The sequence below is a fragment of the Propioniciclava tarda genome (assembly GCF_900182665.1).
GTDB lineage: Bacteria > Actinomycetota > Actinomycetes > Propionibacteriales > Propionibacteriaceae > Propioniciclava > Propioniciclava tarda.
The window spans coordinates 1-55,886 of record NZ_FXTL01000009.1 but is presented as its reverse complement, the minus strand read 5'-3'; the positions used below and the strand labels follow the sequence as shown (position 1 = coordinate 55,886).

54 protein-coding genes and 1 pseudogene (1 of these 55 running past the window's edge) are annotated in these 55,886 nt (G+C 70.2%); 18 read left to right on the top strand and 37 right to left on the bottom strand.

Features of this window, described 5'->3' with window-relative positions; all coding sequences use genetic code 11:
- The 9 genes from FN821_RS08365 to aat all read right to left on the bottom strand — a co-directional run.
- Positions 1-984: the 5' portion of an amidase family protein gene (locus FN821_RS08365; protein ID WP_165489302.1), read on the bottom strand. 420 nt of this gene lie to the left of the window's left edge; only the first 984 of its 1,404 coding nucleotides appear in the window; its start codon is at positions 982-984; the stop codon falls past the left edge of the window.
- Between the two features lie 137 nt (positions 985-1,121).
- Complete coding sequence (gene serS / locus FN821_RS08360; RefSeq protein ID WP_131172151.1) at positions 1,122-2,396, bottom strand: serine--tRNA ligase; 1,275 nt, start codon at positions 2,394-2,396, stop codon at positions 1,122-1,124.
- 263 nt (positions 2,397-2,659) lie between these two features.
- Positions 2,660-3,268, bottom strand: a complete 609-nt coding sequence (locus FN821_RS08355; RefSeq protein WP_131172150.1) for a hypothetical protein — start codon at positions 3,266-3,268, stop codon at positions 2,660-2,662.
- Positions 3,269-3,507: 239 nt separating this feature from the next.
- Positions 3,508-4,119, bottom strand: a complete 612-nt coding sequence (locus FN821_RS08350; RefSeq protein WP_131172149.1) for a hypothetical protein — start codon at positions 4,117-4,119, stop codon at positions 3,508-3,510.
- A 213-nt stretch (positions 4,120-4,332) separates the two neighbouring features.
- Entirely contained in the window at positions 4,333-5,241 is a 909-nt protein-coding gene (pheA, locus tag FN821_RS08345; RefSeq protein WP_131172148.1) for a prephenate dehydratase, read from the bottom strand.
- Entirely contained in the window at positions 5,136-5,813 is a 678-nt protein-coding gene (locus tag FN821_RS08340) for a hypothetical protein (protein ID WP_131172147.1), read from the bottom strand. Before FN821_RS08340 ends, pheA begins: the two co-directional genes overlap by 106 nt.
- Before the next feature lie 46 nt (positions 5,814-5,859).
- Complete coding sequence (gene mptB / locus FN821_RS08335; RefSeq protein WP_131172146.1) at positions 5,860-7,488, bottom strand: polyprenol phosphomannose-dependent alpha 1,6 mannosyltransferase MptB; 1,629 nt, start codon at positions 7,486-7,488, stop codon at positions 5,860-5,862.
- Positions 7,489-7,709: 221 nt separating this feature from the next.
- Positions 7,710-8,645 (bottom strand): Fpg/Nei family DNA glycosylase, encoded by a 936-nt coding sequence (locus tag FN821_RS08330; protein WP_131172145.1) that lies wholly within the window; start codon positions 8,643-8,645, stop codon positions 7,710-7,712.
- Positions 8,638-9,315: a leucyl/phenylalanyl-tRNA--protein transferase gene (gene aat / locus FN821_RS08325; protein WP_241660164.1), complete on the bottom strand. Its 678-nt coding sequence runs from the start codon at positions 9,313-9,315 to the stop codon at positions 8,638-8,640. Before aat ends, FN821_RS08330 begins: the two co-directional genes overlap by 8 nt.
- 109 nt (positions 9,316-9,424) lie before the next feature.
- Here aat and FN821_RS08320 point away from each other — a divergent pair, with 109 nt between their 5' ends.
- The 3 genes from FN821_RS08320 (at position 9,425) to FN821_RS08310 (ending at position 11,629) form a co-directional block, all read left to right on the top strand.
- Entirely contained in the window at positions 9,425-10,129 is a 705-nt protein-coding gene (locus tag FN821_RS08320; protein WP_131172143.1) for an EcsC family protein, read from the top strand.
- Between the two features lie 280 nt (positions 10,130-10,409).
- Complete coding sequence (locus FN821_RS08315; RefSeq protein ID WP_131172142.1) at positions 10,410-11,387, top strand: SPFH domain-containing protein; 978 nt, start codon at positions 10,410-10,412, stop codon at positions 11,385-11,387.
- Between the two features lie 2 nt (positions 11,388-11,389).
- A complete protein-coding gene (locus tag FN821_RS08310) occupies positions 11,390-11,629 on the top strand; it encodes a type II toxin-antitoxin system antitoxin (RefSeq protein WP_131172141.1) in 240 nt (79 codons plus the stop codon).
- A gap of 45 nt (positions 11,630-11,674) precedes the next feature.
- Here the strand turns inward: FN821_RS08310 and alr are convergent, their stop codons facing one another.
- A complete protein-coding gene (gene alr / locus FN821_RS08305; RefSeq protein ID WP_241660163.1) occupies positions 11,675-12,814 on the bottom strand; it encodes an alanine racemase in 1,140 nt (379 codons plus the stop codon).
- Between the two features lie 245 nt (positions 12,815-13,059).
- Between alr and FN821_RS08300 the strand changes: the two genes are divergently transcribed.
- The gene (locus tag FN821_RS08300; protein WP_131172140.1) at positions 13,060-13,662 is read left to right on the top strand and encodes an HAD-IA family hydrolase; all 603 of its coding nucleotides are present in this window, start codon (positions 13,060-13,062) and stop codon (positions 13,660-13,662) included.
- A gap of 67 nt (positions 13,663-13,729) precedes the next feature.
- Here FN821_RS08300 and argF read toward each other — a convergent pair whose 3' ends face one another.
- Positions 13,730-14,734, bottom strand: a complete 1,005-nt coding sequence (argF, locus tag FN821_RS08295) for an ornithine carbamoyltransferase (RefSeq protein WP_131172139.1) — start codon at positions 14,732-14,734, stop codon at positions 13,730-13,732.
- A 262-nt stretch (positions 14,735-14,996) separates the two neighbouring features.
- Here argF and FN821_RS08290 point away from each other — a divergent pair, with 262 nt between their 5' ends.
- The 10 genes and pseudogenes from FN821_RS08290 (at position 14,997) to hutH (ending at position 22,461) form a co-directional block, all read left to right on the top strand.
- Positions 14,997-15,389 (top strand): phage holin family protein, encoded by a 393-nt coding sequence (locus tag FN821_RS08290; RefSeq protein ID WP_131172138.1) that lies wholly within the window; start codon positions 14,997-14,999, stop codon positions 15,387-15,389.
- Complete coding sequence (locus tag FN821_RS08285; protein WP_131172137.1) at positions 15,386-15,850, top strand: low molecular weight protein-tyrosine-phosphatase; 465 nt, start codon at positions 15,386-15,388, stop codon at positions 15,848-15,850. Before FN821_RS08290 ends, FN821_RS08285 begins: the two co-directional genes overlap by 4 nt.
- A gap of 9 nt (positions 15,851-15,859) precedes the next feature.
- Positions 15,860-16,570 carry a response regulator transcription factor gene (locus FN821_RS08280; RefSeq protein ID WP_131172136.1) on the top strand — a complete coding sequence of 237 codons (711 nt, stop codon included), beginning with the start codon at positions 15,860-15,862 and terminating at the stop codon, positions 16,568-16,570.
- Positions 16,567-18,027 carry a sensor histidine kinase gene (locus tag FN821_RS08275; RefSeq protein ID WP_131172135.1) on the top strand — a complete coding sequence of 487 codons (1,461 nt, stop codon included), beginning with the start codon at positions 16,567-16,569 and terminating at the stop codon, positions 18,025-18,027. The genes FN821_RS08280 and FN821_RS08275 overlap by 4 nt, the downstream gene beginning before the upstream one ends.
- An 84-nt stretch (positions 18,028-18,111) precedes the next feature.
- Positions 18,112-18,396, top strand: a pseudogene (locus FN821_RS08270) (AarF/UbiB family protein); the annotation flags it as partial.
- Positions 18,397-18,400: 4 nt separating this feature from the next.
- Positions 18,401-18,721, top strand: a complete 321-nt coding sequence (locus FN821_RS08265) for a hypothetical protein (protein WP_131172133.1) — start codon at positions 18,401-18,403, stop codon at positions 18,719-18,721.
- A gap of 82 nt (positions 18,722-18,803) precedes the next feature.
- A complete protein-coding gene (locus FN821_RS08260; RefSeq protein WP_131172132.1) occupies positions 18,804-19,646 on the top strand; it encodes a metallophosphoesterase in 843 nt (280 codons plus the stop codon).
- Between the two features lie 138 nt (positions 19,647-19,784).
- Positions 19,785-20,078 (top strand): hypothetical protein, encoded by a 294-nt coding sequence (locus FN821_RS08255; RefSeq protein WP_131172131.1) that lies wholly within the window; start codon positions 19,785-19,787, stop codon positions 20,076-20,078.
- A gap of 4 nt (positions 20,079-20,082) precedes the next feature.
- Complete coding sequence (locus tag FN821_RS08250; RefSeq protein WP_131172130.1) at positions 20,083-20,655, top strand: TetR family transcriptional regulator C-terminal domain-containing protein; 573 nt, start codon at positions 20,083-20,085, stop codon at positions 20,653-20,655.
- A 267-nt stretch (positions 20,656-20,922) separates the two neighbouring features.
- Positions 20,923-22,461: a histidine ammonia-lyase gene (gene hutH, locus FN821_RS08245; protein WP_131172189.1), complete on the top strand. Its 1,539-nt coding sequence runs from the start codon at positions 20,923-20,925 to the stop codon at positions 22,459-22,461.
- A 153-nt stretch (positions 22,462-22,614) separates the two neighbouring features.
- On the opposite strand, the gene FN821_RS08240 is transcribed toward hutH, so the two are convergent.
- The 10 genes from FN821_RS08240 to dacB all read right to left on the bottom strand — a co-directional run bounded on the left by FN821_RS08240 (position 22,615) and on the right by dacB (position 32,131).
- The gene (locus FN821_RS08240; RefSeq protein ID WP_206662052.1) at positions 22,615-23,412 is read right to left on the bottom strand and encodes an IclR family transcriptional regulator; all 798 of its coding nucleotides are present in this window, start codon (positions 23,410-23,412) and stop codon (positions 22,615-22,617) included.
- Positions 23,413-23,675: 263 nt separating this feature from the next.
- Complete coding sequence (locus tag FN821_RS08235) at positions 23,676-24,239, bottom strand: 2-oxoacid:ferredoxin oxidoreductase subunit gamma family protein (protein WP_131172128.1); 564 nt, start codon at positions 24,237-24,239, stop codon at positions 23,676-23,678.
- Entirely contained in the window at positions 24,232-25,083 is an 852-nt protein-coding gene (locus FN821_RS08230; RefSeq protein WP_131172127.1) for a thiamine pyrophosphate-dependent enzyme, read from the bottom strand. Before FN821_RS08230 ends, FN821_RS08235 begins: the two co-directional genes overlap by 8 nt.
- Entirely contained in the window at positions 25,080-26,192 is a 1,113-nt protein-coding gene (locus FN821_RS08225) for a 3-methyl-2-oxobutanoate dehydrogenase subunit VorB (RefSeq protein ID WP_131172126.1), read from the bottom strand. Before FN821_RS08225 ends, FN821_RS08230 begins: the two co-directional genes overlap by 4 nt.
- A gap of 2 nt (positions 26,193-26,194) precedes the next feature.
- Positions 26,195-26,452: a 4Fe-4S dicluster domain-containing protein gene (locus tag FN821_RS08220; protein ID WP_131172125.1), complete on the bottom strand. Its 258-nt coding sequence runs from the start codon at positions 26,450-26,452 to the stop codon at positions 26,195-26,197.
- 5 nt (positions 26,453-26,457) lie between these two features.
- Entirely contained in the window at positions 26,458-27,186 is a 729-nt protein-coding gene (locus tag FN821_RS08215; protein ID WP_131172124.1) for a tyrosine-protein kinase family protein, read from the bottom strand.
- Positions 27,183-28,376 (bottom strand): butyrate kinase, encoded by a 1,194-nt coding sequence (buk, locus tag FN821_RS08210; protein ID WP_131172123.1) that lies wholly within the window; start codon positions 28,374-28,376, stop codon positions 27,183-27,185. The genes FN821_RS08215 and buk (FN821_RS08210) overlap by 4 nt, the downstream gene beginning before the upstream one ends.
- Entirely contained in the window at positions 28,373-29,281 is a 909-nt protein-coding gene (locus FN821_RS08205) for a bifunctional enoyl-CoA hydratase/phosphate acetyltransferase (protein ID WP_131172122.1), read from the bottom strand. The genes buk (FN821_RS08210) and FN821_RS08205 overlap by 4 nt, the downstream gene beginning before the upstream one ends.
- Positions 29,278-30,435: a butyrate kinase gene (buk, locus tag FN821_RS08200; protein ID WP_131172121.1), complete on the bottom strand. Its 1,158-nt coding sequence runs from the start codon at positions 30,433-30,435 to the stop codon at positions 29,278-29,280. Before buk (FN821_RS08200) ends, FN821_RS08205 begins: the two co-directional genes overlap by 4 nt.
- Positions 30,436-30,655: 220 nt before the next feature.
- Positions 30,656-32,131, bottom strand: a complete 1,476-nt coding sequence (gene dacB / locus FN821_RS08195; protein ID WP_131172120.1) for a D-alanyl-D-alanine carboxypeptidase/D-alanyl-D-alanine endopeptidase — start codon at positions 32,129-32,131, stop codon at positions 30,656-30,658.
- Positions 32,132-32,394: 263 nt separating this feature from the next.
- On the opposite strand from dacB, the gene ftcD reads away from it, so the two are divergent.
- From ftcD to FN821_RS08180, 3 genes are all read left to right on the top strand, one after another.
- Positions 32,395-34,221 (top strand): glutamate formimidoyltransferase, encoded by a 1,827-nt coding sequence (ftcD, locus tag FN821_RS08190; RefSeq protein ID WP_131172119.1) that lies wholly within the window; start codon positions 32,395-32,397, stop codon positions 34,219-34,221.
- Between the two features lie 78 nt (positions 34,222-34,299).
- Positions 34,300-35,256 (top strand): ABC transporter ATP-binding protein, encoded by a 957-nt coding sequence (locus FN821_RS08185; protein ID WP_131172118.1) that lies wholly within the window; start codon positions 34,300-34,302, stop codon positions 35,254-35,256.
- Positions 35,253-36,566, top strand: coding sequence for an ABC transporter permease (locus FN821_RS08180; protein ID WP_131172117.1), 1,314 nt, complete (start codon positions 35,253-35,255; stop codon positions 36,564-36,566). The genes FN821_RS08185 and FN821_RS08180 overlap by 4 nt, the downstream gene beginning before the upstream one ends.
- Before the next feature lie 58 nt (positions 36,567-36,624).
- Here the strand turns inward: FN821_RS08180 and FN821_RS08175 are convergent, their stop codons facing one another.
- From FN821_RS08175 to FN821_RS08150, 6 genes are all read right to left on the bottom strand, one after another.
- Positions 36,625-37,287, bottom strand: coding sequence for a response regulator (locus FN821_RS08175; protein WP_131172116.1), 663 nt, complete (start codon positions 37,285-37,287; stop codon positions 36,625-36,627).
- Complete coding sequence (locus FN821_RS08170) at positions 37,280-38,080, bottom strand: sensor histidine kinase (RefSeq protein ID WP_165489300.1); 801 nt, start codon at positions 38,078-38,080, stop codon at positions 37,280-37,282. The genes FN821_RS08175 and FN821_RS08170 overlap by 8 nt, the downstream gene beginning before the upstream one ends.
- Positions 38,081-38,172: 92 nt before the next feature.
- Entirely contained in the window at positions 38,173-39,324 is a 1,152-nt protein-coding gene (gene hutI, locus FN821_RS08165) for an imidazolonepropionase (protein ID WP_131172114.1), read from the bottom strand.
- A 250-nt stretch (positions 39,325-39,574) separates the two neighbouring features.
- Entirely contained in the window at positions 39,575-41,263 is a 1,689-nt protein-coding gene (gene hutU, locus FN821_RS08160; protein WP_131172188.1) for a urocanate hydratase, read from the bottom strand.
- Positions 41,264-41,596: 333 nt separating this feature from the next.
- A complete protein-coding gene (locus FN821_RS08155) occupies positions 41,597-42,424 on the bottom strand; it encodes an ornithine carbamoyltransferase (RefSeq protein ID WP_131172113.1) in 828 nt (275 codons plus the stop codon).
- An 89-nt stretch (positions 42,425-42,513) separates the two neighbouring features.
- On the bottom strand, positions 42,514-42,864 hold the full coding sequence (locus FN821_RS08150) for a hypothetical protein (protein WP_131172112.1): 351 nt from the start codon (positions 42,862-42,864) through the stop codon (positions 42,514-42,516).
- Between the two features lie 209 nt (positions 42,865-43,073).
- Here FN821_RS08150 and FN821_RS08145 point away from each other — a divergent pair, with 209 nt between their 5' ends.
- Positions 43,074-44,249, top strand: a complete 1,176-nt coding sequence (locus FN821_RS08145) for a polysaccharide deacetylase family protein (protein ID WP_131172111.1) — start codon at positions 43,074-43,076, stop codon at positions 44,247-44,249.
- A gap of 9 nt (positions 44,250-44,258) precedes the next feature.
- Here FN821_RS08145 and cobA read toward each other — a convergent pair whose 3' ends face one another.
- Genes cobA through FN821_RS08095 form a run of 10 tightly spaced genes read right to left on the bottom strand, consistent with a single transcriptional unit; the run spans position 44,259 to position 55,223 of the window.
- Positions 44,259-45,020 (bottom strand): uroporphyrinogen-III C-methyltransferase, encoded by a 762-nt coding sequence (cobA, locus tag FN821_RS08140; RefSeq protein WP_131172110.1) that lies wholly within the window; start codon positions 45,018-45,020, stop codon positions 44,259-44,261.
- Positions 45,017-46,540, bottom strand: a complete 1,524-nt coding sequence (locus tag FN821_RS08135; RefSeq protein ID WP_131172109.1) for an NAD(P)-dependent oxidoreductase — start codon at positions 46,538-46,540, stop codon at positions 45,017-45,019. Before FN821_RS08135 ends, cobA begins: the two co-directional genes overlap by 4 nt.
- A complete protein-coding gene (locus FN821_RS08130) occupies positions 46,541-47,830 on the bottom strand; it encodes a sulfate adenylyltransferase subunit 1 (RefSeq protein ID WP_131172108.1) in 1,290 nt (429 codons plus the stop codon).
- Positions 47,830-48,759, bottom strand: coding sequence for a sulfate adenylyltransferase subunit CysD (cysD, locus tag FN821_RS08125; protein ID WP_206662051.1), 930 nt, complete (start codon positions 48,757-48,759; stop codon positions 47,830-47,832). The genes FN821_RS08130 and cysD overlap by 1 nt, the downstream gene beginning before the upstream one ends.
- Positions 48,759-49,646 carry a phosphoadenylyl-sulfate reductase gene (locus tag FN821_RS08120; RefSeq protein ID WP_131172106.1) on the bottom strand — a complete coding sequence of 296 codons (888 nt, stop codon included), beginning with the start codon at positions 49,644-49,646 and terminating at the stop codon, positions 48,759-48,761. The genes cysD and FN821_RS08120 overlap by 1 nt, the downstream gene beginning before the upstream one ends.
- Complete coding sequence (locus FN821_RS08115; protein WP_131172105.1) at positions 49,643-51,313, bottom strand: nitrite/sulfite reductase; 1,671 nt, start codon at positions 51,311-51,313, stop codon at positions 49,643-49,645. Before FN821_RS08115 ends, FN821_RS08120 begins: the two co-directional genes overlap by 4 nt.
- A gap of 13 nt (positions 51,314-51,326) precedes the next feature.
- Positions 51,327-52,424, bottom strand: a complete 1,098-nt coding sequence (locus FN821_RS08110) for a sulfate/molybdate ABC transporter ATP-binding protein (RefSeq protein ID WP_131172104.1) — start codon at positions 52,422-52,424, stop codon at positions 51,327-51,329.
- Positions 52,421-53,227, bottom strand: a complete 807-nt coding sequence (locus FN821_RS08105; protein WP_131172103.1) for a sulfate ABC transporter permease — start codon at positions 53,225-53,227, stop codon at positions 52,421-52,423. Before FN821_RS08105 ends, FN821_RS08110 begins: the two co-directional genes overlap by 4 nt.
- Complete coding sequence (gene cysT / locus FN821_RS08100) at positions 53,224-54,201, bottom strand: sulfate ABC transporter permease subunit CysT (protein ID WP_131172102.1); 978 nt, start codon at positions 54,199-54,201, stop codon at positions 53,224-53,226. The genes FN821_RS08105 and cysT overlap by 4 nt, the downstream gene beginning before the upstream one ends.
- On the bottom strand, positions 54,198-55,223 hold the full coding sequence (locus FN821_RS08095) for a sulfate ABC transporter substrate-binding protein (protein ID WP_131172101.1): 1,026 nt from the start codon (positions 55,221-55,223) through the stop codon (positions 54,198-54,200). The genes cysT and FN821_RS08095 overlap by 4 nt, the downstream gene beginning before the upstream one ends.
- Positions 55,224-55,886 lie beyond the last annotated feature (663 nt).

Below are 55,886 nucleotides of genomic sequence, written 5' to 3'. Positions count from 1 at the left end.
GGGATGCTCCACCTGGCCCGCCTCGACCCGCATGCCGGCGAAGAACTGCGGCAGGAAGGCCGGGGTCGGCACGGGCCAGCGGGGTTCGATGGGGGACGCCGCATGCCCGAGTCCGGCGAGCCGAGAGCCGAAGGCCGCCATGGCGTCCGAGACCTCGGGATCGACCTTGGCTCCGGGCATGACCGGTTTGGTGGTCCAGCCGACGCGGAGCCGGGGGCGTCCGGTGATGGCGCTTGTCAGCGGCTCTTTCAGGGGTGCGGCGCGGTAGCGGTCGGCGGGCAGGGAGCCCGCGATGGCGTCCAGGACGAGTGCCTGGTCGGCGACCGATCGCGTCAGCGCGCCGAGGACGACGAGGCCGAACCAGTGCTCGATCAGCGGCGACGGGGTGATGCGTCCGCGCTGGGGCTTGAGGCCGACGAGCCCGCACGCGGACGCCGGGATCCGGATCGAGCCGCCACCGTCCGCGCCGAGGGCGATCGGCACCATCCCGGACGCCACGGCAACCGCCGACCCTCCCGACGAGCCGCCGGGCGATCGGTCGAGAGCCCAGGGGTTGTGCGTGCGACCCCGGTCGAGGCCCTCGGTGTGCGGGAACTGCCCGAACTCAGGCATCGCCGTCTTGCCGACGATGATGGCGCCGGCGTCCCTGAGTCGTTTGATGACGTCCGAGTCGGACGCCGCGGGCGTCGAGTTGCCGCGTCCGCCGAGGGTGGTGACGAGGCCGGCGACGTCGTACTCCTCTTTGACGGCGACCGGGACGCCGGCGAGGGGTCCGTGGTGGCCGCGGCCGCCCGCATCCTGGGCGTCGGCTTCTGCTCGGGCTTGGTCGGCGCGGACAACGGTGAACGCGTTCAGGGCCGGGTCGTGGCGGGCGATCCGGGCGAGGGAGTGCTCAACGGCTGCTCGCGCGGTGAGGCGTCCGGAGCGGACGGCGTCCGCGATGACGGTGGCGTTCGGGATGGGTCCGGGTTGGTCGCTGACCATGGCTGCCTCGTTGATCGGATGAGCACCCCCATCGTGCTCCTGCCCGCGTTGGGACGGGTGGAAACTGAGATGACCAGGCATGCACCGCCCGCTCGACGTGTGACTTTGTTGGCGACTACGCCGACAAAGTCACACGTCTAAGCGATCGGCGTCAGGACCTCGCGTCCGCCGAGGAACGGGCGCAGTGCCACCGGGACGCGGACGGAGGCGTCCGCCTGCTGGTGGTTCTCGAGGATCATGATGATGGGCCGCGCCATCGAGCACAGCGTGCCGTTGAGGGTCGCGAGCGAGCTGACGCCCGAGGCGTCCCGCATGCGGATGTTGAGTCGGCGGGCCTGGAACTCGGTGCAGTTCGAGGTGGACGTGATCTCGCGGTACCGATCCTGGCTGGGGACGTAGCCGTAGCAGTCGAACTTGCGGGCGGCCGACAGGCCGAGGTCGCCGGACGCGACGTCGAGCACCTGGAACGGAATCTCGAGCAGGCTGATGAATTCCTTCTCGAAGCCGAGGAGTTTCTGATGCCACTCCTCGGCGTCCTCGGGACGGCAGTAGACGAACATCTCCACCTTGTCGAACCAGTGGACGCGGAAGATGCCCTTGGTGTCCTTGCCGTACGAGCCGGCCTCGCGGCGGAAGCACGGGCTGAAGGCGACGTAGGCGCGCGGGAGCGTGGCGGCGTCCAGGATCTCGTCTGAGTGGTACGCGGCCAGAGCCACTTCGGACGTGCCGACGAGGTAGAGGTCGTCGCGTTCGAGGTAGTAGACGTCCTCGGCGGCCTGTCCGAGGAAGCCGGTTCCCTCCATCGCGGAGGGCTTGACCAGCGCCGGCGGGATCATCGGCGTGAAGCCCCACTCGGCGGCCTTCTGCATGGCGAGGTTGAGCAGGGCGAATTCGAGCTGCGCGCCGACGCCGGTGAGGAAATAGAAGCGGCTGCCGGAGACTTTGGCGCCCCGGTCCATGTCGATGGCGCCGAGCGCCTCGCCGAGCTCGATGTGGTCGCGCGGGGTGAATCCCTCGGCGGCGAAATCGCGCGGGGCGCCGTGGGTCTCGATGACGTAGAGGTCGTCTTCGCCGCCGGTCGGGACGCCGTCGATCACCAGGTTGGGCAGGCGCAGCATCAGCTCGTCGAAGCGGGCCTTGGCGGCGTCGGCCTCGGCGGTGGCGTCCTTGACCCGCTGGGCGAGGTCCTTGGTGCGTTCGAGGAGGGCGGGGCGCTCCTCGGCGGACGCCTTGGGCACCTGGCGGGACAGGTCCTTCTGCTCGGCGCGCATGGTCTCGCTGGACGCGATCAGCTCGCGGCGCCGCTCGTCGGCGGCGATCAGGTCGTCGACAAGGCCGGACGCCTCACCGCGGGCCTCCAGCGAGCGCCGGATGCGGTCAGGGTCGGTGCGCAGAAGCTTCGGATCGATCACGAGGCGATCCTATCCGGACGCTCCGCGCGGACCTTTCTCCGGCCATGGCGGGCAGATCTGTCGGGTGTGAACGGGTAGGTCCAACGATCTTGCGCCGTCAACGGCGTTGGTCCGTCGATCCAGTCCCCCCATTGTGCGCGGAGGCATCACGGCAATCTGGCCAGGCGCCTCGGATCGCCGACGCTCTAACGCGCAGTCGTCCGGGCGACTGCTGGCCGACCTTGTCGCCGACGGCCTGCGCCCTGGCGTCCCGGCCGGTGCCGCTAGCCGACCCGGACCGCCTGCAGTTCGCCGACCTTGAGCGCCCTGGTCTGGCTGAGGGTGAGCGGGATGGTGCCGCTGTAGCCCATGGCCGACCAGTCGACCTCCCAGGTTCCGGTGGCCGTGATGGTGAACGACCCGCCGGCCGGGGACGCGTGTTGATAGGTGTGTCCGCAGGTCGGCGAGGTGCGACCGACGGCCGAGGACCCGGGGTAGGCGCTCATGCTTCGACACGTGATGGCGCCGGTTCCATCGCCCGGATCGAACGTGACCGACGTGCGAGTCGCCGCCAGGGTGAAGCGATAGCCGCTGCTCGTCATGGTCGCCGACTTCGTCCCGGGCTCGGTGGTCCACAGCCAGAGTGGGTGTCCGACCACGGCCATGTTCCACTCGTTGGCCGACGGGTCCGGGCCGACCCGGATCACCGGCCGATCGACGCTCATGGTGAGGACCAGTTGGCGGGCGATCGCCGACACGTCCGAGAACGACGGCCGCAAGGGCTGCGGCGACGCCGCCTGGACCGCCGCGATGTCCCGGGCCGTCGGGCAGGTGTACAGCGGACCCACCACACACTCCGGGATGATCGTCCCGATATGCTCGTCGACGTACACCCAGTCCCAGCCGTACCACCCGTAGAGCGGGTGCGGCTTTGGCCCGGAGGAACCCGACGAACCTGAACTTCCGCTCCCTCCACCGCCTTTCGCCCCCACAGTTTCGGGCACCCCATCCAGAACGATGCAGACACCTTCCGTGCATGTGGCGCTGGGAGAAGCCGATGCAGCATTGGCCGGCGCGAGGAGGAAGAAGAGGACAGTTGCGACAGCCGCCGCGAGTCCTTTCGTCTTGTAAGTCAGCATGTATCCCCCACGGTTCCCTCCTGATGCCAGAGCTTCAGGGGACCATCCGCGTTGCTGTAGAACGTGAAGACGTGGACAGCACGACCGTTGCCGATCTTCTTTGATCCTGAGTAGGTCTCCACCGTCGTTCCGTCAACGCATGACTCCATAGCCACGACAGTCTCCGGATAGGTCTTGCCGGGAGCGGGTCGGATGTAATTCAACACGTACTCGCCGCCAACTACGCGGATGTTCTGCGCTTTGTGACGTTCGTAGACAGACGCGAAACTCGCCACCATAGGTCCGCCAAGTAGGTCCTTCATCTCCGGCGTCATAAGTGACCCCGCACGCGAGATCTTCTCGTCCTCCGCGAGGAAGGCTCGGTACACGCGCTCAGCCTCGCGGTAGAGGGCGTCCTGTTTCTGCTGCTCAGCCTGCTGGGCGGCTTGTTGCTCCGCGGTGCAGGGGGTGGGCGTGGCACCGGGCGTCGCCGTGCACACCGGCGCTGGCCCCGTCGCCACGGGACTCACCGTCACCGAGGGCGACCCCGTCGGCACCGGCTGACAGGCGGCGAGCAGCATCAGTAAGAGCGCTGCTCCTGCGACGGCACCAGGGTTGCTGTGCATCTCGACTCCTGGGGTACGGATCGGGGCGATCAGTCTTGCACGCGCTTCACGGAATGAAACGCGCAAGCCGACTTATCCACAGCCCCGAACTTCGCTCTGCCGTGCGGATCCGAGACCACAAACCCAGAGTCAGTTCACGGCGTCCGAGTTCTCGAGACGATCGATCCATAGTCCACACCGGCACCCACATCGGCCGGCGCCCCGGCGTCCGGACTACTGCCCCAGAATCGAATCCAGCCAGCGGTCGGCGTCCTCGAAATCTTCTTCGGTGAAACCGCGGGCGATGCGCGGCATGACGGCGTCCGCGCGGGGGTACGAGCCCAGGAACGACACCTTCTTGCAGACCCGATGCAGGCCCTTCAGCGCCTCGGCCATGCGGGGCTCGAGGACGTGGCCCTCGGCGTCGATGGAGAAGCAGTAGTCCCCGAGCGACTTCTTGGTCGGACGCGACTCGATGCGGCACAGGTTGACCCCGCGTCCAGCGAACTGCTCCAAGATCTCCAACAAGGCACCCGGATGATCCGCGTGCATGAATGCCACCAGGGTCGTCTTGTCCGAGCCGGACGCCGCCGGCGGCCGTCCCGGACGCGCCACCAGCACGAACCGCGTCAGCGCGTGCTTGTTGTCGGCGATGTTGTCGGCGAGCACCTCGAGCCCGTACAAATCGGACGCCACCCGCGCACACACCGCCGCCTGGTACCGCGACTCCGGGTTCGCGACCTCCTCGGCCGCCGCCGCGGTCGACCCACCCTCGGTGACGTGCGCGCCCTTGACGTGCTTGGCCAGCCAGTCGCGCGTCTGCGCGTGGGCATGCGGATGGGTCAGGATCTTGCGGACGTCCGCCAACTTCGTCCCCGGACGCGCGCACAGGACGAACGCCACCGGGATCACCACCTCGCGCACGATCATCAGCGGATCGTCCCCGGCCAGGTTGTCCAGCGTCGCCGACACCCCACCCTCGACCGAGTTCTCGATCGGCACCAGCGCCGCGCGCACCACCCCTTGTCGCACCGCGTTCAGGGCCAGCGGCACCGTGTCGAACGGCATCGTCTCTTCGCCGTCGTTGATGCGCAGGAGGGCCTGTTGGGTGAAGGTCCCAGGGGGTCCGAAGTAGCCGAGCACGTCCGCAGTGTAGTGAGGGCCGTTCGGACGCCGACCGTCGCGTCCACGGGGCGCGGGTGGGCGCTACGAGCAACAGTTGTACGGCGTCGAAGCAGTCCGCGCAGCGATGGCGCCGAACTCCGGGCCGAGGACCATGGCCCCGCGATCAGGACGGTTGAGTCGAGGATGATCCCAACCCCGGCGATCAAGGTCGCCAGGACCATGAAGGCGAGGAACGTCCAGTTCAACTCCGAGTCGTCGTAGGCGCGTTGCGTGACGTCCAGCCAGACCATGGCATCGCTGCCGCTTCCCGGGGCATCGTGTTCGGCGCGGCAGTCCAACCGCGAGGCCCCCGCCTGAATCGGCTGGAGGGCGATGCCTCCTTCATGGTGCAACTCCCGGGCGACCAGGGTCGAGACCAAGGCGTCGGCGCCCTCGCGGGCGACATGAGCGACGATGACATCGCCTTCCGGACGCACCGAAGCGCCGGGAAACCTGGACAGCGTGCCGACGGCGTCCGACGCCTGCAGGATCGTCATGACCTCGTCGGACGCCGCAGTCGGCAGGCTGATGCGCAGTTCGAGCATCGCCATGGTGACAGCCAGCCAACCAGGCGGGCCACCCCCTCGGCTGGCCGCCTCAGCCCCTGAGGCGTGCCCAGCCTCGCCGAACGAAAGCCCCAGTCGGCAACTCGTGTCCGGCGCGCCACCACCACACCGCGATCCACACCAGGACGCCCCACTGGACGACCGAGCAGAGCATTTCCCGCAGCAGCCACGACATCCAGGTCAGCTCGGGTCCGAGCACGACCGCGCGGGCCGTGACATGAGCGACGGACAACGACACCCCGCGCCAGATGAGCATCCGGTCGACCCGGTTGGCGGCCAGCAGCGCCAGCGGCGCCCAGGCGATCAGGTCGTACCAGGGCAGCGTCCAAGGGGACGTGATCACCCACGCCGCGCTCAGCACGGCCGCCGTGCGCACCGCCACGGCCTGCTGGTCGGTCTCAGCCACCACCGGTGTCAAGGTGTCGACCTGGGTATGGCGTGGTTCTCGATTGGGCTTTTCGGGGTTTTCGGCCCGAATTTCGGATCGAGAACCACGCTGTACCGAAAAGTCCTCCGAGACCCCGTCCCACGGCAGGACCCGTGACAGCATCCAGGCAATGACGACCAGCAGCACCCAGCCGACCTTCGTGACGATCGATCGGGCCAACTCCTCGCCCGTGAGCCCCTGCAGCACGAACACCACCGGCAGCCCCCAGGACCCCTGCGAGATGTACCCCGTATTCCGGGACGCCGCGAACAGCGCCTGCGGCACGAGCCCGTAGGCCACGGCCAACGGCAGCAACGCCCCTAGCCCCAGCGCCAACAGCCGCCGCCAATCCCGCCGGTAGCCCCACGCCAGCGCGAGACCGTAGAAGACCAGCGTCACCTTCACGGTCCCCGCCAGCCCGATGAACACGCCCGTGACGAACGCGCTCCGCCGCACGGACGCCAGCGCGCACACCGCGAACACCACACACAGCGCCTCGTTGTGCGCCCCCGCGACGACGGCCCAGATCACCAGGGGGTTCAGGACCGTGAACAGCACCGCCCGCGCCTGCCGGACCTCGTCGCCGCCGGCCATCGCCACCAGCACCGCGCCGATGACGAGCAGCGGCACCATCCCGAAGACCTGGAGCCACCAGACGACGTCGTGCATCGACTCCCCGCCGAGCACGTTCGCCAACCACTGGGACGCCGTCGCGAGCGGCCCGTAGACCGAGGGCGTGTCCTGCCACGGGCCCTCCGTCCAGGCCAACAGCGGGTCGAACGTGCGCGACAGCACCGCCGCCGGCGTCACCGCGTACGGGTCCACCCCCAGCCGGACCAGCCGTCCGTACGCCGCGTACATCAGCACGTCCGCGGACGTCAGGGGCGCCACTAACACCGTGAGCACGTTCAGCGCCGCGCCGAGCCCGAACAGCCGCTTCCAGCCCGGACGCCAGCCGGCGTCCAACGCCCGCAGAAGCACCCACAGGCCCAGCCCGCCGAGGATGATCCCCCACCACAAAGCCACCGTGACCGGCCACTCGTGCGGCGTCCCGACCGGAAGCCGCCACGGCGGCAGCCAGCCTTCCGGACCCAGGTTCAGCGTCACCACCGACGGCCCCAGCGCCGCGACCACGATCGTGACAAGGGCGGACGCCACCACGAGCGACAGCCCCACCCGCGGGGAGGAGAGCCGCGGGACGGCGTCCGGCCAGCGCGCAGCGCGTTCGACCACCGCCTTCACCCTCACTGGGATCCTCCGCTCCTCGCGGGCATCAGGCTACTTCGTACGCCCTGCGCCGCATGCCCGCCACCGCTCCGCTCGCCACCGAGTGTGTGGTGAGCTGTGGACGCCGTTTCGCGCGATTGCTGGGAAGCGTCCTCGTCACAGCGCCTTCGCGGTGGCTGTTCGCGAGGGCGAACAGCGCAACCCCGGAGTCGGCACGCGACGCTGACCTACTTCAGCAGCTTCGACATGCGCCGATCGGCCAGGATCTTGCCGCCCGTCTGGCAGGTGGGGCAGTAGTTGAGGAACGAGTCCGCGAACGACACCTCGGCGACCGTCGTGCCGCACGTCGGGCACGGCTGCCCCTTCTTGCCGTGGACCCGCATGCTGTTGCGCTTGTCGTCCTTCAACTCCTTGGGCGGCAGCCCGGACGCGCGCTCGATCGCCCCCGCCAACTCGTCGCGCATCGCGCTGTAGAGCCGGTCAACGTCCTCGGACGCCAGCGTGCCGGCCAGTTTGAACGGGCTCAGCCCCGCCGCCTGCAGGATCTCGTCCGAGTACGCGTTGCCGATGCCCGCGAAGATGCGCTGATCGCGCAGGACGCCCTTCAGTTGCGTCCGGCCGTGCTCGCCCAGGACCTCCCCGAAGTCGTCGACCGTGAAGTCGGACGCCAGCGGATCAGCGCCCAGCGTGGCGATTCCGGGCACATCCTCGAGCCGCGGGACGACGTAGATCGCGAGCTTCTTCTGGGTGCCCGCCTCGGTCAGGTCGAAGCCGATAGGGGAGGCTTCGACAGGCTCAGCCAACGGTGCCCCCTCGTCCAAGCCTTCAGGAGCCTGCCCTGAGCCTGTCGAAGGGTCGAACCCCATCCGCAGCGCGATAGGACCCTTGCCCGGACGCGCCGGCGCGACCGGCACCGTGTCGTACCAGCGCAACCAACCGGCCCTGGCAAGGTGGAACGCGAGCCAGGCGCCGTCGACGCCGATGCCGATGAACTTGCCGCGCCGTTCGACCCGCTCGACCTCCTGGCCGAGCAGCGACGACAGCGGCATCGCGAACGCCTTGAGAGCACTGAAGGCCGCCAACTCCGCCCGCGCGACCGTCGCGCCGACCAACTCGCCCGCCAGGAATCGGCGCAGCCCCTCAACCTCGGGCAACTCAGGCAACTCTCCCCCAATCAGGCGTGGGCACGTCCAAAGCCTCGCTCAGCAGGCGCAGGTAGTCCACCCGGTCGACCTCGACGGCGCCCAACGACTCGAGATGCGGGGTCAGCCACTGCACATCCAAGAGCCTCTCGTGCCCGTCCGACAGAAACGCCACCAGTGCCAGCAGCGCGACCTTCGAGGCGTCCCGACCGATCACCGGGTCGTGGAACATCGACTCCCCAGCGAACAATCCGCCCAGGCTGACCCCGTACAGACCACCGGCCAACTGGCCGGACGGCGTCCAGACTTCGACCGAATGAACCGCGCCGGCGGCGTGCAGTTCGGTGAAGACCCGGACGATGTCGGAGTCGATCCAGCCGTCCGGACGCCTCGGGTCGCCACACCGGGCGATGACCTCGTCGAACGCCCGGTCGACGCTCACCCGGTAATGCCGCGCCGACTTTCGCAAAGACCGCGTGACCCGCAGGTCCCCGAGCGGCAGAATCGCCCGGCGCATCGGCGACCACCAGCCCATCACCCCCTCGGGCAGCCCGGCGTCGTGCAGGGGCATGGGGAACGCGCCGGCACAGTACGCCTCAAGCGTCAGGGGGGCGTCGAACTCGGCCGTGAGCGCGACGAGATCCTGATCGGGCCACTCCGACCACGGACCCAACACCCCCGACAACCGCACAGCCCGCATCCTCGCAGACGCGTCCGACAAGACTCGCCCCGGACGCCGCACGAGCCGCCGCCGGACGCCGTCCTTCCACAGCCCTTCCCGCGCCGCCTACCCTGGGGACATGGACGCCCAAGAAGCCAGCAAGATCCTGGCGACGCGCGGCCCCGAAGTCGGGGGCAACGTGCTCCGCCAACTGCTGGACGCCGCCATCAACGGCATCGGCAAGGTGCCGGGCGCGAAGGCGACGGCGGCCCACGCGCTGGTCAAGCACGGGTCGGCCGAGCCCGCCATCGACGCCCTGGTCAGCACCCACGTGCGCATGGCGACGGCCCAAGGCGTCATCACCAACCTCGGCGGACTCTGGACCGCTCCTCTCCTTCTGCCCGCCAACATCGCCGGATTAGCCATGGTCCAGAGCCGCCTCGTGGCGTCCATCGCGCACCTGCGCGGCTACGACGTGGACGACTCCCGCGTCCGCACGGCCATGGCGCTGTGCCTGCTCGGCGAGGTCGGCGTGACCGGCATGATCGAGCGCAACGAGATCCCGACCACGCCGCTGGCGATCGCGACCGCCCCGATCTTCGACGCGTCCCTGGACCAGCTCGTGGCCGCCGAAGTCTTCGGCGATCTGTCCGGACGCCTCGGCGGCCGCCAGGCCGTCGTCCTGTTGGCGCGGCGTATTCCGGTGTTGGGCGGCGGCGTTTCTGGCGCGTTGGACGGCTGGTTCACCAGCTCGGTCGGCGCCTACTGCCGCGAGCAGTTCCCGACCCGGCGGCGGTTGACGGCTGGTCCGGCGAAGGCGTCCGAGTCGACCCCGTCTGACTAGACCGGACGCCGCGGGCGCCGGTCCGAGTTCGCCTGGGCGCTCCCGGGCCGAGTTGCCCAGGAGGGCACTGCCGTGGCTACCCGAGCTCGTAAGCCGACATGCCCCAGGGGCTTCGACAGGCTCAGCCAACAGATCCCCGGAACCTGGCACTGAGACCACGCGGCCAACTGACCACAGGCGAGGCAGCGCGACGGCGTCCGACTTACTTGTGACCCGTTGACCACCCGCGGCGATAAAGTGATATCATATAGATAGCAGTCACCCCACAGCGGAGGTCACCATGTCCACCACCATCGAACGCATCGACGACCAGGAATCCAGCGGCGGAGAGGCCGCGGGACGTCCGGTCGGCCACGACGGCACCAGGGTCGAGGTCAGCGAGTTTCGCGCCTGGACCATGAACGGCTACCTCGCCTTCTTGGTCGCCTTGGCCTCGGCCATCGGCGGCGCCGCCCTGATCGTCAACGCGGCAGTGCGCGACGTCAGCGAGCCCAGCAAGGTGCTGGCGACCATCGGCGGCGCGCTGCTGCTGTTCCTGCTGGCCGGCCTGATCGGCAGCTCGCTGGTGATCGTCAGCCCCGGCGACACCAAGGTCGTCCAGCTCTTCGGACGCTATGTCGGCACCATCCGCAAGACCGGCCTGCTGATGACCCTGCCCTTCACCCTGAAGCGCAAGGTCTCGGTGAAGGTGCGCAACTTCGAGACCCACGAGCTGAAGGTCAACGACGCGGACGGCAACCCGGTCAACATCGCCGCGATCATCGTCTGGCAGGTCGCGGACACCGCCAAGAGCGTGTTCGCGGTCGAGCAGTACGCGGACTTCGTCGCCGTCCAGTCCGAGTCGGCGCTGCGTCACGTCGCCACCTCGCACCCCTACGACAACGCCGCCCCCGGCGAGGAAACCCTGCGAGGCTCGACCGACCTGGTCGCCCGCGAGCTGGCAGAAGAGGTCGCCGCCCGCATCGCCATCGCCGGGCTCGAAGTCATCGAGGCCCGCATCTCGTCCCTCGCCTACGCAGCCGAGATCGCCCAGGCGATGCTGCAGCGCCAGCAGGCGACGGCCGTCATCGCGGCCCGCGAGAAGATCGTCGAGGGCGCGGTCAGCATGGTCCAGAACGCGCTGACCAAGCTCGAAGCGGACGACATCGTCACCCTCGACGACGAGCGCAAGGCCGCCATGGTCTCGAACCTGCTCGTCGTCCTGTGCAGCGACTCGCGCGCGACCCCGGTCGTCAACACGGGCAGCCTGTACACGTAAGCATGGGCAAGCCCGAGCGAAAGGCCGTCCTGCTGCGCCTGGATCCGTCCGTTCACGACGCCCTGGCGCGGTGGGCGTCCGACGACCTGCGCAGCCTCAACGCTCAGGTCGAGTCGCTCGTGCGCGATGCCCTGAAGAAGGCCGGACGCCTCCCCGGCGACGCGGGTCCCCTGCCGCGCCGGGGGCGTCCACCGAAGTCGGACGCCGACGCGAGCGAGCCCGCGGCGTCCGACAGCGCGTAGGTTGTGGGAAGCCTCAGAACTGGGCCACCGTCCGCGCCGAGCGCGTCAGTCGTCGTCGAACTCGCGCGTGACGCGCGGGCCGATGAGGCAGGTCACCTCGTAGGTGATGGTCCCCATGCGCGCGGCCAACTCGGCGCAGCCGATGGACTCGTGCCCCGAGGTTCCGAGCAGGACGACCCGATCGCCCACGGCCACGGCCGGCAGGTCGGGGCCGAGATCGACCATGGTCTGGTCCATCGAAACCCGGCCCACAATCGGGTACGAGCGACCGCGGATCAGGACGCGTCCGTTGTTGCTGAACAGCCGACTGAAGCCGTCGGCGTAGCCGACCGACACGGTGGCGATCCAGGTGTCGCGAGGGGCGGACCAGGTGCGTCCGTAGCTCACGGACTCCCCCGCGCGGACCCGCTTCACGAACGTGACGTACGTCGTCCACGAGATGCCGGGCTCGACGTCGACGGTCGGTTCGCTATCAGCGTCGGGCAGGTACCCGTACGCGAGGACGCCGGGGCGCACCATGTCGAACCACGAGTCCGGATGCATCAGGACGCCTCCGCTGTTGGCGAGGTGCTTCAGCGGAATCGGGCCGCGGGCGTCCTCACAGGCCTCGACGACGCGCCGATACTCGGCGATCTGCCCGGCCGTGAACGACCGCCCCGACTCGACGTCGCTGACGGGCAGGTGCGAGTAGACGCCCCCCAGGCTCAGGTTGCCGGCGGCGTCGATCCGGTGGCACAGGTCGGCGGCGACGTCCGGCTCGCAGCCGATGCGCCGCATGCCCGTGTCGACCTTGAGGTGCACGGACGCCGTCCGTCCGGCCTTCCGCGCGGCGAGTTCGGCGGCGTCGATGGTGTCGGCGTCCACGACGGTCAGCGTGATGTCGGACGCGACCGCAGCCTCCCGCTCGCCCGCCGTCACGGCTGGCGAGAGCTTCATGATCGGCAGTGTCACGCCGGCGTCCCGCAGCTCGAGGGCTTCGGGGACGGTGGCGACGCCGAACCAGTCGGCGGTCCCCGTCGCCTGCGCCATGGTCGCGACCGCGGCGGCGCCGTGCCCGTAGGCGTCCGCCTTGACGGCGAGCAGGACCCGGCGGTCCGGCCGGTCGGCCGTCACGCGCGCACGGATGCGCTCCAGATTGCGCCGGATCGCCCCCAGGTGGGTCGTGGCGGTGGTGTCGTACAGCACAGGGACAGTTTTACCGCGAAACCGGCGATGACGAGACGTCGCCCAAGGGCTGCCCTGCGCCGCGTCCGACCTTCGGCGACATTCCACCCGGTCGGTGTCGGGCTGACTGGCTGGCCCGGGTCCTGAACACCGATTCCGTCCCTCCCAATGCAGCGATGGGCGAGCTCGGGCCCGGATGCTGCCGCTGAGAGTGACGAAAATCGGGTCGGACGACGGCCCACGCTGACGCCTGCCAGACTGACGGCATGATCCGCTGCGTCGTCTTTGATCTCGGCCAGGTGCTCTCGTCCCCCGCCGGCCTTCACACCGAGCCCGCCGCCCTGCTGGGCGTCGAGCCGTCGGCCTACGAGGCACGCTACTGGGACGGCCGCGTCGCCTACGACCGCGGCGGCACGGACGATGCCTACTGGGGTCCGCTGCTGCGCGACCTGGGGCGTCCGGACACGCCCGAGTCCGTCCGCGCCCTCGCCCAGCTGGACGCCCGCCTCTGGGTCGACGGGATGCGTCCGACCGCCCTGCAACTCCTGCGCGACGTGCGCGCAGCCGGACGCCTCGTAGCGATCCTGAGCAACGCCCCGTTCGCCCTCGACCTGGCCCTCGCGGACGCCCCCTACGCGGACGCCGCCGACTATTGGTTCGTCTCGGCGTCCATGGGGGTCACCAAGCCAGATCCGGCCGCCTACAACCGCGTCGAAGAGGTGACCGAGCTGACGGCGTCCGAACTGGCCTTCATCGACGACCGGCCGGCGAACGTCTTCGGGGCGCGCCAGGTCGGCTGGCAGGCGCACCTGTACGTGGACGACTCCGACACGCGCGCCTGGCTGCGCGAGATCGGCGTCCTGGCCTGAAGCCGACCCAAACAAGGGGCGGGTTCAGTACTGGAGTACCAGTACCAAACCCGCCCGTTGTTTGGACTCAGCGACCAGCGGTCGCGACCATGACCGCCTTGATGGTGTGCATCCGGTTCTCGGCCTGGTCGAACACGATCGACGCGTCGGACTCGAACACCTCATGCGTCACCTCGTAGCCGTCGGCGCGTCCGGTGAGCTCGAGCATGTCCTTGGCGACCAACGTGCCGAGGTCGTGGAACGCCGGCAGGCAGTGCATGAACTTCGCGTGCGGGTTGCCGGTCGCGGCCATCACGGACGCGTTGACCTGGTAGTCGCCGAGCAGCGCGATGCGCTCGGTCCAGACCTCCTTGGGCTCGCCCATCGAGACCCACACGTCGGTGTGCACGAAGTCGACGCCCTTGACGCCGGCCTTCACGTCATCGGTGAGGAGGATGCGCGCGCCCGTCTCGGACGCGATCGCCTGGGCCTGCGCCACCACGTCCGCGCCGGGCTGCAGCGACTCGGGCGCGACGATCCGGACGTCCGAGCCCATCAGCGCGCCCAGGACCAGCAGCGAGTTGCCCATGTTGTAGCGCGCGTCGCCGAGGTAGGCGTAGGAAAGCTGGGCGCCGGGCTTGCCGGACGCCTCCAGCATCGTCAGGCCGTCGCACAGCGCCTGGGTGGGGTGCCATTCGTTAGTGAGTCCGTTCCAGACCGGCACGGACGCCGCGGCCGCGAGCGCCTCGACGGTCGCCTGCGCGGAACCCCGGAACTCGATGCCTTCGTAATAGCGGCTCAGGACGCGTCCGGTGTCGGCCGTGGACTCCTTGTGGCCCATCTGCGAGCCGGACGGGTCCAGGTAGGTCGAGCCGGCGCCCTGGTGGTTGGCGGCGACCTCGAAGCTGCAGCGCGTGCGCGTGGACGTCTTCTCGAACAGCAGCGCGACGTTCATGCCCTCCATGCGGCGGCGCTCGCGTCCGGCCTTGCGGTCAGCCTTCAACTGGGCCGACAGCTCGAGCAGGTAGGTCCACTCGGCGGGACTGAAGTCGACTTCCTTGAGGAAGTCGCGGCCGTGCAGGTCGATGGTCACGTCTGATCCTTTCCACCCGCCTCAACAGCGGTTACATAAGTATGGGTCATCATACATATCCATGCTTCGTGTCCGGTTGCTCCTGGACGCCGCACAGTGTGACAGCCCAGCCTGCCGGAAATCCGGACGCTTGAGCACCCAGAACACGACGGACGCCGCCCCGGCGACCCTTCACCATTCACACCCGCGCGCACGCGGGTGCACCAGCCACGGGTCTCCGGGTGAAAACGTCCCTCTTGGCCGTCGTGACAGGATGCTCGGCATGATCGGCGGCTTCATCTTTCGCTTCTTCGCGACGTTCCTGGCGCTCGGCGCGGCGACGTTGGTCGTCCCCGGCATCTCGATCAGCGGCAAGAACCCGACCGCCGACGTCGGAGCCCTCATCGGCGTCGCCGTCATCTTCGGCATCGTGAACGCCGCCGTGAAGCCGCTGTTCCGCTTCTCCCACGCACCCCTCGCGCTGATCGGCCTCGGCATCGCGCTGCTGATCGTGAACGCTGCCCTGTTGCTGCTGACCTCGTGGGTCTGCACCCAGGCCCACATCCCCTGGCGCGTGGACGGCATCCTGGCCGCGCTCCTCGGGGCTTTGGTCGTGGCGACCGTGTCGTTCCTGGTCAACGCCCTGTTCGGACGCCGTGGCGAGGTCCACCGATGAAGGTCATCTTCGTCTGCTGGGGCAACATCTGCCGCTCGCCGATGGGCGAGCGGGTGGCCCGCAAGCGCTTCGCCGAGGCCGGTCTGGGCCACGTCGACATCACCTCGGCCGCCGTCAGCACCGAGGAGCTCGGCAACCCCATCGACCGCCGCGCCCGCGCCGTCCTGGACCGCCACGGCTTCGATTCCGGCGGCCACCGTGCCCACAAGATCACCGCCGCCGAGATCGCGGGCGCCGACCTCGTCCTCGGCTTCGAGCCCATCCATGTGAGCCGCATGAGGGCGATCGCACCGGAGGCGTCCCAGCTGGCGTTGGTCACGGACTTCGATCCGGACGCGGCCCCCGGTTCCGGCATCGACGACCCCTGGTACGGCGACGCCGAGGGCTTCAACGACACCCTGGCCTCGATCGAAGCCGCCATGCCGGGCATCATCGCCCGCGTCCGCGGACTGCAGAAGTAGCATCGCGGCATGCACATTCTCGTTGTCGACGACGACCAGGCGGTCCGCGACTCGTTGGCGCGGTCGCTCAGCTACTCCGGCTACGAGGTCGTCACGGCCCCGGATGGCGTGGCGGCGCTCGCCCAGTTGTCGGCGGCGCGTCCGGACGCGGTGATCATGGACGTGATGATGCCGCGGCTCGACGGCCTCGAAACCACGCGCATGCTGCGGTCGTCCGGCAACGATGTGCCGATCCTGATCCTGACGGCGCGGGACGCCGTGGGCGATCGCGTCGACGGCCTGGACGCCGGCGCCGACGACTACATGGTCAAGCCGTTCGCGCTCGACGAGTTGCTCGCGCGCCTGCGCGCTCTGACCCGGCGCACCAAGGCCGAGGCGGCCGCGGAGGCGGCCGGCGGCGTCCAGGCTGGCGCTCAGGTGCTGTCGTTCGAGGGCCTGACGCTCGACCTGCAGACCCGCGAAGTCACCCGCAACGGACGCCGCATCTCGCTCACGCGGACCGAGTTCGCGCTGCTGCAGACGTTCCTGGAGAACCCGCGCCGCGTCCTCGAACGCGGCTGGCTGCTCAACGAGGTGTGGGGCTTCGACTTCCCGACGACCGCGAACTCGCTCGAGGTGTACATCGGCTACCTGCGCCGCAAGACCGAGGGGCCGGACGAGACTCGCCTGCTCCACACCGTGCGAGGGATCGGCTACGTGCTGCGCGAAACCGCGCCGTGATCGGACGGCTGCGCGCCCGCCTGTCGGATCACCGACGCGGGCTGCAGGACCGGCTGGCGTTGCTCATCGCCGTCGCCGTCTTCTGTTCCGTTGCCGTCACGGGCGCAGCCGCCTACCTGATCACCCTCACCGCGGTGAATTCCCAACTCGATGCCGAGCTGACCCAGGTCGGCAACATCACGGCCGAGATGTTGCACGACGACATCGAGACGATGGGCGGCATCAACGAGTCCGCGTTGCAGGCGGCAAACGTCAACCTCGAGGTGCTGCGCGCCGACAACCGGCTGTTCCAGCTGCCCGGCAAGCCCAGCTTCGTGACGCCTGCCGAGCGCGCGATCGCGATGACGGGCGAGGGATCGTCCACGCGGACGGGCTACTCGAAGACCGGCGTCCCCTACCGGATCGTCGCCGTGCCGCTGGTCGACACCAAGTCGCACTATCAGTACGCGCTGGTGCTGGCGCGTCCGCTGGGGTCGACGATCGCGGTCATGAACAGCCTGCTGCTCTCGCTGTTGCTGGTCGGCGCACTCGCGATCGTCGCGGCGGCGGCCGTCGGATACGTCATCGCGCGGGCGTCCATCGACCCGCTGCGTCAGCTCGGCGTCGCGGTCGCGCAGGTGACGGCGACGAACCGGCTGGTCCCGGTGCCGGTGGACGGCAACGACGAGGTCGCCGACCTCGGCCGCACCTTCAACCGCATGCTCAAGGCCCTGGACTCGTCCCGCGAGCGGCAGCGCCGCCTCATCGCGGACGCCGGCCACGAGCTCCGGACGCCCCTCACCTCGATGCGCACCAACGTCGAGCTGCTGGTCGCGGACGAGAAGTCGGGCATGCTCCCGCCGGGCGCGCGAGGCGAAATCCTGCGCGACGTGGCCGCCCAGCTTGGTGAATTCACGACGCTGATCGGCGACCTGGTGCAGCTGTCACGCGAGGACGAGGTCCAGCCGCACCCGGAGCCCATCGACTTCCGGGACGTGCTCAACAGCGCGCTGGCACGCGTGAAGCGCCGCGGCGGGCCCGGCATCGGCTGGGACGTCTCGATCGAGAACGGGCTCTACCTGCTCGGCGAGCCGGACGCCCTCGAGCGCGCCGCCACCAACCTGCTCGACAACGCGGTCAAGTTCTCACCGCCCGAGGGCACGATTCACGTGTCGCTCGTCGGCGATCGACTGCGGGTCGCGGATGAGGGTCCGGGCATCACCGAGGCCGACCTGCCGCACGTCTTCGAGCGCTTCTACCGCTCCGATCAGGCCAGGACCGCCCCAGGATCCGGCCTCGGCCTGTCGATCGTCGCCCAGACCATCGAGGCGCACGGCGGCTGGGTCAAAGCCGGACGAGCCCCCGAGGGCGGCGCCGAGTTCCAGGTTCGGCTCCCCGGATCGCTCACGCCCCCCGAAGATTCGGACGCCGACGCGTCCGACTGGGACACCGGCAGCCTCCCGAGGTTCGTCGATTAACGCGGGCTGATTCTGTCCAAGCCCGAAGGCTGAGCCTGTCGAGGCCCGACGGCGTACACCGCCGCGCTCGAGCGCCTTCAGGACAAGGTCGAGGCTGTCCCGGTCGAGGACATCCGCGCCGCGATCTCCGACCAGTTGGGGGCGTCCGTCTCGACGCTCTTCACCGAGGTCGACGACAAGCCGCTCGCGTCGGCGTCCCTCGCGCAGGTCCACCGGGCGACGACCCGGACGGGCAAGGACGTGGTCGTGAAGGTGCTGCGTCCGGATGCGCGCGAGGTGGTCCGGGCCGACCTCGAGTCGCTGTCGCAGCTCGCCGACTGGGTGGACGCGAACACGCCCGCGTGGCCTCCCCAGTCCGCGGCACACTGAGCGTATGGAGTGGCTGCTGATCGCGATCGCCGTAGCGGGCGTCGCCGCGTCCGTGATGCTGCAGCAACGGCGTCCGGCGGCGAAGATCCCCGACACGGCCGAGGAGTTCCTCGCCCTCACCCTCGGCGGCAACGGCGAGCTGTTCGGGGACGCCCCCGGCGTCCCGTTCCCGGGTCCGCGGGCGCGGACCTGGGCGTACGGCGTCCTGCACGAGGCCGGGGTGGACGCCGACGCCGACCCGTCGTACGCGGCCGGCATCCTGATCAAGGCACAGCCGAAGCTGACCAAGGCGGACGCCGACGCGCTCATCCGGACGATGCTGTAGTCCCTGCGCTGCGACTCCGGTCGGCCACCCGACCGACCGCGGGCCGACGCCCGCAGCGTCCGATCGACGTACTCTCGCTGACATGCTCACCCGCCGCCGACTGCTGCAGCTGTCCGGCGGGGTGGCGGCGCTCGGGCTTGGCGGCGGGGCGGCGTACGGCTCGCTGGTCGAGCTGCACGGCCTGCGGCTCGTGCGGCGTCCGCTGCCCGTCGAGAACCTGCCGGACGCGTGGGTCGGCCGGACGATCGTCCAGCTGACCGATGTGCACGTGGGGCCGCATGTGGCTGATGACTACGTGTTACGCACCTTCGACGCGGTCGCTCGGCTGGCCCCCGACGTGCTGGTCGTCACCGGCGACCTGACCAGCGACGAGCGTGGCATCGTCGAGCACGCGCAGCGCATCTACGCCCACCTGCCCGCCGGACGGCTCGCCACGCTGGCCATCCTTGGCAACCACGACTACGGACGCGACTGGAAGGACCTCGCCCACGCCGATGCGCTGGTGGCCGCGCTGAGCGACCGGATGCGGTTCCTGCGCAACGAGTCGATCGAGGTGGACGGGCTGCGGTTCTTCGGCACCGAGGACCTGTGGTCCGAGCAGTTGAGCCTGCGCACGACCCTGCGCGGCATCGACCCGGACTCCCCGGCCGTCGGGCTGGTGCACAACCCCGACGCGATCGACCTGGGCGGGTGGGGCGGCTACCGGGGCTGGGTGCTGTCGGGCCACACGCACGGCGGCCAGGTGCGTCCGCCGATCGGGCCGCCGCCGATGCTGCCGATCGTGAACCGCTGGTACGCGTCCGGCGAGTTCGAGATCGACGGCGGACGCCGCCTCTACGTCTGCCCCGGCGTCGGTCACGCGATCGTCCCGATCCGGATCAACTGCCCTCCCGAGGTGGCGGTGCACACTCTCCTCCGGGCCTGACACGCACTTCGCAGAGCCCCACCCACCAGAGCGCCCATGCGAATACTTGCGTATTCTGGGAATACGCTCGTATTCCCCTGGTGTCCGCGCAGGAGATAGCGATGCACCAGCCCAACAGCACAACGCCAGCGCTGCTTGGTGCTCGCCAGCCGACGGCCGCTCGCCCACTACGGATTCCGGCGCCCCCGGGCTCTGCGCGCCGTCTGGTGGGCGCTGCCGCTGGCCGTGATCCCGCTCATCGTGCTTCTCACCCTTTGGGTCGGAATCGCCTGGCACATCGCCTACGACTTCACGTCCTACCTCGGGGGCGACGCGCTCGACTCCGCCTCGTTGGCCGGCCTGGCGCTCGAGTGCGCGGTGCTGGGCTGGTACGCGGTGGTCCTGTGGCGGCGCTTGCCCGAAGCGACCACTCTCCGGGGTCTGGCAGTCTGAGCCCATGGACCTGACCCCGCGCCAAACCGGGCTCGCCGACGTCGCTTTAGCGTTGCTGGCCCGGGACGGTCTCGCGGGCGTTACCTTCCGAACAGTCGCCGCCGAGGCCGGGTTGTCGGTGGGCGCGGTCCAGAAGGCGTTCCCCTCCAAGAACGTGATGCTCGCCGCCATGGTCTCCCGCCTCCGCGCCACGGCGGCGTCCGCCGCCCTCGGCGAGCCCGGACGCCCCACCCTCCACGGCTGGCTGACCGAGTTGCTCCTGTCCGTCCTGCCCCTGGACGCCGTCCGCCGCGACTCCCAACTGCAGGCGAACGCCTTCTCGGAGCTGGCCGCTTACGACCCCGCGATCGGCGCCGCCATCGCCGCGAGCGACCACGAACTGACAAGCCAACTCGCGCTGCTCGTCCGTCGCTCGATCGGCGAGGGGGAGGTGCCGAGCACGGTTGATCCGGACGCCGTCGCGCGGCTCTGGCTGGCGCTGGCCCAGGGCCTGGCCAGCCAACTGCTGTACGCGCCTCGCCCCGAGGGCGCCGTCCGTGCCGACGTGGCTCTCGCGGTGGCGAAGCTGCTGAGGTGATTCATCCGGCTGCCTCGGGTCGGCGGTTAGACGGACGCGGTTTGGAGGCTGCTGGGTGGGTTCGCAGCGGCGGGCTCTCAAACCGCGTCGGTCGCCTCCAGAGCGCGTCAGCGAACCCGTGGGTGATCTTCGGCTAGTGCGACAACCCGGCCCATGACCCCCACGACCCCCGGTGAAGGCCGCCCCACCCAGGCCCACCAGTCTGTGATCCGAGATGCCCCGGACGCCGACTCGCGCCCGCGGCGTCCGGACGACACAGTGACCACCATGGACGTCGTGCGCCTCGGAATCGGTCCCCTCACCCCAGCTGAGGTCGTCGCGGTCGCCCGCGACGGCGTCCGGGTCGAGGTCACGGACGAGTGCCTGGACGCCGTCGGCGCGACCCGGCGGCACGTCGAGGCGCTGGCTGCGGCGGAGCGTCCGGTGTACGGGGTGTCGACCGGATTCGGGGCGTTGGCGACCAAGCACATCCCGGTCGAGCGGCGTGCGCAGTTGCAGCTGTCGCTGATCCGGTCGCACGCGGCGGGGTCGGGGCCGGAGGTCGAGCGGGAGGTGGTCCGGGCGCTGATGCTGCTGCGGCTGTCGACGCTGTGCACCGCGCGGACTGGCGTCCGGCCGATCGTCGTTCAAACCTACGCCGCCGCGCTCAACGCCGGCATCACGCCGATCGTGCGTGAGTACGGCTCGCTGGGGTGCTCGGGCGACCTCGCGCCGCTCGCGCATTGCGCGTTGGCCCTGCTGGGCGAGGGGGAGGTCCGGGACGCCTCGGGAGCGGTCCGTCCGGCCGGCGAGGCGCTGGCCGCGGCGGGCATCGATCCGCTGACCCTCGCCGAGAAGGAGGGACTCGCCCTCATCAACGGCACCGACGGCATGCTCGGGATGCTCGTCCTGGCCTGCCACGACTTCGGACGCCTGCTCACGGCGTCCGACGTTGTCGCGGCCATGTCGGTCGAGGCGCTGCTGGGCACCGACCACGTGCTGGCCCCCGACCTGGTCGGGATGCGTCCGCAGCCCGGGCAGCAGGCGGCGGCGGCCAACATGCGGCTCGCGCTGGCCGATTCGCCGATCGTGGCCTCGCACCGCGACGACCCGCACTGCCCCATCGTCCAGGACGCCTACTCGCTGCGGTGCGCCCCGCAGGTCGCAGGCGCCGGACGCGACACGCTCGATCACGCCCGCCGAATCGCCGGCCACGAGCTGGCCTCGGCGATCGACAACCCGGTCGTCACGCCAGACGGGCGGGTCGAGTCGAACGGCAACTTCCATGGCGCGCCGGTCGGGTACGTGCTCGACTTCCTCGCCATCGCCGCCGCGGACCTGGCGTCCATCTCGGAGCGCCGCACCGACCGGATGCTCGACGTGAAGCGGTCCAACGGGCTGCCCCCGTTCCTCGCCGACGACCCCGGCGTGGACTCCGGACACATGATCCTGCAGTACACCCAGGCCGGCATCGTCGCCGAGCTGAAGCGGCTGGCCGCGCCGGCGTCCGTCGACTCGATCCCGAGCTCGGCGATGCAGGAGGACCACGTCTCCCTCGGCTGGCACGCCGGACGCAAGCTGCGCCGCTCGCTGGACGGCCTCGCTCGGGTGTTGGCGTGCGAGGCCCTGAGCGCGGCCCGGTCGATCGACCTGCGCGGGCTCGGGTCCGCCCCCGCGACGGCCGCCGTCGTCGCGGCCCTGCGCGAGGGCGTGGCCGGCCCGGGACCGGACCGGTTCCTGTCGCCCGAGATCGAGGCGACGGTCGAGTTCGTGAAGTCCGGACGCCTCGTAGCGGCCGCCGAGAGGGTCACGGGTCCGCTGGCGTAGGCCTCGGGCCCGGAAGCCTGAGAGGGTTAGCGCCCGAGACCGGGCGACCGCGGCGTCCCACCGCTCGTAGAGCGACTCGGCCGACTCCGAGGCGTCCAGCGTCAGCGACCAGGTCCGCAGGTCCGTGCCGTCCGGCTCCCACCGGCGCCTGGCTCATGCCGGACGCCCTGGCTCGCGGCCCTGCATCCGGCGCGTCAACTCGGACGCCCCCGCACGCAGCGCCGCGACGACGGCGTCCGAGGTGCGCAGGGCCACACGCGACCGCCACGTGCAGCTCAACGCGGCCACGGGCAGACCGTGCAGGTCGAACACCGCAGCGCCGGCCGAGCGCAGGCCGGGGGTGACGAGCCCGACTTCCTCCGACCAGCCGCGCTGGCGCTCGACCGCCAGCTCGGACGCCAGCTCCGGCAGCGAGCGGGGGCCGCGTCCGGTGCGGGTGACGAAGTCGGACGGCCGCGCATACAACGCGTCCAGGTTGGCGGACCCGAGGTGGGCGAGCATCGCGCGTCCGTTGGCGGTGAGGTGCGCGGGCAGCAGGACGCCGACCGCCGTGATCAGCGCGGGCTCCAGTTCGGGGTCGCGGGACGGATGCTCCTTGCGCAAGTACAGCGTGTGATTGCCGCGCAGGACGCCGAGATGCACGACGATCTCGAGGCGCTCAGCGAGGCCCTGCATCACCGGACGCGCCAGCCGCTCGAGCTGATCGTGGGCGTCGTAGGGGTTGCCCAAATGATGCGCGGCGGCGCCCAGCGCGTAGCCGCGCGCCTCCGGCACGTAGACGACGAAACCGCGCGCCGCCAGCACCGTGAGGATGTGATAGGTCGACGAACGCGGCAGCCCCAGATCGCGCGCGATGGAGGACGCCTCGACCGTCCCGGTGCGGTGCGCCAGGTACGTGAGGATGTCGAGCGCCCGGCCCACCGCCGGGGAGGTGCTTGACTCCGTCGCCACTCCCGCACCGTAGCGTCTGCGGTGGCAGCCCCTGATCAAGAGTTGGGTAATTGCATCGAACAATCCCGGCGGCCGCCTGGGCAGGGGTGGCCCGCGAAGCCACCGACCAGCTTTCACGTCAGACGCGTCCCTGTGCGTCATGCGGTTCGGACTGGTTCTCCGAGCCCCGCGGTCCGATCGGAACTCAGCACCGATCGGACCGCCACTTTTAACCCCCCGGACGCCGCTGGCGCCGGTCCGCACGTGGCGTGATCAGGGGTCCGTTACGACGGCGACAAGGCCAGCTGCTCGCGCACCGCGTCCGCGCCCGCGGCGAAGGCCGCGCGGTTCACGGTCATCAGGTGGGCCTTCTTCTCCCCGAGCTTGGCCTGCATGGCGTGCAGGACACTCTCGGCGTCCACGCAGCTGGTCATCTCGCAGAACGCGCCCAGCATGACCATGTTGGTCGTCTTGAGGTTGCCCGCCCGATCGGCCAGCTCGTTCGCCGGCACGTAGAACGCGCGGACGTCGTCGCGGTCGACGCGGTCGTCGATGAGCGACGAGTTGATCAGCGCAGCGCCGCCGGGGATCAGGTCCTCGACGAACTTCATCGACGGCAGGTTCATGATGATGACGCTCGTCGCGTCCCCGTGGATGATCGGGGACGCCACTGGGGCGTCGTCCACGATGACGTCGCAGTTGGCAGTGCCGCCGCGCATCTCGGGTCCGTAGCTGGGCAGCCAGGAGGTCTGGCGTCCCTCGTCGAGGGCCGCCTGGGCGAGGAGCTGGCCCATCGTCATGATCCCCTGACCGCCGAACCCGGCCAGGATGATGCGCTCGTTATGCATGGTCGCTCTCCTTCGACGCGGACGCTGCGCGTCCTTGCTCAGGGATCGGCTGTTGGGCCATCGGCGTCGGCTCGCGGCGGGCGATGCCGGCGAGCGCGGCGGCTTCCTTCTTCGGGTCCCGCAGGTTGCCCAGCGGGTAGTACGGGATCATGTTTTCCTTGAGCCAGGTGAGCGCCTCGACGGGGTCGATGCCCCAGTTCGTCGGGCAGGTGGTGAGCACCTCGACGATCGAGAACCCCTCGCCGGCCAGCTGCACCTCGAAGGCCCGCTTGATGGCCTTCTTCGCCGCCTTCACGTGCGGCGGCGTGTCGGACGCCACCCGCTCGACGAAGGACGCCCCCGGGATCTGCGCCAGCATCTCCGAGACCCGCAGCGGGTAGCCGGCCGCGTACGGATCGCGCCCGTACGGCGACGTCGTGGTCTTCTGGCCGATCAGCGTCGTGGGGGCCATCTGGCCGCCCGTCATGCCGTAGATGGCGTTGTTGGCGAAGATCACCGTGATGTTCTCGGACCGGTGCGCCGCGTGCACGATCTCGGCCGTCCCGATGGACGCGAGGTCGCCGTCGCCCTGGTAGGTGAACACGACGTTGTCGGGCAGCACCCGCTTGATGCCGGTGGCCACCGCGGGCGCCCGTCCGTGAGACGACTGGCTCACGTCACAGTTGAAGTAGTCGTACGCGAGCGTCGAGCAGCCGACCGGCACCACGGCGACAGAGATGTCGATGACGCCGAGCTCTTCGAGCACCTCGCCGACGAGCCGGTGGACGATCCCGTGCGTGCAGCCGGGGCAGTAGTGCGTCTCGTGGGTGGTGAGGCCGAGGGTGCGCTTGAAGGCGGTGGTCATCGCCTGTCTCCCTTCTGGGGTCCGACGGCGTTGAGGGGCGCATCGCCCGGCTGGCCGTCCAGGATGGACTTCACGGCGTCCACGATGAGCGCCGGGGTCGGAATCATGCCGCCGGTGCGTCCGACGAAGTGGATGCGACGGCGTCCCTCGTTCGCGATGCGGACGTCGTCGATCATCTGGCCCATGCTCATCTCGACGACGAGCAGGTCCTTGACGCGCTCCGGCAGCGTGGCGAACGACCCCATCGGGAACGGGAAGAGCGTGATCGGCCTGATCAGCCCCACCTTGATGCCCTCGTCGGCCAGGTGCGCGATCGCCGACTTCGCGATGCGGGCGGTTGTACCGTAGGCCACGAGCACCAGGTCGGCGCCCTCGACGCCCAGCTCCTCCACGCGGACCTCGTTGGCCCTCATCGCCTCGTACTTGTCGAACAGGTGCTTGACGTGGGCTTCGAGCTCCTCGGGCTTGAGGAACAGCGAGTTGATGATGTTGCGGCGTCCGGGATGGGTCGCCACGCCCGTCGTCGCCCAAGGCTTCTCGATCGGGGACGCCGCGGGCGTCCGTCCGATCTCGACGGGCTCCATCATCTGGCCGAGCATGCCGTCGCCGACGATCATCACGGGGTTGCGGTAGAGGTCGGCCTTGTCGAAGGCCTCGCCCACCAGGTCGACCATCTCTTGCACGGTCGAGGGGGCGTAGACGAGCAGCTTGTAGTCGCCGTCGCCGCCGCCACGCGTGGCCTGGTTGTAGTCGCTCTGCGCCGGCTGGATGCCGCCGAGCCCCGGGCCGCCGCGGACGATGTTCACGATGACGCACGGCAACTCGGCGCCGGCAAGGTAGGAGATGCCCTCCTGCTTCAGCGCGATGCCCGGCGAGGACGATCCCGTCATCACCCGCGCGCCCGCGCCCGAGGCGCCGTAACACATGTTGATCGCGGACACCTCGCTCTCCGACTGCACGAACACCCCGCCCGCGCCCGGCAGGTGGCGGCTCATGTACTCGGGCAGCTCGCTCTGCGGCGTGATCGGGTAGCCGAAGAAGTACCGGCACCCTGCGGCGATCGCGGCGGCGCCGATGGCCTCGTTGCCCTTCATCAGGATCTTCGTCATGGCTAGCCCTTCGCCTCGGCGTCCGATGGGGTCACGCGGTCGAACTTCTCGACCTCGATCCCCTGGTCCGGGCACATGACCGCGCACATCGCGCAGCCGATGCACTCGTGCTCGCGTCCGGCGATGAAATGCGCCGGATGGTAGCCCTTGCGGTTGATCACCGTCTGGTCCATCTCGAGGGCATGCTGCGGGCAGGCGTTGACGCACAAGCCGCAGCCCTTGCAGAGCTCACCCTCGAAAGCCGCAGAACCCTTGGCCATCTGCCTCACATCCATTCATCTCGTAGGTGCATCCCCACCGGGAGCAGTTCCGCGTCCCCGGCCTCGCCGGGGTCAAGTGCCGCGAGGGCGTCCGGTATCGCGGCGACAAAGGCCAGTCGGACGCCGCACGCGCGGCTGACCTCCCGGCAGAGTTCCAGGCCGACGCGGACGTCGTCGACCGTGGTGTCCCGGAGCAGGTGGGTGGCCGACACCAGGCCGGTCACGGTGAGCCGCGTGGTGAACTCGATCTGTTCGAGGTGGCCCAGGACGCCCTCGAGCGTGGTGGTCTCTGGGCGGTACGCGTTCACGACCAGCAGCAGCTCGGACTCGCGGCGGTGGACGTCCGCGTAGAACTGGGCCAGGATCTTGGCGCCGGTCGAGTCGCCGCCCATGTCGAGGATGACCTGGGTGTCGGGCTCGGCGAGGGGTCCGCGGATCTCGGCCGAGATCGCCGGGATCTCGAGCGTGGTGATGTGGCCGAGGCTCGAGCTGATCACCCGGATGCCGGACGCCTCCAGGAGGTCGGCGCGCTCGCGCGAACGGAAGTAGGGGTTGACGATGTCGAGGTCGGCGAGGGCGACGCGATGTCCGGCGTGCGCCTCGCGGAGGGCGAGGTTCACGGCGAACTCGGTCTTGCCGCTGCCGTAGTGGCCGCAGATGATCCGGACCGGCTCGGCCCCGCTCGGCGTCTGACCCGTCAGGGAGCCGATCGTGGAGAAGCGGGACGCGTTCATCGGAGTAGCACCTCGTCCGCGAAGAGCTTGGCGGGTTCGATACCGCGCAGCACCCGGAGGGCTCCGTCGCGCAGGGCGGGCATCTCGTCCTCGCCGGGGTAGGTGACAACGTCGGCGATGAAGGAGACGCAGGCCGTGATGGCGGCGACGAAGGCGTGGTCGTGGGCGAGCCCGCCGGTGAGGACGATGGCGTCCACGTCACCGGCGAGCACCGCCGCGGCGGACCCGATCTCCTTGGCGACCTGGTAGGCCATGGCGTCGAGGGCCAGGCGGGCCTGCTCGTCGCCGGCCGTCGCGCGGGCCTCCGCCTCGCGGGCGTCGCTGGTGCCGAGCAGGGACGCGAGCCCGCCGCGCCCGGCCAGCAGTCGCCTGGTCTCGGCGGGGGTGTAGCGCCCGGACAGCACCAGCTTCGCCCAGGACGCCGTCGGCAGCCCGCCGGCTCGCTCGGGGGCGAAGGGTCCGTCACCGTCGAGGGCGTTGTTCACGTCGATGACGCGTCCGCGGCGATGCGCGCCCACCGAGATGCCGCCGCCGAGGTGGGCGACGATGAGGTTGAGATCCTCGTAGCGTCGTCCCTTGTCGGACGCGTCATGCCGGGCGACGGCCTTCTGGTTCAACGCGTGGAAGATCGACCGCCGCTCGATCTCTGGATGCCCGCTGTAGCGCGCCAGCGGCTCGAACTCGTCCACGACGACCGGATCCACGATGAACGCCTGGACCTGACCGCCATCACGTCCTGTGCTGGTGATTTCTCCGCTGGCAGAGCTTGTCGAAGCCCCATGCGCCCCTTCGACAGGCTCAGGGACCGGTCCGTTGGGCCGGGGAGCAGCGTGAGCCGCAGCCGCCAACTCGACGGCCAAGATGCCGCCCAGGTTGGACGCGTGCTCACCGGTGGGGTGCCGCAGCTCGTCGAGCAGGTCGGCGTCCACGAGGTAGGTCCCGCCCGCGACCGGACGGATCAGCCCGCCGCGTCCGACCACGGCGTCCAGGGTGTCGAGGCCGAAGCCCGCTTGGGCGAGGGCGTCCAGAATCAGGTCGCGCCGGAAGGACGCCTGCTGGGCGACGCGTCCGAAGGCGGCCAGCTCCTCGGCGGGGTGCCGGACCGTCACTGCGCACACCTCGGCTTCGTCGTCGAAGACCGCGATCTTCGTCGACGTGCTGCCGGGGTTGATGCACAGGACTCGACTCATGTGGCGTCCTGCTGGAGGCGGTCCGAGACCAGCATGGCGAGGGCGATCGAGTACAGCTTGGCCTGCTCGGTATCGACCCGGGAGGTCAACACGATCGGACGCCGCGCGCCCACGATGATGCCCGCGACCCACGCGTGGCCGAGGAAGACCAACGCCTTGTAGAACGCGTTGCCGGACTCGATCTGCGGCATCAGCAGTACGTCGCAGTCGCCGGCGACTTCGCTGGTGATGCCCTTGGCCAGGGCGGCCTCGCGGTTGATGGCGTTGTCGATGGCGAACGGTCCGTCGACGAGCGCGCCGGGGATGTCGCGGGTGCGCAGGTCGGCGGCGTCTGTGGTGGCCTGCATCTTCGGGTTGACCTTCTCTTTGGCCGCAACGACCGCGACCTTGGCGATGTCGATGCCGAGCGCGCGTGTCACCTGGAGCGAGTTCTTGATGATCTCGGCCTTCGTGTCGGCGTCCGGGGCGATGTTCATGCCACCGTCGGTCATCGCGAGCAGCTTGTCGTAGTGGTGCAGTTCGAACAGCGCGACGTGGCTCAGCACCTTGTTGTGGCGCAGGCCGTGCTCCTTGTCGAGGACCGCGTGCAACATGATGTTGGTGTCGATGTTGCCCTTCATCAAGATGTCGGCCTGACCCTCGGCGACCAGCCGGACGGCCGTCACGGCGGCGTCCTGCAGGGTGGGGGCGTGGACGATCTCGTAGGGCTCGGGGTCGATGCCGAGGGCGTCCAGTTCGGTGCGGATCGTCGCCTCGTCCCCCACCAAGATCGAGGACGCGATGCCCAGCGCGCGCGCCTTCTCGACGGCCTCCAGCGCCTCGGCGTTGTCGCCGCCGCACACCGCGATCTTGCGGTTGGGCAGCTGGACGGCGCGGGCGAGGATCTCGGCGAAATGGGTGATCATGCGTGCTCCTGATCCGTGGTAATGATGGAAGAGGCGTAGTCGCGTGGGGTTTCCTCGCCGGCCAGGACGCGTCCGGCGCCCTCGGCGAGCGCCGTGAGTTCGTCCTCGCCGGGGTGGACGCGAACGGGCGCGATCCAGCCGATGCGGTCGATGATCGCCTCGGTGAGGATCGTCGAATGGGCCGCGCCGCCGGTGATCAGGATCGCGTCGACGCGTCCGGACAGCACCGTCGCGTACGCGCCGATCGCCTTGGCGACCTGGTAGGCCATGGCGTCCAACACCTCGGCGGCGGCCTGGTCGCCGGCGGCGATCCGGCGCTCGACCTCGACCAGGTCGTTGGTGCCCAGGTAGGCGCTGACGCCGCCCTCGCGGTGCAAGAACGTTTTGGCGGACGCCCAGTTCGGCAGGCGTCCGGAGTGGATCAACTCCGCCAACTGGCCGCACGGCAGGCTGCCGGTGCGCTCGGGAGAGAAGGGTCCCTCTTCGTTGGCGTTGTTGGCGTCGACCATGCGTCCGGCCTGGATGGCGACGATCGAGATGCCGCCGCCGAGGTGGGCGACCACGAGATGGGCGTCGTCCAGCCGGACGCCGCGGGCCGCGCAGTCGCGGCGCGCGACCGCCCGCACGTTGAGGGCGTGGACGAGGGAGATGCGCTCCAGGTCCGCGAGGCCCGCGACCCGTGCGACGGGCGCGAACTCGTCGGTCGCCACGGGGTCGACGATCAGGGCCTGGACGCCTCGCGGGTCGGCCAGCGCCCGCGCCAGTTGGCCGCCCAGGTTGGACGCGTGGTCACCCCGGACGCCAGCGCGCAGATCGGCGAGCATGGTGTCACAGACGGCGTACGTGCCGGACGGGATCGCCCGCAGCAGCCCGCCGCGTCCGACGACGGCGTCCAGCGTGTGACCGGGCTGGGACGCGAGCCAGTCGACGATCGCGGCGAGGCGTCCGTCGAAGGTGGCCGACTCCGCCGACGCGTGGCGAAGTGTCATGGACGCGAGCTGATCGCGTCCGGAGAAGAGGGCGATCTTGGTCGAGGTCGAGCCGGGATCGATGGCGAGGATGGTGTGCGCGACGGCCCGCTCGGGTCCAGCAGCGCCTGCTGGCGAGCGGCGTTCGGTCGTGGCCAGGGTCTCTGGGCCTGTCGCGTTCGTCATCATCGTCGTGCGATGTTGTGGACGCCGGGCCGAGCGCCGCGTTGGTGGTGCGGCGTCCGGGCGCTGACTTCCGTGTCAGCCGGTCGTCCTGCGCCCACGTTAGTACGGCGATTCGACCCAAGCGCGAGAACTGTTAGGGCCGCGGGAGCTTGAGGCGAGACTTCCTCTTCACTTTGGCAAGTCCGCTGCCGCTAGGACCGTGAGGGGCGCCTGGGGTCCGCTAGGGCTTCGTCCAGCCCGCCAGCAGGACGCCCATGCTGTCGACCACCGACCTCGGCGAGGCGCCTGAGTAGTTGCTGATGCCCACGAAGGCGTAGTGGCGCCCGTCGCGTCCGGTGACGTAGCCCGACAGCGCGGTGACGCGGAAGGAGTCCGACAGGGTGCCGGTCTTGGCGCGCAGGTTGTAGGCGGCCGGGGTGCCGAGGAAGCGGTCGCGGATGGTGCCGCCGACGAGTTTGTCCGGGTGGCCGGCGACCGGAAGCGCGTTGTACCAGGCGCCGTACCAGGACTGGCCGCGCGCCCACAGCAGGAGCTTCATCAGCGCCCGCGGGGTGATCCGGTCGGCGTAGGACTGCCCCGACCCGTCACCGATCGTCAGCTCACCCGCACCAATGCCAGCTTTGGCGAGCACCGCCTTCGTGACCGCCGCGCCGCTCGCCCACGTCCCTTGCCCGCCGGAGGTCGCCCCGACCATCTTCATGACCTGCTCGGCCTGGGTGTTGTTCGAGAACTTCATCAGCTTGTAGATCACGCAGCTCATCGCGCACGAGTAGTGCGTCTGCAGGACGGGAGCCCCCGCGGGCGCCGCGCCGGTCGTCGTCTTGCCCACGACCTTGATGCCGTTGGCCGCCAGCGCCTTGCGGAAGATCGCGGCGGCGTACAGCGCCGGGGAGTTGACGGTGATCAGCTGGGACGCCGAGCTACGAACGGCGACGCGTCCGCTGACGGTGATCGTGCCGGACGCCGAGCGGTGCACGCTGATCGACGTGCCGGTGCCGGCGCGTCCGGTGGTGGTCTTGTTGACGATCGTCACGTAGCCGGACGCCGGGGCCGGAGACAGCGTGATCGTCGCCCTCGATCCCACGCGCTTGCCGGACGCCGTCACGATCGTCGTGCCCGCGGCGCCGTCGGCGTTGGAGGTCACGGTCAGGGCGGCGACCTGGGCGGCGTCCGACTGCTCGAAGATCCGGGCGGGCCAGCCGGCGTTGTAGCGGCTGTCGTCGAAGAAGGAGGCGTCCGCGACGAGCGTGCCCGTGATCTTCTTCACCCCGGACGCCCGCAGCTGCCCGGCCAGGCCGATCAGGTCGGCCTCGGTCAGGGTCGGATCGCCGAAGCCCTTCAAGTACAGGTTGCCGCCGATTACGCCGCGCGCCGGCGCCTTGGACGCCAGCACCTTCGTCGGCACCTGGTAGTCGGGTCCGAGAGTGGCGAGGGCGGCCGCGGTGGTCAGCATCTTCATGTTGGACGCCGGCACGAGCATCGCGTCCGGGTTGCGTGCGTAGATCTCCTCGCCGGTGTCCGCGTCGACGACCACGGCGCCGACGGTGGCGTTCGTGACGGCGGGATCGGTCATGAGCGCTTCGATCCTGCTTGTCAGGGCCGGATCAGGCGAGGCCGCGAGGGCGTGCGTCCCGCCGGTCAGCACCAGCGCGACCGCCAGCAGCGACGCGGCGAATGACTTCACGATTCTGGACATGCTCCGCGCCTTCTTCCCCCGTTGGCTGCTCGGTGGCACGACGCTAATGCAGCGACGGCCGTGCGCGGGAGGGGTTTCGCCTGACGGTGTCGGACGCCGCAGGCGTCTCGCATCCGGCGTTTCCAGAAACCATGCTCGATCGACGACACGTCGGCCGAGGCGGACCGACCCTGCATCGCATGGGATGCCCCGGGACGTCTGGCATCCGAGACCGGCCCCGACCCCTCGCGCGGGACCCCACCCGGGACGTTACGTTGCCAGCCATGAGCGCCCAGATCGTCGAATGCGTCCCCAACTTCTCCGAAGGACGCGACCTCGCGAAGATCAAGCAGATCACCGACGCCATCGAGGCAGTCTCTGGCGTGACGCTGCTGGACGTTGATCCCGGCGCTGACACCAACCGCACGGTCGTGACGTTCATCGGCTCCCCGGACGCCGTGGCCGAGGGCGCGTTCGCGGCGATCGCGACGGCGGCGTCCGTGCTGGACATGACGACCCACACCGGATCGCACCCGCGGATGGGCGCGACGGACGTGTGCCCGTTCGTGCCCGTGCAGGGCATCACGCTGGACGAATGCGCCGAGATCGCCCGCACGGTCGGACGCCGCGCCGCCGACGAGCTCGGCATGCCGGTCTATCTGTACGAGGCGGCGGCGTCGACGCCCGAGCGGCAGAATCTGGCCGCCGTGCGCCGCGGCGAGTACGAAGGGCTGGCCGCGAAGCTGGCCGACCCGCACTGGCGTCCGGACTTCGGTCCCACCACCCCGCACCCGCGCGCGGGCGCGCTGATCATCGGGGCGCGTCCGTTCCTGATCGCGTACAACGTCACCCTGAACACCCGTGACAAGGCCCTGGCTACGGATATCGCCTTCGAGCTGCGCGAGAAGGGCCGCGTCGCCCGGACGCCCAACCCGTCCCCGATCTACTCGCGCGGGGCGATCCTGAAGTACGCCGAGGGCGCGTACCCGTGCGGGACGTGCGGGTTCGTCGGCGAGACGTTCGCCGCGGCGGCGGCCCACGCTAGCGACGCCCACGGCTACGACCTGCGGCACCTGCTCGACCTGAACGACGTCCCGGACGCCGTCGTGGGCCAAAAGGTCTACAAGCCCGGACTCTTCAGCCACTGCAAGGCCATCGGCTGGGTCGTCCCCGAGTACGACCGCGCGCAGATCTCCATCAACCTGACCGATTTCACGGTCACCCCGCCGCACCTCGTGCTCGAGGCCGCGCGGCGGCTGGCGACCGAGCGCGGGCTGGTCGTGACGGGGTCCGAGTTGGTCGGGCTGATCCCGTACGAGGCCCTCGCGGACGCCGGCCGCTACTACCTGCAGACGCAGGGCCGGACGCCCGGCGTCCCGACCTCGGACCTGCTGGCGACCGCGGTCCAGTCGATGGGGCTCTCGGACGTGTCGCCGTTCGACGTCGCCACCAAGGTGCTCGGCGCCCCCAAGACGGACGCCGGACCCTTGGTCAACCTGACCGTCGCCGGGCTCGCCGACGAGGTCTCGCGCGACACGCCCGCCCCCGGCGGCGGCTCGATCGCGGCCCTCGCGGGCGCGCTGGCCGCGGCGCTGGCGTCCATGGTCGCGGCGCTGACGCAGGGCCGCGGGGCGGCGTCCGACGTAGACGCGGCGATGGTCGAGATCTCGGTCGAGGCGCAGTCGGTCAAGAACCAACTGATCGCCGCCGTGGACGCCGACACCGACGCGTTCACGGCCTACATGGACGCCCGCCGCCTGCCCCAGGCGACCCCGGAGGCCAAGGCGGCCCGCGCCGCCGCCATGCAGGACGGGCTCAAGGTCGCCATCGACGTCCCGATGGGCACCGCGCGCGCCTCGTTGCGGGCGATGGAGCTCGCCGATCGCGTCACCCGCGAGGGCAACCAGGCGTCCCTGACGGACGGCGCGGTCGGGGTGCAGCTGGGCTTCGCCGGCGTCCGGGGCGCAGTCTGGAACGCCCTCATCAACCTCGCCCAGATCACGGACGCCGACTACGCGGCCGGCGTCCGGGCCGAGTGCGATCACCTCGTCGCCCGCGCCCGCGAGGTGCTGGCGGCCAACGGCGACTACGCGGACGCCAAGCTCGCCTGAGCCGGATCATCCCCCGGGAGGACCCGCACCGCCGCACGGAAGGACGAGGCCGCGCGTCGGCGTCCCTAGGTTGGGACCATGAGCATTGCCCACCCCACCTCACCGGGGCCGTCGGTCGTCGTCGGCTGCACCGGCATCGTCGCCGAGGGCGTGAAGCGCGCCTTCGGCGATGTGCGAGCCGTCGACGGCGTGACGTTCTCGGCACCGTCCGGGGCGGTGACGGCCCTGATCGGGCCGAACGGCTCCGGCAAGACGACCCTGCTGCTCGTGCTCGCGGGGCTGCTGCGTCCGGACGCCGGCACCGCCCGCGTCGGCGGCTTCGACATCGTCACCGAGAACCTGGCTGCGCGCGCGTCCGTCGGCTGGATGCCCGACAGCTTCGGCACCTGGGACGCCCTCACCTGCCGCGAGATCCTGCTGACGTTCGCTTCTGCCTACGGGCTATCGCCCGAGGCTGGACGCCGACGCGCGGCTTCGTTGTTCGAGCAGTTGCACCTCACCGAGTTCGCAGAGCGCCCCGCGCGGGTGCTCTCGCGCGGGCAGAAGCAGCGGCTCGGGCTCGCGCGGGCGCTGGTCCACGACCCGTGCGTGCTGCTGCTGGACGAGCCGGCGTCCGGGTTGGATCCACGCTCAAGGATCGAACTGCGCGATCTGCTGCGCGACCTCGCCCAGGAGGGCAAGACGGTGCTGGTCAGCTCGCACGTCCTCTCGGAGCTCGAAGAGGTCTACGACCACGCGGTCTTCCTGTCGAAGGGACGCACCGTCGAGGCCACCGCCGTCGACGCCCGCACCGCCGAGCGAGGCTGGCGACTGGACGCCCTCGACCCGGTCGCGCTGCGCACCTTCCTGGCTAACGCGGGCATCCCATGGGCGCGCTCGTCCGGGGGCGAGGTGATCGTCCAGCTCGCGGGCACGGACTCGGCCATGCAACTGGTCCGGGCTGCGGTCGCAGCGGGGGTCGCCCTGCACACCATTGCCCCCGTCGCCGGGCGGCTCGAAGAGGCCTACCTGGCCCTGGACGAGGAGCGGAAATGACCACCCCCACCACCCCCGGCGCGACCGCGGCACCCTCCGCTGCGCGTCCGGCCACGGGTCCGGGCACGGCAGCGCCCGGCGCGTCGGCGTCCCTCGGGTTCTTCCGCGGGCTCTGGATCGTGACGCGCCTCGAACTGGCGCAGCGCATCCGGTCGCGGAAGCTCTACGTCGCGCTCGCGATCTGGTTCGTCGTCATCGGCGCGGTAACCCTGCTGATGCTTGCGGCGTTCGAGCGCTCTCGCAGCCAGGGCGTCTCGTCAGCGTCGTTCGGGCCGGCGGCGTTCGGCACCATCACGCTCTTCGTCCTGGGACTGTCGCTGCTTGTCACCCCCACGTTCACCGCCCTGTCGATCAACGGTGACCGGGACGCCGGCACGCTCGCGATCCTGCAGGCGACGCGGCTGACGGCCGTCCAGATCGCGGGCGGCAAGCTGCTGGCGGCCTGGCTGCTGGCGCTGGGGTTCCTGGTCGCGGCCCTGCCCTGGATCATCGTCACGACCGTCATGGGCGGCATCTCGCCGCTGCAGGTCGTCGTGTGCTTCCTGGTCATGTTCGTCGAGGTCGCCATCGTCTGCGCCATCGGGCTGGGCTGGTCGGCCCTCATCGGACGCCCGGCCGGGTCGACCGTGATGACGTACGCCAGCGTGGCGCTGCTCAGCGCCATCCTGCCGATCGCGCTCGGCTTCGCGTCGATGCTCACCATGCGCGACGACACGGTCCGCATCTGGAACTACGCCGGCGACCCGACCGTGCTGACGACGCAGGCCAACGACTGGGCGGCGTCCGGATTCGCCCCGAGCAAGAGGCCGGACTGGTCCGCCTGCCACCCCGAGAACCAGGTCATCACGCGCCCGCACGTCGAGTCCATCTGGTGGCTGATCGCGCCCAACCCGTTCGTGATCGTCGCCGACGCGGCGCCGCTGCCGCCCGAGGCGCGCGGCAACCTCGAGACGTGGGCGGGCAGGTCCGGCGACCCGCTGGCCTTCCTGAGCCTGCTCACGCGGTCGCTCTCGCTGCCGCCGAGCAACGACCAGGACCAGTGCTCCTGGGCCCTGATGAGCGACAACCCGGCCTCGCGGAACTACGAGGTCCGCTCGACCTCCGACGGCTCGGCGTTCGTCGTGGACGCCAAGGGCAACGTCCTCGACACGGGCAGCCCGGTGCCGCGCCGCATCATCACGGCGAACACGCCGATCTGGCCGTGGGGGCTCGGGTTCAGCCTGCTGCTCGGAGCGGGCATGTTCTACGTGGCCGTGCGCCGGCTGTCGGTGCCGTACGGCGTCCTGCCGAAGGGCACGCGCGTCGCTTGACCCACCTCCGCTGAACGCCGGACGCCGCCGAGGCGTCCGGCGTTCGGCTTGTTAGCCCCTACCGGAGCAGGCCCGACGTGTGAGCCAGCACTACCAACTGGACGCGATCCCGGGCCCGCAGCTTGCTCAGCAGATGCCGGACGTGGGTCTTGACCGTCGTCTCCGACAAAAACAGCTGCCCGGCGATCTCGCCGTTGGACGCCCCCTGCGCGATCAGCAGCAGCACCTCGCGCTCGCGCTCGGTGATCAGGTCGAGCTGCGGCACCGGCGTCGGGGTGGGGGACGCCGCCACGCGGCTGAGCAGGCGCTTGGTCGCCGAGGGTGCGATGACGGCGTCGCCGGCGTGGACGGTCCGGATGGCGCTCAGGAGGTCGTCGGGCGGGGCGTTCTTGAGCAGGAACCCGGACGCCCCAGCGTTGATGGCGTCCAGCAGGTACTCGTCCAGGTCGTAGGTCGTCAGCATGATGATCTTCGGCCCCTCGGACGCCGCGGCGTCCGCGCTGGCCAGGATGCGACGGGTGGCCTCGATGCCGTCCAGGCCGGGCATACGGACGTCCATGAGGACGACGTCGCACGGCGTCCGGCTGAGCAACGCGACCGCGGACTGACCGTCGGACGCCTGCCCGACGACCCGCATGTCGGCCTGCGCGCCGACCACCATCGCCAGCCCGGCGCGGACCAGTTCCTGGTCGTCGACGAGCACCACCGTGATCTCAGACATCGCCCTCCTTGGACGTGATCGGCAGGACAGCCTGCACGCGGAAGCCGCCCTCGGACGGGCCGGCGGTGAAGCGTCCGCCGACGATTTCGGCGCGCTCGCGCATGCCGATGAGTCCGAGGCCGTGGCCGCCCATCGGGTCGTCGGCGGGCGCCGGCGAGGACCCGCCTTCGTTGGTGATGGTCAGCACGACCTGATCGTCGCGCCAGTCCTCGGCGACGATCACGCGGGCGCCGGCGCCGGCGTGCTTGAACGTGTTCGTGAGCGCCTCTTGGCAGATGCGGAACAGGGCCATCCGGGTGCCGGCGGGCAGGTTGCGCGGCTGGCCGACCCGCACCACGGACGCCGCCAGCCCCGCCGCCCGGGCGCGATCCACGAGCGCGTCGGTGGAGGCGTCGTCCGGCATGGGGGCCAGATCGGGGGCGTCCTCGCCGGAGCGCAGCAGGCCCAGGATCCGGCGGGTGTCGGTCAGCGCGGCGCGTCCGGTCTCGGCGATGGTGACGAAGGCGCGCTTGGACGCGTCCGCGTTGGCCGTGACGAAGCTGCCGCCGTCCGCCTGGGCGATCATGATCGCGAGGCTGTGGGCGAGCACGTCGTGCATCTCGCGGACAATCCGGATGCGTTCGGCCGCCACGGCCAGTTCGGCGGTGCGATGTTGGGCGTCGATCGCGGACGCCCGCGCGGCGCTGGCGAGGGCTAATGCGCGGCGGTCGACACGCCAGCGGAGGGCGACGAACGCGGCGGTGGCGCCGGCGACGACCGCGAGCGCCAGGCACACCCACGCTTCGGCTGTCACGCGCATACCCCTGTCATGCGTCCAGTATTGAGCTAGCGCCAGATACGTGCGCTTTTGGTTCGACCACCGACCAAAAGCGCACGTATCCGACGTCACGCCTTGAGCACGCGCGCCACCAAGGGCACGCCCGGCCGGTAGGCCAGGTGGAGATAGCTCGGGGCGTCCAAAAGGACGAGGTCGGCGCGGGCGCCGTGGCTGAGATGGCCCACGTCGGTCCGGCGCAGCGCCCGGGCGCCGCCGAGGGTGGCCGACCAGAGCGCCTCAGCCGGCGACATCCGCAGGGCCTGCACCGCGAGTGCGATCACGAAGGGCATCGACGTCGTGTAGCTGGTGCCCGGGTTGCAGTCGGCGCCCAGCGCTACGGTGACGCCGGCGTCCAGCAGGCGGCGCGCGTCCGGGTAGGCGTTACGGGTCGAGAAGTCGGCGGCTGGCAGCAGCGTGGCAACGGTGGTCGACTGCGCCAGCGCGTCCACGTCCGCGTCGGTGAGGTGGCAGCAGTGGTCGACGGACGCCGCGTCCAAATCGACCCCGATCCGGACGCCGTCGCCGGGGGTCAGCTGATTCGCGTGCACCCGGACGCCCAGCCCGGCGGCGCGTCCGGCCTCGAGGACGGCCCGGGTCTGCTCGGCGCTGAACGCCCCGCGCTCGCAGAAGGCGTCGATCCAGGCGGCGTGCGGAGCGCAGGCCGGGATCATTTCGTCGACGACCATCCGCACGTAGTCGTCCGCACGTCCGGCGTACTCGGGCGGCGGCACATGCGCTGCGAGCAAGGTCGCATCGTCAGCGTGACAACGGGCGATGCTGACCGATCGGAGTTCGTCGTGCACCGTCTGCCCGTAGCCCGACTTGCACTCGACGGTCGTGGTGCCGGCTCGGCGGTACTCCCCCAGCAAGCGCGTGACGTTGGTCGCGAGGGCGAGATCGGACGCCGCCCGCGTCGCTGCGATCGTGGTCCGGATGCCACCCGCGGCGTACGGCTGGCCCGTCATCCGGGCCTCGAACTCGGCCGCCCGCTCGCCCGCGAACACCAGGTGGCTGTGGCTCTCGACGAACCCCGGGATCACGGCCGCGCCCGCGGCGTCCAGGTTCTCGTCGGCGTCAGGGCAGCGCGACGAGGGTCCGACCCAGGCGACGCGTCCGTCCTCGACGACAAGCGCGGCGTCATGCAGCAGGCCCAGCGTGCCGTCGCCCATGCTCGGATCGTTCGTGACCAGCTCGCCGATGTTGACGACCCTCAGCGACATCGCCTCCTCCTCTCGTCAACACGGTTTTCGTCACTCTCACGGACGCCCAGGCGCATCCTTCGCCCATTCTGGACGCTGAGAGTGCGCAAATCCGGGTTCGCCGGCGTGAACTCTCGCTCCACCCCCCGGCCGCAGCCACCTCGCTGCGATAGCCGGGACCCGCGACCTGTAGTCGCCGTTCACAGGCCTTGTAGTCGCGCGGGCTCCACTGCGGGTCGTGGACGAAGGAGAGATCGAGGTGCTGGGGCGGTCAGGCGTCCAGCATCGGGATCCGGACGCCGCGCTCGCGGGCCACGTCGCGGGCGTGGGTGTAGCCCGCGTCCACGTGACGCATGACGCCGGTGCCCGGATCGTTCGTGAGCACCCGCGCGAGCTTCTCCGCCGCCAGCGGCGTCCCATCGGCGACGCAGACCTGGCCCGCGTGGATGGAGCGTCCGATCCCGACGCCACCGCCGTGATGAATCGACACCCAGCTCGCACCGGACGCCGTGTTCAGCAGCGCGTTGAGCAGCGGCCAGTCGGCGACGGCGTCCGTGCCGTCGAGCATGCCCTCGGTCTCGCGGTACGGGGACGCCACGGAGCCCGAGTCCAGGTGGTCGCGGCCGATGGCGATCGGGCCGATCTCGCCCGCCGCGACCAGCTCGTTGAACCGGACGCCGGCCCGCGCCCGCTCGCCGTAGCCCAGCCAGCAAATGCGTGCTGGCAAGCCCTGATAGTGGACGCGTTCTTGGGCCATCGTGATCCAGCGGCGCAGGTGCGCGTCGTCGCCGAACAGCTCGAGGATCGCCGCGTCCGTCTTGGCGATGTCCTCGGGGTCGCCCGACAGCGCGGCCCAACGGAAGGGTCCCTTGCCTTCTTCGAACAGCGGCCGGATGTACGCCGGCACAAACCCCGGGAACTCGAACGCCCGCGCGAAACCGCCCTTGCGGGCCTCGTCCCGAATGGAATTCCCGTAGTCGAAGACCTCGGCGCCGGCGTCCACGAAGCCGACCATCGCTGCGACGTGGGCGGCCATGGACGCCTGCGCGCGCGTGGTGAAGCCGGCCGGGTCGGCGGCAGCAGCGTCCTTCCAGTCGGCGAACGCCACCCCCACCGGCAGGTACTGCAGCGGGTCGTGCGCGGACGTTTGGTCCGTGACGACGTCGATCGTCACGTCGCCGGCGAGGTGCCGCGCCAGGATCGCCGGCACGAGTTCGGCCGCGTTGCCCTCGAGTCCGATCGACAGCGGACGTCTCGCGGCCTTCGCCTCGTTCGCCAGCCGCAGCGCGTCGTCCAGGTCGGACGCCATGACGTCCAGGTAGCGGTGCTCGATGCGCCGCTCGATCCGGGAGCGATCGCATTCGATGCAGATCGCCACGCCGTCGTTCATGGTCACCGCGAGCGGCTGCGCTCCGCCCATGCCACCCAGCCCGGCGGTCAGGGTGATCGTCCCGGCCAAGGTCCCTGACCCTGTCGAAGGGTCGCCGAACCGCTTCCGCGCCACTGCCCCGAACGTCTCGTACGTTCCCTGCAGGATGCCCTGGGTGCCGATGTAGATCCACGACCCGGCGGTCATCTGGCCGTACATCATCAGCCCTTGCCGCTCCAGGGATCGGAAGTGCTCCCAGTTCGCCCAGTCGCCGACGAGGTTCGAGTTGGCGATCAGCACGCGGGGGGCCCACTCGTGGGTCCGGAAGATCCCGACCGGCTTCCCGGACTGCACCAGCAGCGTCTCGTCCGCTTCCAAGTCCCGCAGCGACGCCACGATCGCGTCGAACGCCGCCCAGCCGCGCGCGGCCCGCCCGGAGCCGCCGTAGACCACCAGCTCGTCGGGATGCTCCGCCACCTCGGGGTCGAGGTTGTTCATCAGCATCCGCAGCGCGGCCTCCTGCGGCCAGCCCTTGCAGGTCAGCTCCGCCCCGCGCGGCGCCCGCACCGGGCGCGCCCCCGTCCAGTCCATGTCCACCTCCGGTTCGGACGCCGCCGCGCACGTCGCGCTGGCGTCCGGTCTCAGGTTTGCCGAATCAGAGGACGCGGCGGCGTCCCGCGATCGGGGCATCTGTGATCCGAGACCCGGTCGGAAGGCGTGAGGGGCCGCTCTTGACAGCTCGGAACGAATCGCCGCCGTCAGCCCGGCGCGGGCAGGGGGCGGAACCGGATCCCATGCTCGATGAGTGATCCGCAGCACTCGCCCGGCGTTTCGGCGATCGAGCATGGGATCTGGGAACCGACCTCAACGATGAAGGAACGGGCAGGATCCGACGCGCAAGACGGACCTGATGCTGAGCAGTCGTCAGCCGAGACCGAGGCAGTACGCCATCACGGCCTGTTGCACCGGCAGCAACGACCTCTTGAAGCCGTAGCCCACGAACGGACCAGGCGACTCGACGGCGTCCGCTGAGATCTCGTTGCCGCGGATGAACGGCGGGCACGGGTTGAGCAGCACGTCGGGCTTCGCGAGACGCAGCTTCTCCCGAGTCACGCGGTACGGCGCGAGCGCGTCGCGGTGGGGTCCGACCCCGTCGGTGAGCACGACGTCGGCCGTCGTGATGGCGGCGTCCAGGTTGTCGGTCCAGGTGAGTCCCGGGACGGCCAACTCGGCCGGGCAGCACTGGGTGAGCGAGAGTCCCAGCACGGACGCCAGCTCGGCCCACGCCCGCGCGATGTTGCCGTCCGCGCCGACGAACAGGAACCGAAGGCGTCCCAGCTCTGGACGCAACCCCCGCAGGGCGTACACGTCCGCGAGCACTTCGCAGGGGTGGTTGGCGCTGGTCATGGCGTTGATGACCGGCAGTTGCTGGGCGGCGGCGAGAGCGTCCAGCTTGGTGATGTCTCCGTGCCGGACCACCAGCAGCGACGCCCAGTTCGCGAGGTAGCCGGCGACGTCGGCGAGGCTTTCGGGCTTGTCGAGGGTCTCGGGCGGGAACACCATCGGCTGCAGGCCCATGAGGTGGGCGCCCCGCTCAAAGGTGACGCGGGTCCGCAGGCTGGACGCCGGGAAGAACAGCACGGCGCAGCCCTCGGTGCGCGGGCCCTCGCCGCGTGAGTAGGCGTCGGCGAGGTCGAAGATGACTTGGACCTCGTCGGCCGTCCAGTCGGTCAGTCGCACCAGATGACGCATGCTCGGTCCTCCTCACGCGGCCGGGCGCCAGCCGCCAGGGCCAACCTACGGAAACGCGCCGACCGCTGCGGCCAATCCGGCTGGCCGATTCATGGACGCCGGTGGCTGACCTTGTCGAAGCCCCGAGCAGCAGCGGCTTCGACAGGCTCAGCCAGCGATCCATCAACGCGCCCCAAGCCAGCGGCGTCCTTGCTGCGGGCGTCAACTGGGGCAGCGCAAATCCATGGGGAACTCCTGTTGGCGCACATCACCCGACCACTCTGGGTCGTGCGCCGTAGATAGGTGGCTTTGGCGTAAAGATCGAACGCACGCTTGGAGCCGGTGATGTTGGCGTCCGGGATCTCGGACACCGTCACCAGGTTCTTGTAGCCGTGCAGCTCGTCGACGCACAAGTAGTCGATGCCGGTCTCCTCGAACGTCAGCCCCGGATCGACCGGCATGTTGCGGGCGGCTTTGATGGCTCTTCAACCCTGCGGTGGGGGCATTGCCAGCCCACCGGCGAACTCCAACCTTCCCAAGGATCGGAGCCTCCGGACACGCCGGGGGGATTCATCGATCGGCCTCCCCAAGCCAGTGGCGTCCGGCAAGCCGTGGGCGGTCGACCGCGCGGCTCACGGGATCCTCACAGAATCGCGCATATCCTTCGACCATGAGTCGTCGCGCCCTTGCCACCCTGGCGCTGGTCTTTGCCCTTGTCAGCTGTTCGACACCGTCCGCACCGAGTTCGCCGACCACCCCCGTGTCCCCGCCGCCCAGGCCGTCCGCGACGGGCCAGCCGTCGGCGTCCGATACCCCGCGGGCCGACGGGCTGGTCAAGTGGCCGGACAACAGCAAGGTCTCGCACATCTTCTTCCACTCGCTGGTGGTCGACACCGACCGCGGCTTCGACCCGAAGCGGTCGACGTCGGCGGGCATCGAGCAGTACATGGTGACCCAGTACGAGTTCAACAAGATCCTGGACTCGCTGTACGCCAAGGGCTACGTGCTCGTCCACCCGCAACGCCTCGCCGCCAAGGACGCGTCCGGCGTCATGAAGTGGACGCCCCTCTACCTGCCCGCCGGCAAGACCCCGTTGGTGCTCTCGGTCGACGACATGAGCTACAACAAGGTCACCGTCGGCAACGGCTTCGCGACCCGCCTCACCCTGACCCCGGACGGCAAGGTCACCAACGACTACACGGACGCCGCCGGCAACACCACCCAGGGCGCCTACGACGTCACCACCGTCCTGGACGAGTTCGTCGCCAAGCACCCCGACTTCAGCTTCGAGGGCGACAAGGGCACGATCGCGCTGACCGGCTACGAGGGCGTCCTGGGCTACAAGAGCTCGCCGTACGTCTACGGCGATAACGACACCACGAAGGCCGAGGCCGCGAAGGCCAAGGCGGTCGCGGATGCCCTCAAGGCGTCCGGCTGGAAGTTCGCCAGCCACAGCTACGGGCACCGCAACTACACGAAGTTCTCGGTGGGGGCCATACAGAAGGACATGGGGACGTGGCTGGCCGACGTCAGCCCGATCATCGGCAAGACCGACATGCTGATCTACGCGTTCGGGGCCGACATTTCCGACGTCAAGCCGTACACGAAGGCGAACCCGAAGTACGCCTATCTGAGCAGCGTCGGCTTCGACTACTTCTTCAACGTGGACGGCAGCACGCCCGCCTGGATGCAGCTGCAGCCGAGCTCCCTGCGCCAGGGGCGGATCAACATCGACGGCATCACGTTGTCGCGGGCGATTCAGGGCAAGACGAAGATCCTGGACGGCTTCTTCGACCCGAAGGCCGTGCTGGACCCGAAGCGTCCCATGCCGACGCCCGGCACCTGAGTGGCCTAGTCAGGCCGCAGTGACGGACGCCGCCAGCGAGGCGGCGGTGACGTCCAGGGCGGCGACGTCCCCGACGATGACGATCGCCGGCGGCCGGACGCCGTGGGCGCGGGCTGCGTCCGCGATCGAGCCGAGCGTGGCCCGGAGGACGCGCTGCTCGGGGCGTCCGGCCTGCTGGACGATGGCGGCCGTGGTGGCGGCGGGCTTGCCGTCGGAAACCAAGGCCGCGGCGATGGCGGCGAGGTGCGTCGTGCCCATCAGGATCACCAGGGTCGTGTTGAGGCGCGCGAGCGCCGACCAGTCCAGGGTGCTGCGCTCGTCACCCGGCGGGACGTGCCCCGAAACCACGGTGAAGCCCTGGGTCAGCGAGCGGTGCGTCACGGGGATGCCGGCCAGGGCTGGTCCGGCGATCGCTGAGCTGACGCCGGGGATGACGCGTACGGGCACGCCGGCGTCAGCGCAGGCGAGGGCCTCTTCGCCGCCGCGTCCGAAGACGTAGCCGTCGCCGCCCTTGAACCGGACGACGTGGCGTCCGGCGCGGGCGTGGGTGATGAGGAGCTCGTTGATGGCGTCCTGGGAGGTTTGGCGGCCGTGGGGCTCCTTGCCGACGTCGATGAGGAGCGCGTCCGGGCGGGCCTCGGCCAGCACCTCGAGGGGGGCGAGGCGGTCGTAGGCGATGACGTCGGCGTTCTGGATCGCCCGGAGGCCGCCGACGGTCATGAGGTCGGGGTCGCCGGGTCCGCCGCCGACGAGGGTGACGTGGCCAGTCATGGTTGCTCCTTGCCGGACGCCCACGCGTCCAGTGCCTCGACCGCGACCGTGCGGGCCGCGGCGGTGTGTCGTGGGTTGGGTGTGTCCGAGAGGACGCCGACGCGGAGGTCCGCGCTGCGTCCGGTCGCGGGGGTCCGGGCGGTGCCGGCGTCCACGTCATCCGCGCGGACGCAGAAGATGCGCTGGGCCTCTGCTGCCTGCGCGAGTTGCGCGTTGGCGTCCGCGTCGTTCGTGGCGGCGAGCACGACCCAGGCGCCCTGGAGGTCGGCGGTGGTCACCTCGCGAGGCGTCCAGGTGAGGCGTCCGGTGGCCGCCCACGTCCTGATCTGCTCGGACGCGGCGAGCGCGACGACGTGGAGGCGCGCGCCGGCGTCCAGCAGTTGGGGAATGCGCCGCGAGGCGACCGCACCCGCGCCCGCGACCACGACGCGGCGTCCGTTCAGGTGCAGGCCGAGCAGGTAGGGCTCCGGTGCGGGCACGCCGGCTAAGAACTCTTCCGCGCCCTGGGCGGTTACGGGCTGCACACAACCCTGCTGACTGGGTGCTGAACCTCCCGCAAAACCGAGACGATGAGCACCCAGTGGCGCTGGGTCGTTGAGGGGATCAGTTGTCCCGACACTGTGCGCGTAGCGCTGAACGATCGCGTCCACCAACACCGGATGCGCGCTTATCGGACGGCTCAGCCGCGCCACGGGCAGCCCCTGCAATCGGGCGGTGTAGAGCCCGTCGGCCAAGAAGTAGGTGGCAACCGTGACGTCGCGGGCACCATCGGCGATCAGTGCTGCGGCGGCGGCCTCGATGCTCGCGCCGTCGCCGTAGAGGTAGCCGACCCGGACGGGCACGCCGAAGCGAACCCCCAGTTCGGACGCCGCCGCCTCGACCTCGGCGCGGGCCTCGGCATGCTTCGATCCCGCTGCGGCAAGCAGAATCGCATCTCCGGGCCCCCCGGCTTCGGTTACCCGATCGGCGACGGCGTCCAGCAAGTCCGGGCCGACGTGGCCGGTGACGACCCCGCCGTCCACCAGGGCGGGCAGGTCCTCGAGCACGTGGTAGCCGGCCGTCAGGAAGGCGGGGACCACGGTCGGCCCTTCTACAGGGTCGCCTCCGACAGGCTCCCCTTCGGCAAACTCCCCTTCGACAAGCTCAGGGACCGGGACCGGGATCGGCCCTTCGACGAGCTCCCCTTCGACAGGCTCAGGAACCGGGGTCGGGATCGGCCCTTCGACAAGCTCCCCTTCGACAAGCTCAGGGACCGGGCTCGGGATCGGCCCTTCGACAAGCTCCCCTTCGACAAGCTCAGGAACCGCGGTCCGGATCGGCCCTTCGACAGGCTCCCCTTCGACAAGCTCAGGGACCGGGAGTTGGTCCACACAGAACGCCCGCGCGCGGGCGTCCACCCACGCGGTGCTCACCTGGACACCAGGCAACTCGGCCCCGACCAGCGTTACCAGCTCGTCCGCCAGCGCCGCGGCGCCCGGGTGCTCGGACCCGTGCAGCGCGATCACCAGCGGACGCGGCATTCAGATCACCCAGTCCAGCTGGTCGCCGGCGGCGAAGGCGTCCACGTTCGTGGCCCGGATCATCCCCGCCGCCAGGTTCTCGCCGGTCTGCGGGTCGATCAGCAGGAACGACCCGCCGGTCCGGGATGAGGCGTACTCCTCCGCCGCGATCGGGGACGCGAGCCGCAGCTCGACGCGTCCGATGTCGTTGAGCTCCAGCGCAGCGGCCGCAACCGGCGTCAGCGTGTCGAGATCCAGCCGTCCGTGCACCCCGCGGACCATCGCCTGAACCGTCTTCGTGCCGTGCTTGAGCAGCACACGCGCGCCCGCCCGCAGCGGTCTCATCCCTAGCCAAGCCACGGTTCCGTCCAAGTCCTGAGTCGGCTCGACGGGCGTCCCGGACGCGAGCACCTCGCCGCGCGCCAGGTCGAGCTCATCCGCCAACCGCAGGGTCACCGACAACGGCGCGACGGCGTCCGGAAGCTCCTCGCCGAACAGGTCGATGCCCACCACGCGCGTGCGGCGTCCGGACGGCAGCGCCACCACCTCGTCGCCCACGGCGACCCGCCCCGAGGAGATGCGGCCCGCGTAGCCGCGGTACTCCTCGAACCCGGACGCCGCCGCCTGCGGCCTGATCGTCAGCTGCACGGGGAAGCGGAAGTCGGCGTCCGCCACGTCCTCGGGCGACAGCGTCTCCAGCAACTCCAGCAGCGACGGACCCGCGTACCACGGCGTCCGCTCCGACCGCTCCACGATGTTGTCGCCCGCGAGCGCCGAGACCGGGATCGTGTGCAGGTCGACCCCCAGTCCGGACGCCAGCGCGCGAGCCTGCTCGGCGACGGCCTCGTAGGCGTCGGCCGAGTAGTCGACCAGGTCGATCTTGTTCACGGCCAGGATCACGTGCGGGACGCGGAGCAGGCGTCCGACCGACAGGTGCCGACGCGTCTGCTCCAGGACGCCCTTGCGCACGTCGACCAGCAGCACGAGCACGTCGGCCGTCGATGAGCCGGTCACCGTGTTGCGCGTGTACTGCACGTGCCCCGGGCAGTCGGCGAGGATGAACGCCCGCCTCGGCGTGGCGAAATACCGGTAGGCGACGTCGATCGTGATGCCCTGCTCGCGCTCGGCGCGCAGTCCGTCGGTCAGCAGCGCCAGGTCGACGTGGCCGAGTCCCTTGTCCTCGCTGACGCGGCGGACGGCGTCCAACTGGTCGGCGAGCACGGACTTGCTGTCGTACAGGAGCCGTCCGACGAGGGTGGACTTGCCGTCGTCGACCGAGCCGGCGGTGGCCAGCCTCAACAGGGTGCTCATCAGAAGTAGCCCTCCTTCTTGCGGTCTTCCATGGCGGCCTCGGTCAGGCGGTCGTCGGCGCGGGTCGCGCCGCGCTCGGTGATCCGGACGGCGGCGACCTCGGCGATGACGTCGGCGACGGACGCGGCGTCCGACTCGACGGCTCCCGTGCACGAGATGTCGCCGACGGTCCGGTACCGGACGACCCTGCGCTCGACCGTCTCTCCCGGACGTAGCGGCAGCAGCTCGGACGCCGCGAGCCACATCCCGTCGCGGCGGAAGACGTCGCGCTGGTGGGCGTAATACAGCTCTGGCAAGGCGATTCGCTCGCGCTCGATGTAGCGCCAGACGTCGAGCTCGGTCCAGTTCGAGAGCGGGAAGACGCGCACGTGCTCACCCGGACGATGCCGCGGGTTGTAGAGGCTCCACAGCTCAGGACGCTGGTTGCGCGGATCCCACTGCCCGAACTCGTCGCGCAGGCTCACGACGCGCTCCTTGGCGCGCGCCTTCTCCTCGTCGCGGCGTCCACCCCCGAAGACCGCGTCGAAGCGGCCGTCGACGATGGCGTCCAGCAGCGGGACGGTCTGCAGCGGGTTACGCGTCCCGTCCGGACGCTCCAGGAGGCGTCCGTCGTCGATGTAGTCCTGGACGCGCGCCACGATCAGCCGCAGCCCGAGCTCGGCGACGACGGCGTCGCGGTAGGCCAGCACCTCGGCGAAGTTGTGGCCGGTGTCGACGTGCAGCACCGGGAACGGGATCGGCCCCGGCCAGAACGCCTTACGCGCCAGGTGCAGCATGACGACCGAGTCTTTGCCGCCGGAGAACAGCAGCACCGGCCGCTCCAACTCCGCGACGATTTCGCGGATGATGTGGATCCCTTCGGCTTCCAGCAGGGTCAGTTGATCGAGCGCGGACGCCGCCGGCGCGGCCTGCGTCGTGGTCGGGGGCATCAGGCGTCCTTGGAGGTCGGGGCGACGTGGAGTCCGCATTCGGTCTTGGCGAGTCCGGCCCAGCGTCCGGCGCGGGGGTCTTCGCCGGGCGCGACGGGTCGGGTGCAGGGGGCGCAGCCGATCGACGGGTAGCCCTCGCCGAGCAGCAGGTTGATCGGGACGGCGTGGCGTCCGGCGTAGTCGGCGAGCTGATCGAAGGTCCAGGTGGCGATCGGGTTGATCTTCACCATGGCGTGAACGGCGTCCCATTCGACGAGTGCGGTGGCGGCGCGGAGCGGCGAGTCCTCGCGGCGCAGGCCGGTGATCCAGGCCTCGTAGGACGCCAACTCGCGGTTGATCGGCTCGGTCTTGCGGAGGGCGCAGCACAGGCTGGGGTCGCGGTCGTGGAGCTTCGGGCCGTGCGTCGCGTCCTGCTCGGCGACGCTCTGGCGAGGCAGGACGTCGATGACGTGGGCGTCGATCGTCGCCGCAAGGGCATCCCGGGTGCCGATGGTCTCGGGGAAGTGGTAGCCGGTCTGCAGGAACAGCACGTCGACCCCCGGGGACGCCTGCGCCGCCAGGTGCGCCACGACCGTGTCGCCGGCCATGGAGCAGGCGACGGCGATGCTCGTGCCGAACGTCTGGGACGCCCAGGCGAGGACCTCGCGGGCGACGGTTTCGGGGTCACGTCCGGCGGTGTTCGCGTCGGCGAACCGCTCGGCGCCCTGCGCCGCGAGGTCGTGCAGGTCGGCCTCCGTTCGGGCGCGTCCGGGACCGTGCGGCGCGAACGGATCGGCGGCTGGCTCCCCTCCGACGAGCCCCCCGTTGGCTGAGCTTGTCGAAGCCCCTTCGACAAGCTCCCCTTCGACAAGCTCAGGGACCGGGACCGGGAGCACGTGGTTGCTCATCGCAACGCCCCCTCGTCCGCTCGGGCGACCCACGTGGAGAACGTCTCGCCCGCCTCGCGCTCGGCGACGAACCCGCGCACCACGCGTTCCACGTAGTCGGGAAGGTCGGACGCCAGCACCTTCAGCCCGCGCACGGTGCGTCCGAGCCCGGCCTCATCGCGCTCGTCCGACGCCAGCCCGCCACCCAGGTGCACCTGGAACGCGAACTCGTCCGAGCCGTCCGCGGCCTTGGCGACCTGACCCTTGAGTCCGATGTCGGCGACCTGGATGCGGGCGCACGAGTTCGGGCAGCCGTTCACGTGCAGCGAGATCGGGGTGTCGAGCTCGACCCCCGCCAACCGCGACTCCAATTCAGCGATCGTCTCGCGCGCGGTGTCCTTGGTGTTGACGAACGCGAGCTTGCAGTACTCGATGCCGGTGCACGCCATGGTGTGCCGCCGAAACGGCGACGGGTTCGCCGTGAGCCCGAGCGGCGCGGCGGCGGCCAGGAGGGCGTCCACCTTCTCGGGCTCGACATCCAGGACGACCAGCTTCTGGTGCGGCGTCAGGCGCAGCCTGCTCGATCCGGACGCCTCCGCCGCGTCCGCCAGCGCCAGCAGGGACAAGCCGGACAGGCGTCCGACCGTCGGCGCCAAGCCGACGTAACGGCGTCCATCTTTCTGCTCATGGACACCGACGTGATCGCCCGGCGACGTGGACGGCGCGGGCGCGGGACCATCCGGCAGGGGGGCGTCCAGGAACTCGCTCTCCAGCACCTCGCGGAACCGAGCAGTCCCCCAGTCGGCCAGCAGGAACTTGAGCCGCGCCTTGTTGCGCAGGCGGCGATACCCGTAGTCACGGAACAGTCGGACCACTCCGTACCAGACCTCAGCCGCCCGCTCGGGCGGCACGAAGGCGCCGAGCCGCTCGGCCAGCCGGGGGGCCGTCGAGAGTCCGCCGCCGACCCAGAGGTCGTAGCCCGGACCCAGCTCGGGATGCACCACGCCGACCAGCGAGAGGTCGTTGATCTCGTGCACCACGTCGAGGCTCGGATGCCCCGTGATCGCCGTCTTGAACTTGCGGGGCAGGTTGGCCAACTCGGGGTCGCCGATGTAGGTGTCGACGATCTCGCGGATCGCCGGCGTCGGGTCGATGATCTCGTCCGCGGCCACGCCCGCGAGCGGCGAGCCGAGGATCACGCGGGGGGTGTCGCCGCAGGCCTCGGTCGTCATCAGCCCGACAGCTTCGAGGCGGCGCCAGATCTCGGGCACGGCCTCGATTTCGATCCAGTGCAGCTGGATGTTCTGGCGATCCGAGACGTCCGCGGTGTTACGGGCGAACTCCTCGCTGATGCGTCCGATGACGCGCAGCTGCTCGGTGGTGAGCGCGCCCCCGTCCGAGCGCACGCGCATCATGAAGTAGCGATCCGAGAGTTCATCCGGGCCCAGCGAGCCGGTGCGTCCGCCGTCGATCCCCTGCTTGCGCTGCGTGTACAGGCCCCACCAGCGGAGGCGTCCGTGCAGGTCCTCGTCCGGGATCGAGTCGAAGCCCTCGACCGCATAGATCTTCTCGACCCGCTCGCGGACGTCCAGTGGACGCCCGTCCGCCGCCTTGAACACCTCGTTCGGATTGAGCGGTGCGCGCCCGTCAACGGCCCACTGGCCGTTGCTCTTGGTCGTCGTGGTCATCGCTGTCCTTCCTTCAGATGACGTAGTCGCCGAAGTCGGCGGTCGCAGGGTCGAGGGGGGCCGAGGCCGAGACGCGCTCACCGCGCGCCAGTCCGAGTCTCTCGCTGTCGGCACGGTTGAGCCGCGCAACGAACCGGACGCCGTCGGCGTCCAGCAGTTCGACTACTGTCTCGGAGCCCAGTCGCGCGATCCGGTCGACGGTGGCGTCGACCGTGACGGACGCTTCGCCGAACTCCGCGGTTCCGGTCCCGGTTCCGGCTCCTGAGCTCGTCGACGGGGAGCTTGTCGAAGCCGAGCCGACCGAAGCCGAGGCGGTCGAACGGACGCTCGAAGCGACGCCGCTGGACTCCTCCGGCCGCCGCAGCGCGATCCGGTGCGGACGCACCAGCGCGCCGCCGAGGCGGGCGACTGATCCGACGAAGCCCATCACGAACGCGTTGGCTGGCCGGTCGTAGACGGCGAGCGGCTCGTCGACCTGCTCGAGGCGTCCGTGATTGAGGACGGCGACGCGATCGGCGACCTCCAGGGCCTCCTCCTGGTCGTGCGTCACCAGCACGGTCGTCACGTGAACCTCGTCGTGGAGCCGCCGCAGCCAGGCCCGAAGGTCGGCCCGGACGTGGGCGTCCAGGGCGCCGAAGGGCTCGTCCAGTAGGAGCACGGACGGCTCGATCGCGAGCGCGCGGGCCAGGGCCATGCGCTGGCGCTGGCCTCCGGAGAGCTGATCGGGGAAGCGTCCGGCGAGGCCGGTGAGGCCCACCAGCTCGAGCAGTTCGGCGACCCGGGCGTCCGTCTGGGGCTTGGGCTTCTTGCGGATGGCTAGGCCGAACGCCACGTTCTCCCGGACTGTGAGGTGCTTGAAGGCGGCATAGTGCTGGAAGACGAAGCCGATGCCGCGGCGCTGCGGCGGCTCAGCGGTGACGTCGATGCCGTTGATGGTGACGCGGCCGGCGTCCAGGGTTTCTAGTCCGGCGAGGGCGCGCAGCAGCGTCGACTTGCCCGAGCCGGACGGGCCGAGCAGGGCGGTCAACGAGCCTGCGGGGATGTCGAGCGTGACGTCGTCGAGGGCGCGGAAGGCGCCGTAGGTCTTGGTAGCGCCGGTGACGGTGATCATGCGGTCCTCCGGGAGCGTTCGAGCAGGGCGGTCGCGAGCAGGGTGACCAGCGACAGCCCCATCAGCAGGGTGGCGGCCGTGTAGGCGCCGTAGGCGTTGGCGGCGTCCACGTAGCGGTGATGGACGAGCAGGGTCAGCGTCTGGCTCACGCCGGGCAGGTTGGACGAGACCAGCAGCACCGCGCCGTACTCGCCGAGGCCACGGGAGATGGTGAGCAGGGTGCCGTAGAGCAGGCCCCAGCGGATCGACGGCAGGGTGATCCGCCAGAACGTCTGCCAGGGCGTCGCGCCGAGGGTGGCCGCGGCCTGTTCCTGGTCGTCGCCGAGCTCGCGCAGCACCGGTTCGAGCTCGCGCACCACGAACGGCACCGTGACGAATGCCGTAGCCAGCACCATGCCGGGCACCGCGAAGACGATCTTGACGCCCGCACCGGCGAGGGCGCCGAACCAGCCGGACGCGCCCCACAGCGAGATCAGGGCCACACCCACGACCACCGGCGACACGGCGAACGGCAGGTCGAGCAGCGTTTGGATGACCGCCTTGCCGCGGAAGCGTCCGCGGACGAGGGCCAGCGCGGCGACCGTGCCCAGGATCACGTTCAGCGGCACGACGATCGCGAGGATCAGCAGGGTCAGGTTGAGCGCCGAGATCGCCGCCGGGGTGGTGATCGAGGCCCAGAAGGACGCGAGGCCCGGTCCCAGCGCCTTGGTCAGCACGGTGGCGATCGGCAGCACGACCAGGACGGCGAGGTAGGCGATCGCGATCGTGCGCAGGGTGAGCCTGGCGGGGGTCGAGAGCCTCATCCGACGCCCCCCGAGTCCCGGGAGCCACTCTTCAGGCCCGGCGCTGACGGCGAAACGCCGTTGACGTCTGCCAACCTGACCCGCGAACCAGTCAGGGCGTCGGAATCTGAGCGGTCTGGCGACGCCACCGTCGTAACCCGTCGATCCCGGGTCACGTACCGGATCGCCACCAGCACCAGCGCGGCGATCGCCAGCAGCGTCACCGACACGGCCGCAGCCCCAGCGGGGTCGCCGATCTCGATGCGCTGGGCGATGTACTGGCTGGCCACCTGGGTGCGTCCGGGGAGGTTGCCGCCGATGAGCGCCACGGACCCGAACTCGCCGACCGACCGCGCGAACGCCAACGCCGCGCCCCCCAACACCGCCGGACGGATCGCCGGCCAGATCACCGTCTTGAAGGTCACCAGATTGGACGCCCCCAGCGACGCCGCCGCTTCCTCGGCCTCGCGGTCGAGCTCGGCGAGCACCGGCTGCACGGATCGCACCACGAAGGGCAGCGTCACGAACGCCAGGGCGACCGCGACCCCGAGCGGCGTCGCGTTCAACCGGACGCCGATCGGGCTGTTCGGCCCATAGAGCGACAGCAGCACGATCGACGTGACGATCGTCGGCAGTGCGAACGGCAGGTCGATGAGGGCGTCCACGATCCGCTTGCCGGGGAACTCGTCGCGGGCCAGCACCCAGGCGATCACCGTGCCCACCACGGCATTCAGGATCGCCACCGCTGCCGACAGCAGCAGAGTCGTCCGCAAGGCTGCGACCGCCCCCGGGCTCGTGGCGGCCCGGACGAACCCACCCACGCCCTCCCCGAACGACGCGACCGTCAGCGCCGCCAACGGCAACGCCACCACGACGCCCAGCCACAGCACGACCACCCCGACCGCCAGGCCGGGGCGTCCACCGGCCCCAGGCCGACCGGACGCCGCCGCGACGTTCGCCGCGGCGTCCGGACGTCGGGTCAAGGTGGCGGTCATCCGGTCACCTTCGAGTACAGCTGGGTGATCGCGCCGGTCGACTTGTCGAACAGGGACGCCGTGACGGCGGGCCAGCCGCCGAGGTCGGCGATGGTCCAGAGCTTGGCGGGTTGGACGAACTCGGGGTGGGCCGCCAGCACGGACGCGTCCGCCGGCCGGTAGCCAGCCCTCGCGACGGCCTCCTGGCCGGACGGCGACTCGACGTACGCCACGAAAGCCCTCGCGGCGTCCGGATGGCTGCTCTTGCTGACGACCGCGACCGCGTTCTCGATCTTGAAGGTCTGGTGCGGCACCACGTACTCGACCGCCTCCCCGGCCTTGATGGCCGCGATGGCCTCGTTCTCGTAGCTCAGCAGCACGTCGCCGGTACCCTGGCGGAACGACTCGGACGCCTCCGCCGCGGACGCCGGCTGGCTGTGGATGTGGTCCTTGACAAGGGAGGACACGTACGCGAGCCCCGCCGCCGGGTTCTTGCCGCCGTCGGACGCCGCCGCGTAAGGGGCGAGCAGATTCCACTGAGCCGAGCCCGAGCTGAGCGGGTTCGGCGTCACCACCGACACCCCGGACGCGAGCAGGTCGGGCCAGTCCTTGATGCCCTTGGGGTTGCCCTTCCGGACCACCATCACGACGACCGAGCCGAACGGCGTCCCGTGCAGGGTGCCGGCATTCCAGTCGGACGCCACCAGCCCGGCCGTCACGAGGCGGGTGACATCGGGGGCGAGCGAGAAGGCGACGACGTCGGCCGGGGCGCCGGCCGCGACCTTGCGTGACTGGTCCCCGGACGGGCCGTACGACGCCTGGACCGTCCCGCCGCCCGAGGCGGCGTAGCCCTGACCCAGCGCGTCGAAAGCGGGTTTGGCTACGGAGAATGCGTACACGTTCAGCGCCGTCCCTGGCTTCGTGGACGCCGACGCGCCGCCCGTGGCGTCGCTGGCTCCACCGCCCGCGCAGCCGGTCAGCATCATCGCGCAGGCCAGTGCGAGCGCGGCGATGCGGGACGGGCGGACGCGACGGGAGTTCATCGAAGGGCCTTTCGTGAAGCGACAGCTGGGCAGGACAGGGGCCAGCGGCGTCCGATTGGCTCTGGACATGAAAAGAGCCGGGCGACGATGGCCCGGCGAAAAGGTGCGGGCGCGTCAGGACGCGCGACACATGGCAGACAAAACGCGACCGAAATCAACGTGGGCGCGGCCCACGAGGATGACGGTGTTGGTGCTGCTCATGAGTTGAACGATATTGGACGCCGCGGCGCCTGTCGCACGTCGGCGGCCTCTCGACGGTGCCGATGCGAGGTGAAACCCCTTGTCACAGGGCGATACAGAGCGTTGAAAGTTCAACCTTCGCCCGTCTCACCCCCTGGGATCGACCGCTCAGATCGCTCGAGTGCGGTGGGACGACCGCAAGCTCGGCAGGTGGCCTCCCGGGTTTCGAAGGCTCTAGCCATGACACTCTGGGAGTCCGCCCCTCAACGCCAGAGGTGGGTCAAGTCGCGCTGAGTTGCCAGGCGCTCGACTGCATCGCTGGATATACCCATGACTCGCCCCAGAACGAGGGGAAGGGGGCGGTAGCCTGGGGCACTGATCGGAGACTCTAGTGGTGTGTGTCGTTAGTTCCTTTATGGTTGGGTTCTTGGGATGATGGGGTATGGCGAATCGTCCTGCCCCTGCCCTGGGGTTGCGTGAAGG

Excerpts from the sequence above, each read along its gene's own strand:
- FN821_RS08350 (WP_131172149.1), bottom strand. The coding sequence starts at position 4,119 with ATGCACAGCAACCCTGGTGCCGTCGCAGGAGCAGCGCTCTTACTGATG.
- FN821_RS08340 (WP_131172147.1), bottom strand. The coding sequence starts at position 5,813 with ATGGCGATGCTCGAACTGCGCATCAGCCTGCCGACTGCGGCGTCCGAC.
- FN821_RS08320 (WP_131172143.1), top strand. The coding sequence starts at position 9,425 with ATGGACGCCCAAGAAGCCAGCAAGATCCTGGCGACGCGCGGCCCCGAA.
- FN821_RS08315 (WP_131172142.1), top strand. The coding sequence starts at position 10,410 with ATGTCCACCACCATCGAACGCATCGACGACCAGGAATCCAGCGGCGGA.
- FN821_RS08310 (WP_131172141.1), top strand. The coding sequence starts at position 11,390 with ATGGGCAAGCCCGAGCGAAAGGCCGTCCTGCTGCGCCTGGATCCGTCC.
- FN821_RS08300 (WP_131172140.1), top strand. The coding sequence starts at position 13,060 with ATGATCCGCTGCGTCGTCTTTGATCTCGGCCAGGTGCTCTCGTCCCCC.
- FN821_RS08290 (WP_131172138.1), top strand. The coding sequence starts at position 14,997 with ATGATCGGCGGCTTCATCTTTCGCTTCTTCGCGACGTTCCTGGCGCTC.
- FN821_RS08285 (WP_131172137.1), top strand. The coding sequence starts at position 15,386 with ATGAAGGTCATCTTCGTCTGCTGGGGCAACATCTGCCGCTCGCCGATG.
- FN821_RS08280 (WP_131172136.1), top strand. The coding sequence starts at position 15,860 with ATGCACATTCTCGTTGTCGACGACGACCAGGCGGTCCGCGACTCGTTG.
- FN821_RS08265 (WP_131172133.1), top strand. The coding sequence starts at position 18,401 with ATGGAGTGGCTGCTGATCGCGATCGCCGTAGCGGGCGTCGCCGCGTCC.
- FN821_RS08260 (WP_131172132.1), top strand. The coding sequence starts at position 18,804 with ATGCTCACCCGCCGCCGACTGCTGCAGCTGTCCGGCGGGGTGGCGGCG.
- FN821_RS08250 (WP_131172130.1), top strand. The coding sequence starts at position 20,083 with ATGGACCTGACCCCGCGCCAAACCGGGCTCGCCGACGTCGCTTTAGCG.
- hutH (WP_131172189.1), top strand. The coding sequence starts at position 20,923 with ATGGACGTCGTGCGCCTCGGAATCGGTCCCCTCACCCCAGCTGAGGTC.
- FN821_RS08235 (WP_131172128.1), bottom strand. The coding sequence starts at position 24,239 with ATGCATAACGAGCGCATCATCCTGGCCGGGTTCGGCGGTCAGGGGATC.
- FN821_RS08230 (WP_131172127.1), bottom strand. The coding sequence starts at position 25,083 with ATGACCACCGCCTTCAAGCGCACCCTCGGCCTCACCACCCACGAGACG.
- FN821_RS08225 (WP_131172126.1), bottom strand. The coding sequence starts at position 26,192 with ATGACGAAGATCCTGATGAAGGGCAACGAGGCCATCGGCGCCGCCGCG.
- FN821_RS08220 (WP_131172125.1), bottom strand. The coding sequence starts at position 26,452 with ATGGCCAAGGGTTCTGCGGCTTTCGAGGGTGAGCTCTGCAAGGGCTGC.
- FN821_RS08215 (WP_131172124.1), bottom strand. The coding sequence starts at position 27,186 with ATGAACGCGTCCCGCTTCTCCACGATCGGCTCCCTGACGGGTCAGACG.
- buk (WP_131172123.1), bottom strand. The coding sequence starts at position 28,376 with ATGAGTCGAGTCCTGTGCATCAACCCCGGCAGCACGTCGACGAAGATC.
- FN821_RS08205 (WP_131172122.1), bottom strand. The coding sequence starts at position 29,281 with ATGATCACCCATTTCGCCGAGATCCTCGCCCGCGCCGTCCAGCTGCCC.
- buk (WP_131172121.1), bottom strand. The coding sequence starts at position 30,435 with ATGACGAACGCGACAGGCCCAGAGACCCTGGCCACGACCGAACGCCGC.
- dacB (WP_131172120.1), bottom strand. The coding sequence starts at position 32,131 with ATGTCCAGAATCGTGAAGTCATTCGCCGCGTCGCTGCTGGCGGTCGCG.
- ftcD (WP_131172119.1), top strand. The coding sequence starts at position 32,395 with ATGAGCGCCCAGATCGTCGAATGCGTCCCCAACTTCTCCGAAGGACGC.
- FN821_RS08185 (WP_131172118.1), top strand. The coding sequence starts at position 34,300 with ATGAGCATTGCCCACCCCACCTCACCGGGGCCGTCGGTCGTCGTCGGC.
- FN821_RS08180 (WP_131172117.1), top strand. The coding sequence starts at position 35,253 with ATGACCACCCCCACCACCCCCGGCGCGACCGCGGCACCCTCCGCTGCG.
- FN821_RS08175 (WP_131172116.1), bottom strand. The coding sequence starts at position 37,287 with ATGTCTGAGATCACGGTGGTGCTCGTCGACGACCAGGAACTGGTCCGC.
- hutI (WP_131172114.1), bottom strand. The coding sequence starts at position 39,324 with ATGTCGCTGAGGGTCGTCAACATCGGCGAGCTGGTCACGAACGATCCG.
- hutU (WP_131172188.1), bottom strand. The coding sequence starts at position 41,263 with ATGGACTGGACGGGGGCGCGCCCGGTGCGGGCGCCGCGCGGGGCGGAG.
- FN821_RS08155 (WP_131172113.1), bottom strand. The coding sequence starts at position 42,424 with ATGCGTCATCTGGTGCGACTGACCGACTGGACGGCCGACGAGGTCCAA.
- FN821_RS08150 (WP_131172112.1), bottom strand. The coding sequence starts at position 42,864 with ATGCCGGTCGATCCGGGGCTGACGTTCGAGGAGACCGGCATCGACTAC.
- FN821_RS08145 (WP_131172111.1), top strand. The coding sequence starts at position 43,074 with ATGAGTCGTCGCGCCCTTGCCACCCTGGCGCTGGTCTTTGCCCTTGTC.
- cobA (WP_131172110.1), bottom strand. The coding sequence starts at position 45,020 with ATGACTGGCCACGTCACCCTCGTCGGCGGCGGACCCGGCGACCCCGAC.
- FN821_RS08135 (WP_131172109.1), bottom strand. The coding sequence starts at position 46,540 with ATGCCGCGTCCGCTGGTGATCGCGCTGCACGGGTCCGAGCACCCGGGC.
- FN821_RS08130 (WP_131172108.1), bottom strand. The coding sequence starts at position 47,830 with ATGAGCACCCTGTTGAGGCTGGCCACCGCCGGCTCGGTCGACGACGGC.
- cysD (WP_206662051.1), bottom strand. The coding sequence starts at position 48,759 with ATGCCCCCGACCACGACGCAGGCCGCGCCGGCGGCGTCCGCGCTCGAT.
- FN821_RS08120 (WP_131172106.1), bottom strand. The coding sequence starts at position 49,646 with ATGAGCAACCACGTGCTCCCGGTCCCGGTCCCTGAGCTTGTCGAAGGG.
- FN821_RS08115 (WP_131172105.1), bottom strand. The coding sequence starts at position 51,313 with ATGACCACGACGACCAAGAGCAACGGCCAGTGGGCCGTTGACGGGCGC.
- FN821_RS08110 (WP_131172104.1), bottom strand. The coding sequence starts at position 52,424 with ATGATCACCGTCACCGGCGCTACCAAGACCTACGGCGCCTTCCGCGCC.
- FN821_RS08105 (WP_131172103.1), bottom strand. The coding sequence starts at position 53,227 with ATGAGGCTCTCGACCCCCGCCAGGCTCACCCTGCGCACGATCGCGATC.
- cysT (WP_131172102.1), bottom strand. The coding sequence starts at position 54,201 with ATGACCGCCACCTTGACCCGACGTCCGGACGCCGCGGCGAACGTCGCG.
- FN821_RS08095 (WP_131172101.1), bottom strand. The coding sequence starts at position 55,223 with ATGAACTCCCGTCGCGTCCGCCCGTCCCGCATCGCCGCGCTCGCACTG.